This window comes from Pseudoalteromonas sp. S554, assembly GCF_005930865.1.
Lineage (GTDB): Bacteria > Pseudomonadota > Gammaproteobacteria > Enterobacterales > Alteromonadaceae > Pseudoalteromonas > Pseudoalteromonas marina.
The window spans coordinates 1-49,670 of record NZ_PNDV01000007.1; the positions used below are offsets into that span (position 1 = coordinate 1).

Annotated in this window: 32 protein-coding genes, 1 tRNA gene and 2 pseudogenes; 5 read left to right on the plus strand and 30 right to left on the minus strand. The window is 38.3% G+C overall.

The window, feature by feature from the left end; all coding sequences use genetic code 11:
* Nucleotides 1–13: 13 nt before the first annotated feature.
* The 3 genes from CWB65_RS03565 to CWB65_RS03575 all read right to left on the minus strand — a co-directional run bounded on the left by CWB65_RS03565 (nt 14) and on the right by CWB65_RS03575 (nt 3,311).
* Complete coding sequence (locus tag CWB65_RS03565; protein WP_138739891.1) at nt 14–1,018, minus strand: HNH endonuclease; 1,005 nt, start codon at nt 1,016–1,018, stop codon at nt 14–16.
* Complete coding sequence (locus CWB65_RS03570; protein WP_138739892.1) at nt 1,011–2,972, minus strand: AAA family ATPase; 1,962 nt, start codon at nt 2,970–2,972, stop codon at nt 1,011–1,013. The genes CWB65_RS03565 and CWB65_RS03570 overlap by 8 nt, the downstream gene beginning before the upstream one ends.
* Nucleotides 2,973–3,047: 75 nt before the next feature.
* The gene (locus CWB65_RS03575) at nt 3,048–3,311 is read right to left on the minus strand and encodes a transposase (RefSeq protein ID WP_138607086.1); all 264 of its coding nucleotides are present in this window, start codon (nt 3,309–3,311) and stop codon (nt 3,048–3,050) included.
* An 89-nt stretch (nt 3,312–3,400) separates the two neighbouring features.
* On the opposite strand from CWB65_RS03575, the gene CWB65_RS03580 reads away from it, so the two are divergent.
* Complete coding sequence (locus tag CWB65_RS03580; RefSeq protein WP_138739893.1) at nt 3,401–3,718, plus strand: helix-turn-helix domain-containing protein; 318 nt, start codon at nt 3,401–3,403, stop codon at nt 3,716–3,718.
* A gap of 180 nt (nt 3,719–3,898) precedes the next feature.
* A pseudogene (gene ttcA, locus CWB65_RS03585) lies at nt 3,899–4,672 on the plus strand (tRNA 2-thiocytidine(32) synthetase TtcA); the annotation flags it as partial.
* A 46-nt stretch (nt 4,673–4,718) separates the two neighbouring features.
* On the opposite strand, the gene CWB65_RS03590 reads toward ttcA, so the two are convergent.
* The 11 genes from CWB65_RS03590 to CWB65_RS03640 form a co-directional block, all read right to left on the minus strand.
* Nucleotides 4,719–5,774 carry a hypothetical protein gene (locus tag CWB65_RS03590; protein ID WP_138739894.1) on the minus strand — a complete coding sequence of 352 codons (1,056 nt, stop codon included), beginning with the start codon at nt 5,772–5,774 and terminating at the stop codon, nt 4,719–4,721.
* A 54-nt stretch (nt 5,775–5,828) separates the two neighbouring features.
* Nucleotides 5,829–6,896 (minus strand): hypothetical protein, encoded by a 1,068-nt coding sequence (locus CWB65_RS03595; RefSeq protein ID WP_010557284.1) that lies wholly within the window; start codon nt 6,894–6,896, stop codon nt 5,829–5,831.
* 398 nt (nt 6,897–7,294) lie between these two features.
* Nucleotides 7,295–8,617 carry a methyl-accepting chemotaxis protein gene (locus tag CWB65_RS20150; RefSeq protein ID WP_138739895.1) on the minus strand — a complete coding sequence of 441 codons (1,323 nt, stop codon included), beginning with the start codon at nt 8,615–8,617 and terminating at the stop codon, nt 7,295–7,297.
* Between the two features lie 243 nt (nt 8,618–8,860).
* On the minus strand, nt 8,861–9,082 hold the full coding sequence (locus CWB65_RS03605) for a hypothetical protein (RefSeq protein ID WP_138739896.1): 222 nt from the start codon (nt 9,080–9,082) through the stop codon (nt 8,861–8,863).
* Nucleotides 9,083–9,086: 4 nt separating this feature from the next.
* Nucleotides 9,087–11,102 (minus strand): exodeoxyribonuclease V subunit alpha, encoded by a 2,016-nt coding sequence (recD, locus tag CWB65_RS03610; RefSeq protein WP_138739897.1) that lies wholly within the window; start codon nt 11,100–11,102, stop codon nt 9,087–9,089.
* Nucleotides 11,099–14,665: an exodeoxyribonuclease V subunit beta gene (gene recB, locus CWB65_RS03615; RefSeq protein ID WP_138739898.1), complete on the minus strand. Its 3,567-nt coding sequence runs from the start codon at nt 14,663–14,665 to the stop codon at nt 11,099–11,101. The genes recD and recB overlap by 4 nt, the downstream gene beginning before the upstream one ends.
* Nucleotides 14,652–17,948 (minus strand): exodeoxyribonuclease V subunit gamma, encoded by a 3,297-nt coding sequence (gene recC / locus CWB65_RS03620; protein WP_138739899.1) that lies wholly within the window; start codon nt 17,946–17,948, stop codon nt 14,652–14,654. The genes recB and recC overlap by 14 nt, the downstream gene beginning before the upstream one ends.
* Nucleotides 17,949–18,130: 182 nt before the next feature.
* Nucleotides 18,131–19,186, minus strand: a complete 1,056-nt coding sequence (locus tag CWB65_RS03625) for an alkaline phosphatase D family protein (RefSeq protein WP_138739900.1) — start codon at nt 19,184–19,186, stop codon at nt 18,131–18,133.
* Complete coding sequence (locus CWB65_RS03630) at nt 19,183–20,307, minus strand: alkaline phosphatase family protein (protein ID WP_138739901.1); 1,125 nt, start codon at nt 20,305–20,307, stop codon at nt 19,183–19,185. The genes CWB65_RS03625 and CWB65_RS03630 overlap by 4 nt, the downstream gene beginning before the upstream one ends.
* 69 nt (nt 20,308–20,376) lie before the next feature.
* Nucleotides 20,377–22,653 carry a TonB-dependent receptor domain-containing protein gene (locus CWB65_RS03635; RefSeq protein WP_138739902.1) on the minus strand — a complete coding sequence of 759 codons (2,277 nt, stop codon included), beginning with the start codon at nt 22,651–22,653 and terminating at the stop codon, nt 20,377–20,379.
* A 191-nt stretch (nt 22,654–22,844) separates the two neighbouring features.
* Complete coding sequence (locus CWB65_RS03640) at nt 22,845–23,888, minus strand: alkene reductase (RefSeq protein WP_008131963.1); 1,044 nt, start codon at nt 23,886–23,888, stop codon at nt 22,845–22,847.
* 214 nt (nt 23,889–24,102) lie between these two features.
* On the opposite strand from CWB65_RS03640, the gene CWB65_RS03645 reads away from it, so the two are divergent.
* Nucleotides 24,103–24,492, plus strand: a complete 390-nt coding sequence (locus CWB65_RS03645) for a DUF2750 domain-containing protein (protein WP_008131965.1) — start codon at nt 24,103–24,105, stop codon at nt 24,490–24,492.
* Nucleotides 24,493–24,548: 56 nt separating this feature from the next.
* Here the strand turns inward: CWB65_RS03645 and CWB65_RS03650 are convergent, their stop codons facing one another.
* Complete coding sequence (locus CWB65_RS03650) at nt 24,549–25,418, minus strand: alpha/beta fold hydrolase (protein WP_171047560.1); 870 nt, start codon at nt 25,416–25,418, stop codon at nt 24,549–24,551.
* A gap of 291 nt (nt 25,419–25,709) precedes the next feature.
* Between CWB65_RS03650 and CWB65_RS03655 the strand changes: the two genes are divergently transcribed.
* Nucleotides 25,710–28,379, plus strand: a complete 2,670-nt coding sequence (locus CWB65_RS03655) for a CHASE domain-containing protein (RefSeq protein WP_138739904.1) — start codon at nt 25,710–25,712, stop codon at nt 28,377–28,379.
* Nucleotides 28,380–28,481: 102 nt separating this feature from the next.
* Nucleotides 28,482–30,140 carry a GGDEF domain-containing protein gene (locus CWB65_RS03660; RefSeq protein WP_138739905.1) on the plus strand — a complete coding sequence of 553 codons (1,659 nt, stop codon included), beginning with the start codon at nt 28,482–28,484 and terminating at the stop codon, nt 30,138–30,140.
* A gap of 65 nt (nt 30,141–30,205) precedes the next feature.
* Here CWB65_RS03660 and CWB65_RS03665 read toward each other — a convergent pair whose 3' ends face one another.
* From CWB65_RS03665 to nadA, 15 genes and pseudogenes are all read right to left on the minus strand, one after another.
* Nucleotides 30,206–31,684 (minus strand): VWA domain-containing protein, encoded by a 1,479-nt coding sequence (locus CWB65_RS03665; RefSeq protein WP_138739906.1) that lies wholly within the window; start codon nt 31,682–31,684, stop codon nt 30,206–30,208.
* On the minus strand, nt 31,677–33,224 hold the full coding sequence (locus CWB65_RS03670) for an AAA family ATPase (RefSeq protein WP_138739907.1): 1,548 nt from the start codon (nt 33,222–33,224) through the stop codon (nt 31,677–31,679). The genes CWB65_RS03665 and CWB65_RS03670 overlap by 8 nt, the downstream gene beginning before the upstream one ends.
* An 11-nt stretch (nt 33,225–33,235) precedes the next feature.
* A complete protein-coding gene (locus CWB65_RS03675) occupies nt 33,236–33,766 on the minus strand; it encodes a HEPN domain-containing protein (protein ID WP_138739908.1) in 531 nt (176 codons plus the stop codon).
* 125 nt (nt 33,767–33,891) lie between these two features.
* Complete coding sequence (locus CWB65_RS03680; protein ID WP_249365010.1) at nt 33,892–34,587, minus strand: amino acid adenylation; 696 nt, start codon at nt 34,585–34,587, stop codon at nt 33,892–33,894.
* Complete coding sequence (locus CWB65_RS03685) at nt 34,568–35,458, minus strand: hypothetical protein (RefSeq protein WP_138739909.1); 891 nt, start codon at nt 35,456–35,458, stop codon at nt 34,568–34,570. The genes CWB65_RS03680 and CWB65_RS03685 overlap by 20 nt, the downstream gene beginning before the upstream one ends.
* Entirely contained in the window at nt 35,458–37,131 is a 1,674-nt protein-coding gene (locus CWB65_RS03690) for an AAA family ATPase (RefSeq protein WP_138739910.1), read from the minus strand. The genes CWB65_RS03685 and CWB65_RS03690 overlap by 1 nt, the downstream gene beginning before the upstream one ends.
* A gap of 24 nt (nt 37,132–37,155) precedes the next feature.
* Nucleotides 37,156–38,475 (minus strand): hypothetical protein, encoded by a 1,320-nt coding sequence (locus CWB65_RS03695; protein WP_138739911.1) that lies wholly within the window; start codon nt 38,473–38,475, stop codon nt 37,156–37,158.
* Nucleotides 38,476–38,507: 32 nt separating this feature from the next.
* A complete protein-coding gene (locus CWB65_RS03700) occupies nt 38,508–39,680 on the minus strand; it encodes a restriction endonuclease subunit S (protein WP_138739912.1) in 1,173 nt (390 codons plus the stop codon).
* Complete coding sequence (locus tag CWB65_RS03705; protein WP_138739913.1) at nt 39,677–41,257, minus strand: type I restriction-modification system subunit M; 1,581 nt, start codon at nt 41,255–41,257, stop codon at nt 39,677–39,679. The genes CWB65_RS03700 and CWB65_RS03705 overlap by 4 nt, the downstream gene beginning before the upstream one ends.
* Before the next feature lie 57 nt (nt 41,258–41,314).
* The gene (locus tag CWB65_RS03710) at nt 41,315–44,758 is read right to left on the minus strand and encodes a type I restriction endonuclease subunit R (RefSeq protein ID WP_138739914.1); all 3,444 of its coding nucleotides are present in this window, start codon (nt 44,756–44,758) and stop codon (nt 41,315–41,317) included.
* Between the two features lie 70 nt (nt 44,759–44,828).
* Nucleotides 44,829–45,965, minus strand: a complete 1,137-nt coding sequence (csm6, locus tag CWB65_RS03715; protein ID WP_138739915.1) for a CRISPR-associated ring nuclease Csm6 — start codon at nt 45,963–45,965, stop codon at nt 44,829–44,831.
* Nucleotides 45,966–46,093: 128 nt separating this feature from the next.
* A complete protein-coding gene (locus CWB65_RS03720) occupies nt 46,094–46,759 on the minus strand; it encodes a DUF6998 domain-containing protein (protein WP_138739916.1) in 666 nt (221 codons plus the stop codon).
* Between the two features lie 20 nt (nt 46,760–46,779).
* Nucleotides 46,780–48,020, minus strand: a pseudogene (locus tag CWB65_RS03725) (integrase domain-containing protein).
* Between the two features lie 187 nt (nt 48,021–48,207).
* A tRNA-Ser gene (locus tag CWB65_RS03730) sits at nt 48,208–48,297 on the minus strand.
* A 185-nt stretch (nt 48,298–48,482) separates the two neighbouring features.
* The gene (gene nadA / locus CWB65_RS03735) at nt 48,483–49,523 is read right to left on the minus strand and encodes a quinolinate synthase NadA (RefSeq protein ID WP_058429118.1); all 1,041 of its coding nucleotides are present in this window, start codon (nt 49,521–49,523) and stop codon (nt 48,483–48,485) included.
* Nucleotides 49,524–49,670 lie beyond the last annotated feature (147 nt).

Below are 49,670 nucleotides of genomic sequence, written 5' to 3' on the forward strand. Positions count from 1 at the left end.
AACTCGGGGCGATTCAATCATTCATTGAAATATATTCTCGCTTTATAGAACCTTTCTGATACTCCGCCTCAAGCTCAAATAATATAATGTTATTATTGAACTTAGCGCAACCACTTAAATTAATCAAAGGCGGCTTATCTAATAAAGGTGCAAAACTAAATACCCTATAGCCCCTAGTTCCGGCAATAAGTGGATGCATGTTTTTCAAATAAGTGTCTATAGACTTTTTAAACTTCTGATTACAAAAGTTACACGCAGGAATTAAATTGTATAGTGTGGTTGCTAAAAAAGGATATTTACTTTTAGGGTAAAAATGGTCTAAATCGGCTCTAGCTATAACATTTCTACCTAAAGTGGTTTCGATATCTCTTTTATTACAGTAAGGGCAAATCTCCAAAGAGCTTGATTCAATTATTTCTTGCCCTAATTCAGCTCTCAGAGCTTCATAATTAAATATTTTTTCTAGTTTATGAAACCACAACGGGTATTTGTTTCGAACAACTTTTGGTGTAGCTGAAATGCCTAAGTGTATATTTCTTATTCTACAACATACATGGTAGATTTTTATTGGGGTTGTTGCATTTATAAGTTCTACATAAAAGTAATTAGATAATATAGATGATTTTTCGTTGCGAATTTTTCCCAATTCAATGATAAATTTAGCTTTTAATGCAAAAACAGAGTTTCTATCTGTAATAGTTTTTGATTTAATCAAAGAGACGTCAAAATTTAAATCATAACTTCTAAAGTTAAAGTATGGATTAAATCTATCTGCAAGAAGAGGATAATTTTCATAAACCTCATTTATTTTTCGGCTTAAATTTTTTGGAGAACAAAATATTAAGCTTAAAAGAAATGATTCGCTGAATAAAGCACTGTAAAAATTTGAACTAATCTGACACTGATCCATCATCTCTGCATATACGGCTTTTTGATGTAATAAAGCATTTTTTAAAAAATTAGAGTTTTTTAATTTATTGCTAAAGCCTTCAGGAAAAGAGTATTTAAACTTAATCATCTAACAAAGATTCCTGAAGTGATTTATTACATATTTTATAAGCTAGATTCAATTGTTCTCTTGTTAACGGTATGCCTGTGAGCTTTGCATCTATAAGCGCTTGAAGCTTTGATCTTGAGTGCTCCCCATACGTAGAATCAAGGTGCATACCTTCCAGGTAAAAGTCTGATAACTTAGTTCCAAACCCTAGTGAATTACTAATAACTGTTTTTCCAGCTACAACTTTTAAAGCTAAGATATCTTCAGGTAAAAAATCGCCAATTATAAGTGGAGAATGCGTAGTTATAATAAATTGTGTCTTTGGCTCGTAACCGATACTTTTTATTAATTCTATTAGTTCAAAAATAAATTTCCGTTGCCATTCTGGGTGTAAATATAGATCAGCTTCATCAATTAAAAATAACTTAAATTCAGGTGGCTCATCTGCTATCAAACAACTAAAAATAGATGAAAATAAACTTGTCTTAGCAAACTCTCCACTGCTCAAGCCTTGCCAACCATGATCAATATTTTTTTGGAGGTAATCTGGGAGTTTATCAATTTGTTCTGAAACATAAAGAATATCAAGAGGCTCTTTTACTTTCACTCGTTCTAATCCTGAATAATTTGGAAAGTGAATGAGACTACCTGTAGGAAAATATTCATAAAGACTAAATTTTAAATCTCGGAAAGGTTCATCAATATCAGATCTATAAGCCACAATATCATTAGGATCATTCTCAAATACAACCGATAAATCTACGCAACTGATGTTTCTAACAACCTCAAGTAAAATATCTAAGTCCTTTTCTACAGCCTCTTCAAACGTTTTGCATAAATTGACGATAGAGTGATAGTTTTTTTTATCTATTGAAGTATTAATAGTTATAGCTTTTTCTATTGTTTCTGTAATACACCTCCGTATATTCAGGGGTGAACTAACATTGTTAATTTTAAGCGAATGAGTTTCGAAAAAAAGCTTGTTAACTAAAGCCATACAGAGATCAGCAGATAAACTTTGCTCAATATCAATCTTTTGAATATTGTACCTGAAGATATTCAAAATTCCCTTAGCTAATATTGCCGCAGAAGTTGTGCCATCTAGTTTAGAGTCCGGAGGAACTAAGACAGCCAATGCATCCCCATCATAAACATACGATGAAAAACTATTTAAGAAAAGATCGCTTAATTCATCAGTCAAACCTTGCAGGGGACCAGGAATATCGCTAGGCTCTCTAATAGAGCCTAGAGAAGAGAAAAGCTCATCTAGTTCTGAAACAGATAGATTATATTTTTCAGGGTATCTAAGAAAAAGCTCTCTATTATCATGAAAAAAACCTTTTTTCGTAATATCGAAAAGAAAGGATTGCTTCAACCAATTCTTCAGAGCTGGAGTCCATCCTCTGAACTTAAAAGTATAATAAACCTGACTTTCATTAGCTTTGTTTTTACGACATAAATATGTGAACAAATTACGTAATTGCTTGGTTCTATTTACTTTACTACTACTTAGCCTTTCAGATGTTAGGTCGACAACATTTTTCATTTTAGGCTTTTTATTTGAGCTAAATTTCGCCAGATTATTAACTTTAACAATTGTGTGCATACCTCTCGGCAAAAAATTTCGTACTGAATATTCCTTAAGTTGCTCACAAAACCTCACATCTAACTTACCGATATTTAACTCGACTTTAGAAAATAAATTTAAAGTCGAGTCAAAAAATAAATAAAAACCAGAGCTTTCGCTATAGCTATGAATACTTTCGATAAAATCTAATATAGAGGTTTTTCCGGAGCCATTTTTACCTATGACAGCTTGTAAATTTAGCCCTTTATAATAGTCTGGTACGTAAAACTCATTTTTACTTATCTTTAATACATTATCGTTAAAATCGAAAATAAATTCTGACATCAGCGGTATAAAAAGGTTTTTAAGCTGATGATGTTCACTAATATAAACGCAGGCTAATTTCATACTATGCAGGGATTGATTTTTTCATTGAATATACAGTGAGCTAGACAGTAGAACAATCATAAATATGTCTTTGTATTATATATCTTTCATCTCTCGAGCAAATATTTTAACAGCTTTTAATAACACTTCCCTTTCTCTTAATGTATGTTGAAGGTGCTCCTCAACCTTCATCAAAATAAATTTATTTTTGTTAGTGTCAAAACTTTCTTTGTGAACCTGTGCAATCCAAGCCTTTAACTGCTTAGTAGAAACTCCAATTTCACTAGCCACTTCAATAATTGGTGCACCGGTCTCAATAAGTTCATGTAATTTAATATTCACTCTAGAAGTATTTGTCATAAGTACCCACACGCTTAGGATTCCTAAGTATACATGATAGACTAAAACTTAGAGAATCTAAGTATAAAGTCGTTTTTTATGATAATTCATTGGAATATATTAACCCCATACCAACTCAGCTTGCTAAAGCCAGAAAAAAAGCTAACTTATCTCAAAAGGATTTGGGGATTCTTATTGGTCTTGATTCTAGCTCTGCGAGCAGTCGCATGAATCACTATGAGAAAGGTAGACACACACCTGACATTAAAACGCTGAAGAGAATATCTTTAGAACTAGGAGTTCCACTAAACTATTTCTTTTGTGAAGACGACATAACAGCCGAATTGGTAATTCAGATAGCTAACTTAAATAACTCCGAGAAGGAAGAGTTATTAAATCAAATTAAAGAAAAGTTTAAAGCAAAATAACACCCTCCCCGAATATTTCTAATAGCACGTTTTGTAAAACATCATAAGCCTGAAAATACATCAAATCTTTCATTCTTCTTCCATAGTTAACAGTTACCTTATTTTTTGTTAAGTTTAAAACCTTTAACCTGTTGTAAATAATATAAAAAAATATTTTCTGCATGTTATTATTCAATATAAGGAAAAGATAGCTATACAATGCTTGAAATGCTGCAGCACCTTAAACGTGTAGCCCCGATTAAATTTGATCTTGTGGTTGTTAATTTAGACCAAAAGCAACCCGGCTTCCCTGAACATGTATTGCCAGAGTACCTAGATAAACTCGATGTAGAGTACAAAATTGTAGAAGAAGATACCTACAGTATTGTAACCGACATAATTCCTGAAGGTAAAACCACCTGCTCGCTGTGTTCTCGCTTACGCCGTGGTATTTTATACCGCACAGCTAAAGAGCTTGGTGCAACTAAAATTGCTCTTGGTCATCACCGTGACGACATGATTGAAACACTGTTTTTGAACATGTTTTATGGTGGAAAACTAAAAAGTATGCCTGCTAAATTAATGAGCGACAACGGCGAGCATATGGTTATCCGCCCGCTTGCCTACTGTAAAGAAGCAGACATTAGTAAATACGCGTTTACTCAAGGCTATCCTATCATTCCGTGTAACTTGTGTGGCTCTCAAGAAAACTTGCAGCGTAAACATACAAAAAACATGTTAGCGCAATGGAATAAAGATCATCCGGGTCGCATTGAGAGTATTTTTACAGCCATGCAAAATATTGTGCCATCTCATTTAGCAGATGCTGAATTATTTGATTTTGAAAACCTAAAAACGGGTGAAGTGATTGATGGCGGCGATATTGCACTCGACAAGCCAGATATTCCTAAAGTACCTGTCATCAGCGATGCAGACGAAGAAAACGCTGGCGTTGTAACAATTAACTTAAGCTAACTAAGTTGTATTTTTGGGTTTGCATTAAAGCAAACCCAAAACTAGTTTAACCGTCGGCTAATCCTTTTAAAAACTCCAAGCTTAATTTTTCTTGCTCATTAGGTTGGTATGGCAGCTGTTGTAAACTGTCAAAAGGAAAGTCATTTATATCAAAGTGGCTAATTTCACTGTTACCAAAACTGTTTCGCTCGCCAGGACTTGGCGACATCCTTTCAATTACAAATCCACTCAAACGCATATCAGCCATACCTTGCGGCAAAATTGACCAATGTGCTTTTAAATCAATAGTTTGGCTTCCTTCACTTAAACGTTGTTTACTCACCAAGTGCGCAAGTGGTGTGTCGCCAGTAAAAAGGTTCGCCCGAATACGGTACAAGCCCTTTTTTACTACTTTTAAATTGGCGGGTATAAGCATGTTTTCGCTTTGTGGGTATGCCGACTCAAAACCAATAAGTGTCGCACTCGGTGGCATATATTGAATTTGCGCCACTACAGGGATTTGTTTTCCATCAACATTTGCTTCAACAAATATTTGTAAATTTCGCGGATAGTCTTCCTCAGCTTTAAAAATAACATTGGCTTCGCCATCTTGTGCATTACTTTTATAGGTTGTTACAGTCTCTTTTGTATCTGTATTGGCAAGCTCTACATTCACATTTTTAAGGCCACCTGCGCTGACTTTTAATGTTATTTCTTCTGGATACACAAACCTATATTTACTAAGGCTGACTGTAACCGCATTTCCTTTGTCGTCTATTGGACTTTCAACAGGGTAAAATTGATTAGGTTTTAAACGGTCTTCATCAAATTCAGACAATGGTTGTGAATATGGCGGATATTTAAGCGCACGCTCGTATTGAGTGGCAACCTGCTCTGCTGCTTTTGCTAAGTTGCTATTATAATCTGTTGTTACTTTTTGTTTTTGTAGTGATTTAGCGGGTAAGTTTACAGTGGTTGCTTGAATGTTTAATTTACTCTCAGCGGTTAAAGGCTGTTTTATCTTAACAACAGCGACTTCAACTTTAGCCTCTTCTTGAGAGGGCCAAACTAATAAAGCCAATACAGCCATTATTGAAACGACTACTAGGATTTTTTTTATCATTAATAGCTCAATCCTTATAAAAAGTGCAGCTTAATTAAGCTGCACATTTAACGTTTATGGGATCACATTATAAATTAATGCAGAAGCACTCGTTGTGTTTGAATTTTTAATATAACGGTAGTTCTTTTTCCAAAACCACGACCCTGTTGTTTGATCAAATGTATTAAAGCCAACATTTTGTCCGTCGACATTAATGTTATTCATAGCAATGGTTACATTACCTTTACGCTGAGCATTATGAATTTCATTATGGCTGTAGCTGTCACTCATCATCATAGGGTAATGGTTAGGCATAAAACTATTTACCGCATCACTTTGTGATTTTAATCGACCATCAGTATCAATACTGCTGCTACAGCTACCAAATGACCGTGCAGAGCTTGCACCACATGATGAGTGCGACGCAACAACCGAATCATCATTACCTTTTAAAAATGCGCCAGTGATCCCTAAGTATTCATTACCGTCGGCAACAAAACGTAAACGAGGTGTACGCGCATCTGGAAATGGAGAAATTTTACGCGCATTATTTACTTTTAAATCGTGTAACACGCCAACCGCTTCAGTAACATCGCTTCCTAGCCACCATCTAAGTGCTGCATCTATAGCAAAATTCCACGATGCACCTGTAAGTGCGCTTACAGCAACATCAGCAAGTTCACTACCGCCACCAGCACCGGCTAAATCAAATGTAGCAACAATATTGAGTGGAGAAAGCCCTGCGTTTTCTAACCAGTTTGCTTGGTTATCAATAATATGGCGTGCAATTAAATCCCCAGTAGAGTGTGTCACTAATACACAGCCATCAGCACATAAGTTTGAGCGAGATAACTGCTTTAATTTAGGCCAAACCCAATCTGTTGCTATTTTACCTTCAACACGCTCGTAGGCAGGCCAATCAATTCGTTCATCTGCTCTGTTATTCCAATACGACTGCCAATATGTTTCGCCATCATTTACAACGTCGCTACCTGATTTATTGGTTATTTGAGATACCTGCAAACCATGAATTAATATTATTTTGTGATCTTTACTTGCAGCTGAAAAACTCATTAGCATAGCAAGGCATGCGCCCACTATATGCTGAGGTTTTATCCACTTGTGTGTGTGTGTGTTGTTCATAAAATTCCTTAATGTGTGTGTTAAATATTATTTGTTAAGGTATTCATTATTAGTGTCTTTTTTTACTTATCTGCAATATTAAGCATTAGAGGAAATAACCTGATTCTACTATCAGCGAGTTATAACTCTATTTTACCTGCCTTTAGCAACGTACTTAGTTAAGCAAATTAGTATGACTGATCAGTCCAGACAATGACCAGTATTAGGAACAAAGAACAAAAATGCAACAATTTATTATCATTTATATTGAATCAAAACAAAATTTATTTTTTATCAACAACTTAAAAGTTGTCTTTTTTGGAATTATATGGTGGGTTTGTAAAAATATAGCTGAGGAGTGCAATCTATTTTGCCAAGCCTAAACGTGGTTTAGCCTTGGCAAAAATTTTTAACTGACTTTATTGACCTTTAAGCTCGCTTGTAAATTGCCCTATAGCATTTACAACTTCTTGAGCACCATTTTGAATTTCAGTCATTACATGTCCAGACTCTTTAGATAAAGCTAAGCCTTGCTCTGCTTTTTCTTTCCCTTTTTCAATCACATCTACCGTGTTTTGAGTTTGCGATTGATTGCGCTGTACAACTTCTACAATTTCTTCTGTTGCTTTAGACGTACGTGATGCGAGCAGACGAACCTCGTCTGCTACAACGGCAAACCCCCGACCTTGCTCACCAGCACGGGCGGCCTCAATAGCTGCATTGAGTGCAAGTAAATTAGTTTGCTCAGCAATACTACTAATGCTTTGAACTATGCTCGCTATTTGCTGAGATTGTTGATCTAATGCCGAAATTTCACTTGCCGCTTGTTCCATATTAATTGCAAGCTCTGTCATTACTGCCACAGTGTCTTTAACTACTTCAGCGCCTTGCTCTGCTTTTTTATCTGTTTGTGTTGAGGTGCTGTAGGCAATTTCGGCAGCTTGCGAAGTTGCAATTTCTCGATTTACTTGCTCTGTAATTACCGTGGCAAATTTCATTACCTTGTACAGTTTTCCTGCATCGTTAGAAATAGGATTGTAAGATGCCTCTAACCATACAATATTGCCGTGCTTATCTACTCGCTTAAATCGAGACGCAATAAACTGACCCTGCCTAAGTTTTTGCCAAAACGTTTGGTACTCTGGAGATTCAGCCTCTTCGCGCTCACAAAAAATTCGGTGATGCTGACCCAAAATTTCTTTTTCTTTATAGCTCATAGCGTCTAAAAATTGCTGATTAGCTTTTAAAGCATGCCCCTCTAAATCAAATTCAATAACCGCCATAGAACGATAAATTGCTTTAATTGTGTCACTTTGCTCACGAGATGCAGTAATTGTTTTGGTTAATACGGTACAAAAAATAGAAAAATACAAAAGCTGATCTTGCTCTCCTTTTACAGGATGAACAATTAAGCGTAACCACTCTACTTGACCGTCTTGGCGAATAAATTGTAACGCGCCCCCCCAATGGCCCTCTTTTTTAATCGCTTTTTGTAAGCTTTTGTACTCGTCTGAGTGCTGGGAATGTTCGGAAATAATATCTAAAAGCGGAGTATTAATAATATGATTTTCTCGATAGCCCAGCATATTAAGGAGCTGCTCGTTTGCGTGGGAAATTCGTCCGTCATAAAGAATATTAATTACTAGCATTTCACGATTAAGGCCTTCCCATACTTGTTGTAGTGGGTAAAGCTCTGCTTTTAAAGATGCTATTTCGTTTTGTTTACTATTAGAAAAAAACATTAATATCCTTACTAATACTCGAGGTATGAAATTTATAAATGCAGAGGCTAATTTATCTACGTGATAAATGAAATTTGCCCTAGCGTTAAATAATTTGCTTAAAGTTCAACCAAAGCCAAGACTTTTACATGGTAAAGTAAACACTTAACACACATTTGGGACCATTTATTACTTTAATATAGCCTCCATATAAGTCAAACTTTACGATGGGCTATTTTACTAAAATCACTGTTTAAGCCCCATTTACGCTTTTAAATGCAGTAATAGTGCAGGTAATAACGTTTCTATGCACTGGGCGTTTTCTTCATATTGGTGACTTATACGTACCCAACCGTCTGTTCCCATTATTTGTAGCGAGGTTATTTCTACGCTATCGATGTTTTCGTATTGAGTGCACCACAGCCCTTTTACTCTAAATATGCCAGAACTTGTAGTAATGCGATTTATTGTAAATGAGGTTTTCATAAGGTTATTTCACTTGTAACCGCTCATATAAACCAGATGATCGCGATACAGTTTTATTCATTGCTAACTGCAGTACCTTTTTATCGGCAACTAACTCAAAAGTATTTTTAGCACGGGTAATTCCGGTATAAACAAGCTGGCGATTAACCCCAACACTTGCCTGCTGTAATGGCGGTAAAACCATTGCGGTATAGCTAAATTCTGACCCTTGAGACTTATGTATTGTCATTGCAAACACCTTGTCGTGGGCGGGTAAACGGGCCGGTGAAAATGCACGTGTGCTGCCCTGCTCGTCAATAAATATAGCCTTAAGCTGCCCAGCTTCATCATTCATTAAAATACCAATATCGCCATTAAAGAGCTTTAATTGGTAATCGTTTTGGCTAACCATTATGGGCATACCACTATAGTGGCGCTGGTTTGGGTTTACGTTTATTAACCCTTGTTGCTGCAGGGTGCGTTCGATACGTTGGTTCAAACTATTAACGCCGTAGTCTCCCTCTTTTACTGCGGCCAGTAATTGATAACCTGCAAACGCAGCATGCACTTTGGCTACACTCTCACCTTGGGCAATTAAATTTAAATAGTGTGCATAATGTTTGGCTGCTCGATTTACTAGGTTTTCTATTGGTTTACCTATAAAGTCGTAATCCAAAATAACATCACTAAAACGCCCTTCAACACTTTCCTGCTCTACATAATTTAATAAGCCACTATTATTTGTATTAACTGCCAATGCTAGTTGCCCTATACCACTTTTAGCGTCAAAGCGGTAACTGCGTTGTAAAAAGGCAATGCAATCGGCTAGTTTAAATAGGCTATTTCCCTGCGATATTAATGTAGGCTGATCATCAAAACAAAGCGCATTTAATTCATCACACCGCTGCTTTGAGTAGTTTGGTGTGCGCCCAAGTGCAAGCCCTTGGCACAAATCGCTCATAACGCTGCCTGTATCAACCGAGGCAAGTTGGTCTTTATCACCAAGCATTATTAATCGAGCATGAGCAGGCAAAGCTTCAATTAATTTCGCCATTAGCGATAAATCCACCATGCTTGCTTCATCAATAATTAACACATCTAGGTGCAGAGGATTGCTTTGACTGTGTCTAAATTTATTAGTAAAAGGTTTTACCCCCAATAAGCGATGAATAGTTTGCGCAGTATCAGGGATCAGCGCTTTAATATCGTCGGGTATACTACTTAGCTGATTTTTAGCCCCTAAAATAGACTCACTTAGCCTTGCCGCAGCTTTACCCGTCGGTGCCACCAGCTTTATGCTTAATGGCGCTGCTTTGTAAAGCGATTGCAATATAGCCAGCAACTTAGTTACTGTGGTTGTTTTACCTGTTCCTGGGCCACCGGTTATTACACTAAACCCTTTAGTTGCTGCAATTGCGCACGCCACTTTTTGCCAGTCAACGTCGGCCACAGGTGGCTCTGGGAAATAATGCTGTAATAAAGCAGTAAGAGTTTGACTATCAATATTAAGCGCTCGCTCACTCATGCCTAATAGCCGCTCTGCAAGTATGTGCTCATAAGCTGCCAAACGCGAAAAATAAAGGCGTTGGTCAAATAACTGAAGTGGTTTGGCATCCCCAACGCTTTGATGATTTTGTAAGTAGGTTAACGCGGTTTGTTGGTTAAACCCTTGCACAAATGGGCTATACGTAGTGGGAATATTTCCTTCAACTTTATTAAAGTCGCTTTGGCGTAAATTAAATGGATTGGCCCAATCTATGGTGTTTAATGTTAAGCAACTGTGCTGGCTTTGTTGGGCTATACATAACAATAATACAATATAAAACAGCTCATTATGTGTTCTTTCATCCGTATTTGAGAGTAACTGCGCAAGTTTTACATCAACGACGCGTATTCTATTTTCGCCCAGTAAATAATCCAGTAACGGCACTTCGGTAACCACACTATTAGATACTGCCTGTTGCTCATGCGCTAAAGGCGTTTGTTCAACGTCGTCTTCTAGCGCGTCAAATAAACCCGGCTGTTGATTTAACTCACTCATAGCATGGCTCCTTGGCTAAATAAGCCATCTAAGATAGTTACTTGCTCTAGTGTCAATTGATTAAAGAAAACACCTTGCCCTGCTGGCATGCCACGTAAAAAGGTGTAATACACGCCCCCTAAGTGACGCTCAATTGAGTAGTCACTAATGCGTTGCTTTAATAGCCTATGCAGCGCTACGGTATATATTAAATACTGTAAATGGTATTGATGGCTGCTCATGGCTTGCTCTAGCTGTTCGGGTTCATAATCTTTAGGCGTATTACCTAAGTAATTAGATTTATAATCTAAAATATAATATTTACCTTGGTAGCAAAATATTAAATCTACAAAGCCTTTTAAAAGCCCTTTAACATGAGAAAAATCCAGCTTACTTTGCACAAAGCCAAAGTGTTTAATTAGCACTTCGTTAAGCTTGGGGGCACTTAAACTAGTCAGCGGTAAATTAAACTCCATTTCGACTAAGCAGTCACTGGGCGCTAGCTTACTTAAACTTAAATCAGTTTGAGCATTCAATGGGCAATTAAGTACATCGAGCACCCACTGCTGGGCAATTGGCTGCCATGTGTCGCTAATGTGATATTTATCAAAGGCCCGTTTAATAACCTGTGACAAATTTTGCTCGCTGTTTGTGGGGTGAGCAACGGGACTTGTAAAATCAATTTGTTCAAAAATTTCGTGTAAACAGCTTCCTGGCTTTGCCCCTTTAGGAAAACTAAAAGGTGAAGGGAGTTCGTCTTGTTGAACGGCAAACTCGTCTTTCTCGTGATCTTCATCGCTTCGCCCTGGGGCTAATTCATCACTGTGCTTTTTAAAACTCAATGCACTAAAGCTGGTTGCACGCCAATCTCGTTCTATGTGCGCCTTACTATTTTTTACACTCAGAATTTGCTGAGCAGCCTCGGTATTAGCAAACTGTAAGGTTCCCTGTTGGCGTAATTCTTCAGAGGTAAATTGCTGATAACACATAAATGTGTGCTTGTCGCAAAACTCACTTAAATGTGTTCGCCATATTTGACTGCTTGAAATTTCGAGCTCTGAGAACAGCACATGCCCAAGCGCACTACTTTGAATTGCTAACCGACTACTTTGCCCTTGCCCTATGTTATAAACACCCAGCGCACAAAAATGCACTGCTCGCGTAAGCGCTACATACAATAAACGTAAATCTTCGGCTAAGCGCTCTTTTTCAGCCTGCTGGAGTGCGTCTTCATTCTTACTTAAATCATAAATAAGTTTGCCATTTTTATGATAAAGCGCTTCTTTAGTTTCACGATAACCACTGGCAAACGGCATAAATACCAATGGATATTCGAGCCCTTTTGAAGCATGCATTGTCACAATTTTAACTAAGTTTGCATCACTTTCTAAACGTACTTGAACAGTTTCGCCATCTTGTTGACTCACCTTTTGCGCAAACCAGCGCAGTAGGCGTAATGTGCCTTCAAGCTCAATTTGTTTTTGCTGTAATATTTCACCAAGGTGTCTAAAGTCGGTAAGCCACCGCTCCACGTTGTAGCCTAAACCTTGCCATTTAGCACTTAACTGATTATGGCTTAGTAATCGCTCAAGCATGGCCATTGCCCCTTGCTTATGCCAAATATGGCTAAGCTGAGCAAAAAAGTTTAAGTGCTCTTGCCAAGCGTTTTCGTTATCGGCAAGTGCGTATACATCGTTATAACTTAAACAAAATAACGGTCCTGCGAGCACACCACGAAGTAATGACTCGTCATATTGACCATGTAATGCAGTTAAAAAATTAAGTAAATGATGGCTCAACTCTTGGCTAAACACGCTGTCGCGGGATAGATACACACTGGCAATTTTAGCCTCGCTCAAAGCCTTTTTCATTATTTGCGCTTCAACGCGGTCACGCACCAAAATACATATGTCTGCCGCACTTATTGGCGTTTTACCTATGCACGCTGTGCCTTGTTTAGCGTGTTCTAATAAAGTGACTATCTTATTCGCAAAGTAAGTAGCCAGATGTGCTTGCCCTACCCCTTTACTGGTGGGTTTATTTTTTTCATCGGCGGCTTCATCTACAAACACATTAAATTCAAAGGCGTTGGCCGGTTTACCATCAATTAAAAACGATTCATCTGCTTTTTTACCCTTAGCGCTCACTTTGTTAAACGGAATCACATCGTTATAAATAAAACTGTTGTCGTGTTTGCTAAATAAGCTATTTACGCTGTTTACTATATCGCTGCTTGAGCGAAAATTTGTGCCCAGTGTAAATTGTTGAGGCTCGTCTACCGCCTTTTTTGCGCCTATATACGTAAATATATCTGCGCCTCTAAAACCGTAAATAGCTTGTTTAGGATCGCCTATCATGGCAAGTGTGGTATTGGCTTGGCCATAAATGTGACTAAAAATACCATACTGAATCGGATCGGTGTCTTGAAACTCATCTATCATAGCAACCGGAAATAATTGCGCAATTTTTTGCGCAAGCACATCACCTTGCTCATTATTAAGTGCAGTGTATAAATTAGTGAGTAAGTCGTCGGGGGTGATCACACTTTGCTCTTGCTTACGCTTAACAATGGCTGATTTTACCCAGCGTGCAGCTTCTTGTACCAACGCTATTTTTAAACCTTGGTTCATGGTGTTGTTAAGCGCTGATAAGGTATCAAACTGACTTAATAACGGATGCGTAAACAAAGGCTGATTTTTTTTATAGTTAGTGGTGTCACTTAAGTTCTCGGTACTCCATATTTCAAACGAATACTTATTGGTACCAAACTCAAAAAACACGTCACTGCTTGCACAAAATGCATCAAGCGCTGCAAGGCTTGCTTTACGAGCGGGGGTTTTAGCACCACTTAGGCCTGAGCCTTTAATAGCATCAGTAAATGCGTGTTCTTGGCAATCTTTTTTAAACTGTGGGATGAGAGCTAGGTATTCATCACGAGCTTGCCATACATCATCTAAGTTTATTTGCGGTGTTATGTGCGCATTGGCTTTATTTAAAATGCTGGCTACTTGAGAAAATAAAGACTCGGGTGCTGAAAATACATCTAAAATAGCATCGGTTCTGTCTTCACTCAGTGGATAAACAAACGAACGCCAGAAGTCTTTTATTGTTTCGAGCAGTATGTCGCGCTCGTCTAAAATAAACTCTAAATTAAATGCCACACCCGACTCAAACGCATGTTGTTTTAACATTCGCTGACAAAAGCCATGAATCGTAAATATAGCAGCTTCATCCATCGATTTTGCTGCAGCGTCCAGTAAATCAAAGGCGCTGTGTTTGTCATCTACTGCGGCAATTACGCCTTCAATTAACTCATCGTTTGGGTTTTGCCCAAGTAATGCATCTCTGGCTGCAATAATACGGTTACGCACACGATCTTTGATTTCTTGAGTAGCAGCGTCGGTAAACGTTACTACCAAAATCTGTTCTACGCTTAAAGGAGCATTAAGCTCACCCGGTATTTGCATGCCAAGTAAATAGCGTAAATATAACCCGGTAATGGTATACGTTTTACCCGTTCCGGCACTGGCTTCTATTAAACTTTGCCCTTTGAGTGGCATAGTAAGTGGATTAAGCGCTTGCATGGTCGCTCTCCTTAGCATGCTCATATAACGGCGTAAGTAGCTTTTCGCTCCAGCTAATAAACTCGTCTTGGCAGTCGTTAAGTGATTGCACCGTTAATCTAATGTAGGGGTTTTCACCTTCACCTCGGCCTATGTATTGCGGACTAAATTTATTCATCGCTTTTGCCATATCGCCACCCGTTTTTATGTATTCGTACCCACTTACCGGATAAAACGCCACAGGCTCTTTGCGCAGTGCTTTGTATAATTCAAACCAATCTGCCAAAATTAAATCAGCGTCAGCTTTGCCCATAGGCGCAAAACTAATTTGTTTATCAAGCCCAAGTAATAAAGTTTCGAGGTTATGCCCCAAACTTTGTGCCACAAGGTGATAAATAAAGCCTCTAATCATGTCTTTGGCTTTAATGCTGGCGCTACGGTAAAACACCTGCTTTTGCATAAAAATATGGTTAAGCCAGCCCTGAATTTGTGTTCCTTGAATATTAAACGACACCTCTATAGGCTCACTTTTACCCGCTTTTATTTGCTCTTTCACCTGCCCTGCAAGCGCGTCAACGCGGTGTTGCATGCTTTGTAAAACTAAACTTCCCACATTCGCCTGCGGTAACTCGCCGCGTTGCAAAATTTGCTCAGTACTCATTGGCGTATCGTTAATTGTGGCTTCTAATATTTCGTCTAAATAAAAGTAACGGCGCAGCGCATCAATACTAAATGGCTCTTCATCTTTTGCTACTTCGTTAAATTGCGGCAAACGTAAACCCAAGGTTTGATTGTAAAAACTTTCTTGTGCGCTGCAAACACTGCGTATAAATACATCAAGCTCTAACTGTTCAGGTGGTTTTACATCAAGTGCGCTAACTGGCTCTGGTAATATGGGCTCATTTGGCAACCAAATTGGGTTATAGCTGTGATCATTAAGCACGGTACTATTTTTATTATCTTGGTAGTAGTGGCTATTAAACGGTTGCAAGTGTTGCTGGCTAATCAAACATGCCGGTAATGCTTTGGATGAGTCGTCACCCAGCGTAAAACTTCGCCCTATGTATTCTAATAACTCGCTCACTAGGGTTGATGGCATACGAGGTTGGTTATCAAAGCAGGAGCGGCCAATATAGCTCATATAAAGATTTTCACGGGCGCTAAGTAGCGCCTCTAAAAATAGGTAACGGTCATCTAATTTTCGTGATCGGTCACCTTTTTGTTTTTTAGAGTGTGGTACTAAATCAAACCCAATAGGCTGCACATTACGTGGGTAGTCAGCGTCGTTTAAACCTAGCATGCACACTACTTTAAATGGCACGGCGCGCATGGGCATAAGCGTACAAAAATTTACTTGCCCCACTAAAAACCGCTGACCGACGCCTTTTTCTTGTATACCCTGTTTTATTAAATAGCTAACTATGCGCTGCGACACCGCTTGATTGTAGTCACCGTTATCGTGGTGCTTTTGAATATCTTCTAGCACTTTTTGCAGCACTAATAAATCCCAACTGTCGTCGCTTTCACTCTCGTAAACAGCGCCAAGTAGCTCGCTTAAAATTTGTGCCTTATTAGTGAGGGTGTCATCGGGGGTAAGCTTAGCTTTAAAGTTTTGAAGCACATCGATAAAGCCTACCAGCTTATTAAGCGTATCAAGCGCCATTCCTTCTACTTCGTCGGCGCTGTAAATACCATTAAATGGGCATTGCTCGTCGCGCATGGCAATACCCAGTAATAAACGGTTTAAACCATGCTGCCATGTATTTAGTTCAATGGCGGGTAAATCAAAACTGTGTTTATGTTCGCCGTTGATGCCCCATTTAACACCTACGCGTTCAAGCCAGTACTGTATTTGTTCGTACTCGTGCGCTTCAAGGCCAAACTTTTCAGCTATTTGGGTTACTTGTAGTAAATCTAAAATATCTGATACGCCAAAGCGCGAGAACGGTAAGTTAGCTAAGCTGGCAAACGAGCTTAGTACTGGTTTTTCTTGCTCTATGGCTAAATCAGCTAACGCGTAGGGAATATAGCGGCTGCCTTGCGCACCACCAAATACAGCTTCTATATAGGGGCTGTATGTGCCTACATCGGGCATCATTACAATAATGTCTTTTGGGGTAAGCGCAGGGTTTTGGTTAAACAAATTAAGTAAGTAGTCGTGTAATCGCTCAACTTCTCTAAGCGGTGTATGGCAGTCACTAAGGGTAATGCTGGTATCGTTTGCACTTACTGGTAATTTACCTTCATCGTTTATAAACCATTCTTTGTTATCGGTAAGCGACTCCCCTTTAAACGCAAGCTGATAAATTTCGCTTTGTACTTGCCCAAGTAATGTAGCGTCAAAAGCATCTATAAAGCCATCAATCCAACGGGCATCAAGTTGCACTAGCTGTTCAAAATAATCGCGACCTAACTTCCCCCACGACGATAAAAGTGGGTTACCTATAAAGTAATAGTCTTCATCTGGGTTAGATTGTTTTTTTTGTTGCGCTTCCACCAGCGGCATTTTGGCGTATTTAGCATTTATTTTGGCCGCTGTTTTTTCGTCGATTATGTCACCCCAGTAATGCTCACTCGGGTTAAAAAAGAATAAAAACACCTCTGTTTTTTTGCTCAATGCTTCAAACACATCAAGCTGAGAATTGGCAATGGCTGATATACCAAATAAACTAATGCGTTTGGGTAATAAGCTGTTGTCCATATTTTCCAACGCAGCAAGTAATTGCCCCTGCATATTTGCACGGTGAAATTGGCTTTGGCCCAGCGCTTTGCTTAATTTTACAATTCGGCGCCATAAATCAGGCTGCCATGGTGCAATGGTCACATCTACGTCATCAAGTTCATCATTTCCGCTATCCCATGTTGCTATCCAATGCGGTCGATACATGAGGTATTGGTCGTACACATCAGCTATTTTTTCACATAGAGCAAAGGTTTTTTGGCCATCAATATCGCCCTCTAAGTAGGTTTTTAGGGGTAAGTAAAGCGGTTCGTCAATACAAGTGGGTAAAATTGAAAATAATTTCCATGCAAGGTTAGGTTTGTTAAAGGCCGACTCTTTAGGCACATTCGGTAATAGCTGCTGATAAAGTTGCCAAATGAAACTCGATGGCAACGGAAAATCAACCTGTGCAGCCACACCTAAATGCTCGCTCAAGCCAATTTTTAGCCACTGCGACATACCCGGAGATTGCACCAGCACCACTTCCTTATCGAACGGGCTTTGCAATGGGCTTACCTTTAACAGTTGATGAAACTGTGCTTGCAGGGCTTCCATACGGTTTGATTGAATAATATTGAGCATACGACACTGTCCTTACTTGAAGTAAAACCAGTGTAAGATATTTTCAATTATAGGGGTAGCAATAAGGGGAAAATGACGTTAATAAAACAGCAAGTTAGAAGGTAGTTAAACAAAAAATAAACGCACAGACCTTACTTTAATCACTTTTTAATCACTGTGCGTTTATTATTTATATCGCGCTCTTATTTATAAGGGCTAATACTTGAAAGGCCAAAGTTACTTTGCATAATGACCTTGCCGTCAATGCCTTTGAGTTTTAATGAGATAGCTGGGTCAGCTTGTTTCCAATCAATGCTTAAATCACCATAGTTTACATTGTGCGTATAATTGCCCACGCGATGCTTATTTGGGCTGACGTCTTTCCATTTTTCAGTCAAACCTGAGCTGGTCATTTCAATAAGCGGGTAATCTAGGTTTTGATTGTATTTAGATATTTCCCCCCAATGTGTATCGCCACTAATGATCACCACGCCATTTACTTTATGTTTTTTAATTAACGTAAATAAACGATTTCGATCTTCTGGAAAGTTTGCCCATGACTCCCAGCCTGTAAAATCAGGCAATAACTGCAAACTTGATGCTATAAGCTTAATAGCAGCAGGTTTTTTAAGCTCGCGCTCGAGCCACTGCCATTGCGCCTCACCTAGCATTGATGCGCCTTTTAATTCTGTTGGGCTATAAGGGCCTTGGTTGTTTAATTTACGCTTGGTGTAATATTCAAGCTCACTTACATGATTAAGTGTGTCACGGTTCCAACGTAAATCGGGCATAATCACTTGCACCGTTTGCTCGCCTTCACCATACATATACGAGGTATAAATACCGTCTGAGCGTGTTCTACGTTCTGTGTTTTTAGGCTCGCCCCAAAAGTCGAGCATAATTTGTCGCGATTCTTCTTTGTGAGGGTATTCTTTTCCGGCATCGTTTTGACCAAAGTCGTGATCGTCCCACATTGCAATTATAGCTGTGTTTTCTTTTAGGGTTTTAAAGCCGGGTTTTGCACCTAGTTTTTGATATTTATTATCAAGCACTGACATGTCATTGGTGTCGCCGTAAATATTGTCGCCTAAAAATATAAATAGATCGCCCTGCTCTTTATTTATGGTGTCGAATATTGGGATATCTTTGTCTTGATGCCCGCACGAGCCAAACAATATTTTTGATGGTGCAGCCATCGCGCTTGCACTAACAACCAACGCAAGCGTTGAATATAAAATAGGGTTTAATAACATTTTCATTTTAAAATCTCTTTAATAGCGGGTGCCATATTGGGGTTTATTATATGTGGTTGCTGACCAAGTGCCGCAAGCACTGTAGCGGCAATTTGCGCTTGTTTAACATTTTTAATTTTTATTAGGCCATTTCCTTTAATGGCAGGGCCAATTGCGCCAAGCCAAATATGCTCCGAACCAACAATTCCCTCTGGGAATGCCCTTTTACCTTGCACTGAATTGGCTAAGGCCTGTTTAGAGCTGTGGTGTTGCCAATCGCTTGCATGAGTACCTCGGCCGTGGTCAGTAGTAATAATAAGCGTTGTTTTGTTTTTATAACCTGGGGTACTTTGAATGGTTTGCCATAAGTCTTTTAAAAATGCATCGCTTTTTTTGGCTGATTTTAAGTAAGCATCGTAATGACCATCGTGAGCAAAATCATCTGTTTCACCTAAGCTAATTACCAGCAACTTGGGTTGTTTAGCCAACATGTAGGCTTTGGCAAAACGGTAGGTAAAACTGTCTAATCGAACATTTGTCCACGGGCTGGGGATTTCTTTTTGCAGTGCATTTAAAAGTGGCGCATCGGCAAATAAATCCTCTGCAATAGGCATAAACCCTGCATTTACATATACGTTACTGCGCTTGGTGTTTACAATGTATGGAAACACATCCCAGCTACCAAATAACGCGGTGCTGTTTTTAAATTCAGCTTGCGCGTCTAAACGCTCTAAAATAGTTTTATTTGGGTTATACACTTTATCGTTACTGTTAATATTTTCATCTACTTCGCCACTTAAGATTTCGTTATAACCGGGATACGAAAAATACCACGGATTACTAACCGACATTGTAGATCCCTTTGTTCTGTCGCCAATAATTACGCCTTGTTTAGCCACTACTTGCGTTAAAAAAGGCATTAATAATTGCTGACGCTTGTGTGGATTTTCATCCCAAAATTCATTACTTAAGTCGCTCGGCCGTTTAACAAAGTCTTTATTACTAATAAGGTTTTTATCAGCACCACTAAATACTTCTTGCCAGCGCACGCCATCAAGGGTTACAAGCACAACGTTTGCGTCATCCGCACACACAGAACTGGCAAGTAAAATAAAGCTCGCCAATAATACTTTTAATATTTTATGCATGAATTTTTCACCTCACGTTAAATAAAAAGCCCATCAAAGTGACGGGCTTATATTTACGTAATTGATTGCTTAAAACGTAGCTGCAAAGGTCACTGCCGCAGTGCGAGGCGAGCCTATAAAGTAAGTTGAACCATTACCTGTGCCGCCGGCTAAGTAGCTTTCATCTGTTACGTTATAAACAACAAAAGCAATATCGATAGCTTTAAATGGCCCTGCATCAACTTGTGCTGCGTAACCCGCATTTAAATCAAGCACAGTGTAGCTATCTACGTCGCCACGCTCACCGGTATATTTAGCCGACAAACCAAAGCGAAAATCGCCACTGTAATAATCGGTAGAAAGCACAAATAAGTCATCCACTGAGTCTATAACCTTATCGCCCGCTTCAAAACCTGGCGCATCACCTTTGTACTCTGAGTTATTATTTGTATACGAGCTGTAAAAACTCCACTCAGGGCTAAGCATGTAACTTGCTGAAAGCTCTAGACCTTGTGATTCAATACCGCCTACATTTAAGTAAGAGCCATTAGTACCAATGGTATAGTCAATGCCGCCAGTATCACTGCCAGGTGCAATAAAGGTAATACGGTTATCAAACTCAATTGAATAAGCTGTAGCGGTGAGTTTAAGAGCATCATTTTGGTAACGAACACCTAAGTCAATATTTTCAGCTGTTTCTGGTTCTATGGCTGATAAATCAGAGCTGTCGCGCTCAAGCACACCATCTTTTATAGCTGCAAAATTTTCGCTATAACTAGTAAATAGCTCTGTTGAGTTATTTAACTGGTACACAATACCACCACTAAACAGTATATCTGAGTCACTGTTTACTTTTGCAGTGGTTGCATTTTGGTAATGATCAAACTTTTCAATATCAACGAGGTATTTTTTGACGCCTACGTTAAGCGTTAAATCGCCAAATGCCATTGAATCTTGTGCGTACCATTTTAGTGTATCGGCTTCAAAGGTATTTTTATATTGAGTCCAGTAAGGCGTGCTGTCGTAGTGATGATAAATACGTGCATCTATCACTTTGTGCCAATCGCGCGATTCGTCGCGGTCACTTTGTTCATACCAAAAGCCCGCTTCTATGTCGTGCATACCAAATGTAGCGGCATAATGTGCTGTTACGCCTAAGCGATCTTTATTGTAATGAGTATGGCGATACGACATAACCGGTGTTGCACCTGCATCGTAACACGCAGGGTTTAACCCCGGGCCAGACTCCCATGGCCAACTTAAGCTAGCTGTACAATCTGCGTTGGGTGCAAGCGGATTACCTTCACTGTCGGTAAAACCGTAAGACCCTGCATTTGAGCCACCTTCGGCTGTTGGGTTACCATTTTCATCAACTGGGGTTGTTAGGTAAGGTGGGATCCAATCGCCACGTCCTGAATTTTTATGATAATAAGGGCTAACAGTAAGTAATGACGTTGGCGAAATAGCGTACTCAAACTTTAAATACGCTAACGTATTTTCGCGAAGTGTACCCCAACCTTCTGCAAACATTTGGTCAAAATGCGGCACACCCGTCCAATTCCACGTTAGTTGATCCCAGTCTGGTGTTTGCTCAAATTGGGCTAGACTCACGCTGTTGTAATTTGTTTCGCTTACGTCATCGTATGATATACGCCCGGTAATGGTTAAATCCGTTAATGTAGTAACAAATTTAGCTTCAGCGTGCTGGTTATCTTTACCACCATTGCTACCCGAACCAATCCAACGGCTAGTATCAGTTTGTGAGTAGCTAACGTAAGCTTGGGTGTTATCAAACAATGTACCCGTTTCGTGTTTTAAGTAATATCGTGTAGCATCGTGACTGCCCGACGTGTAAGCAAAAGTAGTGCTTTTTTCAAGGCTTGGTGCTTTACTGACAAAGTTAAATGTACCGCCAAGTGCTTCAAGTGAAGCCGATTTAATATCAGACGTACCTTGACCTACTTCAACGGTTGCAAGGTTTTCAGAGTCTAAGTAGCGGTTTGCTTTTGCACCGCCGCCATAGTTAGAGCCACCATTAGGAATGCCATCAACTGTCATACCTAACTGTTGCTGATTCCCGTCAATACTAAAACCACGCATCGTAATTGTGGTAGACCAATCGTCACCGCCAAATGCGTCGCCTTCATTTATGCTAATGCCTGGCAAATTATCAATGACTGACAACACACTTGAAACCGTGCTTTGCTGCTCTAACATGGCAGGTTCAATCACATTATTAGCGTAACTAGTTGGCTTTGCCACAACCGTTACTTCTTCAATAGTGGTTTCGTCGTTAGCATAAGCAGATGTTGATACCGCCATGGCAATGGCCATGCTCAAAATCGATTTACTTTTTAAAGCGTACATTGTTGTCCCGTTTGATTTTATTGATGGTTTATTATGAAAACGGGCACAGTATGATTTTTAAATATGACAATAAAGCTTTGTTTTATTGACATAAAGATTAAACAAATATGAGAAAATAATGGCGAAAATATGTAAAAAAAAAGACACTCAATAAGGCTATTAAGTGTCTTTTTTTATTTAATTGCTAAACGTTATTTAAGCTCAGCAAGCATCTCGTCGCTATAAGGCACTAACTCTTCGCCGTTAGTTACTTTGCTAATGTAATCAGGGTTTGCAATTAGCGGGCGGCCAATCGCAATCAAATCAAACTTACCTTCATTAATTGCTTCTTTAGCTGACTCAAAGCTGTAGCTACCTACGCCTACCAGTGTTCCTTTGTATCCCGCACGTAAAAACTCTGATGTAGTTTTGCCTTCTAGCGATTCGAATGTTGTGCTGTCGTCAAAAATACCACCGTGCAAGTAAGCAAGGTTTCGTTTTTCAAGTTCAGGTAGTAAGTAGTCAAATACCGCTTTGTCACGGTTATCTTCACTCATATTAAAGTAGGCGCCAGGTGTTACACGCAGTGCTGTACGCTCGTTACCTACTGCAGCAATAACTGCATCGGTAACCTCAAGTGCAAAGCGAGCCATGTTTTGCGGTGTTTGGCCGTACTCGTCTTCACGTACATTGGCTTCATAATGTAAAAATTGATCAATTAAGTAACCGTTTGCGCCATGAATTTCTACACCGTCAAAACCGGCTTCAATTGCGTTTTCGGCGGCTTTGGCAAAATCTGCAATTAACGATTTAATATCATCAATGGTTGCCGCTTTTGGTGTTATGTAAGTCAGCTCGCGCATGCGGGGTACCGAACCTTCTACGCCAATTGCTGAAGGTGCGAGTACTTCACCATCAAAAAAGTGGGGGTGCGCAACACGGCCAACATGCCAAAGTTGAGCAAACATTTTACCGCCATTTGCATGCACAGCGTCGGTCACTTTTTTCCAACCTTGAATTTGCTCGCTAGTAAACAAACCTGGCGTAGTTGGGTACCCTTGCCCGTCTGGGCGAATAATTGTCGCTTCGCTAATAATGAGACCTGTGTCTGCGCGGCGAGCATAATACTCAACCATATCTTGCGTTGGCACTAAATTTTCGTCAGCCATACAACGTGTAAGCGGTGCCATTAATACACGATTTTTAAGTTCAATCGTGTCATTTAATTGATATGGTGTAAGTAAATCTGTGTTCATTTTATAAATCCTTCATTGTGGGTATGCATACTAAGTGCGGCCATTTAGGCTACATTCAAGATCAATTTTGAATGTTTGCTCAAAATATACTGACTAACCCATAAAACAGATCTAAATAACAAAAATAATTGTGAAGTTTTCAACACGGTGTCACATAACTCGATATACTTGTACGCTATAAATATAAATTGACCGCAACAAAAGTGAGCCCATCATGACACGCGCAAATGCAACCGAAGAACACGACGTAATTTTAGGCCTTGGAGCCAAAAAGCGTCTCGCTTTTATGTTTGAAACCGTACAACAGTACAAGCAAGTATGGATTTTAAATGACGACGACGGCTGTGTAATGCTTACTAACGAAGATGATGATTGTGTGCCTGTATGGCCTACACGAGAATTTGCACAAGCATGGGCAACTGGCGACTGGGAAGGATGCACACCTAAAGCAATCCCTACTAGTGACTGGTTCAGCCGATGGACACCCGGCCTTGAAGAAGACGACTTACTTATTGCCGTATTCCCGACAGAGGAAGACGACGGCACTATTTTATTCCCTGATGAATTTGAAAGACAACTAAAAGCACCAAAGAAAAAATACTAAGTAACTAGCATAACTTTATTTAGTTTATAAACGCGGCTTTACAATAGCCGCTTTTTTTATACCTGCTTTCTAAAATTTAAATATGCCTGAGTGATTGCCTTAGCATCTTCAACTTGCGGATAGTGCCCAAGCTCAGCAAAGCCTTGTGTGCGGGCATTAGGTATTATTTTTTCATACTGTTCGAGCATGTGTTTCCCTGATATTGGGTCTTGCTCACCTACAATAAACATTACCGGTATATCGCTATTAATAATTGCAGTAACCCAGCGCTGCTCGTTTTGCTTTCGCTGTGTAATGTAATTAATTAACTTTGGCATAACACGTAAACCATTATTGTGATTTAAAAGCGCCCAAAGCGTATCTATAACTACTGGTGCGGGTGGCGTGTTTGCACCAAATATGGAGGTTAAATTTTTGGCAAACTTTTGCTTACTCATTAGCTTAGGGACTATCCAGCCCAGCTTTGAAAGTAACAACTTTTGTATAAATAACGGTTTATGTGCTTGAGGAAACAACCCGCCATTCAAAAAACACACACTGTGTATATGTACTTCACTTTGATTAGCCACTTGCCTCGCTAGTAGCTCTTGGGCAACGGTATCGCCATAGTCGTGGGCAAGTATGTGTACATTACTTATATTTAAACGCTGTAAAAAAAGTGTGTATAAATCAGCTTGCTCTGCAATTTTATAATCCGCTTTAAATGGCTTATCCGAAAGCCCAAAACCAAGCATATCAAGTGTCACTAAAAAGTAGTGTTTACTGAGTTCATCCCACATACCTTCCCAATCCCAGCTTGCACTTGGAAAACCGTGAATTAAAACAAGCGCGGGGTTATGTGTATTCCCTGCCGTTTTAGTAAAAATTTGATGCCCGTTTATATTTATAAATTGACCGCTTAATTGCCATTGTGAAAGTGAGTACATGTTATGAACCAAAACTTTTGTATTTAATTGTTGTAACACAATTACCCATAAACTTCGAAAAATCACCAGCAAGCTTTAACTCATAGATTAAAAGAAAGCCTTTTTCATTACAAAAATACCTATAAATACGGTATTAACTGAGAACCCACGCTAAATAAAAGTATTAAGCAACGTACTATTTAACAAAGAGTTTAGTTAATTATTAGCTTGTAACTTAACTATTAAATGCTATATTCAAAGCTCTTAGGTAATAATACAGTCTCAAAAAATACCATACAAAAGGATTGCTAAATGGCTTTGCAAAGTAGAGCTAGTAAAGGGGTGCTATTAAGTACTTTACTTCAGGTTGTAATCCTCACTACAGGTATTGTTTTAACTTACTTTCAACAAATTCAGCATCAACAAACCTTAGACTCAAAAGTAACAGCTGCGCTAAATAGCAAGTTAACCAGTTTATCCGTAGGCATAAATAACAGAATGGAGTTATATCAATACGGGTTATTTGGCCTCAAAGGGTTTATACAGGGTATTGGAATAGAAAATTTAAACTACACCGCAATTAAGAGTTATTCAAACGCAAGAGATTACGCCCAAGAGTTTCCTGGTGCTAACGGCGTTGGGTACATAAAAAAAGTAACACATAACGAACTTGCCGAGTTTATAAATAAAGCACAAAGCGAACGGCCCGATAGCCTATTTAATTTTAAAACACTTACTGAAAATAAAAATGATCATTTTGTGATCCAATATATTTTTCCTGAAAGTGGTAATAAACAAGCAATAGGGTTAGATATTGGCTCAGAAACTATTCGTAAACGTGCAGCATTAAGCGCAGTTTTTGCAGATAATGCGCAATTATCTGCACCTATTACGTTAGTCCAAGCAGATCAGAAAGCTCACCATGGTTTTTTGATTCTATTACCTATTTATAAGAGTAAGATCACTCCTACATCTAACGATGAACGCCTTGAAGCACTGCATGGCTGGGCATACTCCCCTTTGCTTATAGACAATATTTTAAACTCATTATTTGATATTGATGAAAACTACTTAACCATTAGCGATCTCAACGATGCAACCGATGTGGCCTTTTTTACATACGGCAATCCAGCAAATAACACTGAATTTAAAGTATCCACTGTGACTAAAGTGATTGGTCGTGAGTGGCAAATAACGTTGCATGGCTCTTACGCGTTTGTAGAAAACTTGCATTTGCCCTATCAGTATCAAGCACTCGTGAATGGTATTTTTTTAACACTCATTGCTATGTTAATTGTGCTTGCAATACAGTTACAATTTTTTCGAAAAGCCCAAAAAGAAAATTTAAGACGTGAAGCCGAGCAAGCACATAAAAATATTCTTGAACAAGCCAATTTAAAACTAGAAACCGATGTAAAACTGCGAACTCAGCAAATAGCTGATATTAGTATGCTACAGCGTAGTATTTTAGACAGTGCTAGCTACTCTATTATAGCTACCGACATAAACGGTTTAATCACCGAGTTTAACCCTGCCGCAGAGAAGTTACTGGGCTACAAGGCATTTGATGTGGTTGGTAAAAAAACCTGTGGCATATTTCATTTAGAAACAGAACTGACAAGCAAAGCAAAACAACTGAGTATTGAGCTCAATAAAATAGTGAGTCCTGGATTTGAAACATTAATTGTAAAGGCAACCCCCACAGAACCCGATGTTAATCAATGGACCTATGTAGACTCTAAAGGTAGGCATATTCAAGTGAGCTTAAGTGTTACGTCGCTGTTGAATAACAGAGCCCAAGTTGTAGGTTTTTTAGGCATTGCGTTTGATTTAACGCAGCACATAAAACACGAGCACGCGCTTGCTCATGCAAAAGAACTCGCAGAGCAAAGCTCTAAGACTAAATCAGAATTTTTAGCGAACATGAGCCATGAAATACGTACTCCTATGAATGGTATTTTAGGTACTCTGCAGTTACTGCAAGAGCAACCGATGAATGATAAATCAACAGACTACTTAAAAAAAGCACTCTACTCTACTCGCTCATTAACCACTATTATTAACGATATACTGGATTTTTCTAAAATCGAAGCCGGTAAACTTTCTCTTGAGCAGAAGGTGTTTGAGCTGGACGAATTAATTCATCATTTAGAGTCTGATTTATTAGTACCTGCCCAAGAAAAGAATATTTATCTAAAATTTAAATCAACGATTCATCATAAATACTGGCGTGGTGATGCTGTAAGAATAAGGCAGGTGTTTTTAAACATAATATACAACGCAATTAAGTTTACACACAAAGGAGGTGTAACGGTTGAGTTTAAACTAACTGACGATAAACAAGTTTGCGCTATTGTTTCAGACACAGGTATTGGTATTCCAAAAAATGTTGTAAACAGGCTCTTTGAGCGATTTGAACAAGCAGAGTCTTCAACCACGCGTGAATATGGTGGAACAGGGCTTGGATTGCCAATTACGAAGTCGCTAATAAACCTTATGAACGGTGACATAAAAGTAACAAGCGAAGAAGGTGTGGGTAGCCAGTTTTATGTATACCTACCGTTAGAACAAGCTGACAAGATACCAAGCACTGATAATACTGAAAATTTAGATTTTCCCGATCTAAGTAATAAAGTTATTTTGATTGCTGAAGATAATAAAATTAACCAAATAATTGTGAGCTCTTTTCTTGAGCCTACAGGTGCTAAATTAGTCATTGCTAATAATGGTTATGAAGCAATAGATTTATACAAAAAGCTATCACCTCATATAATTTTAATGGACATACAAATGCCAAAAATGGATGGCTTTGAAGCGTGTAAAGCCATAAAAAAGATAGATGCATCACAAACAGTCATTGCACTTACAGCCAATGTGCTCTCTGAACAAAAGCAACTTTATGAACAGTTTTTTGATGGGTACGTATCAAAACCTATTGAAAAACAAAAACTAATAAACGCATTACATATTAAAAATGGCTAAAGCCGAAATACCTTAAAAACTGACATATTGGGTATTAAATGGTTATATAAATACTTATAAAGTATTTTTTACAAAAGCACATAAGCAAATTAAAGGGGGAGTATGCTTAGATTATTTAGTTTATATTTATGTATATTGTTGACCCTATTGTCTTTTAGTACATTAGCTCAATCGCTCAATGATGAACAAATTAAAAAAATTGGGCCAGCTATTTGGCAACAAGTTAATATAAAGTCACCTGTTTCGGGTGAACAAATAATCAGTGCATATCAAAATAAGCAAAGCCCTCTTGTTTCTTTATCTGAAATGCGTGGACCCGCTGTTGCTAAAATACCACTGTCGACTCTGAATGAAGAACGCTGGTTTGTATTACCCCAAGCAAACTACCTAGATGGTGGTTTTGCTTATTGGCAAGATACACAGGGAATTCGTTTAATTGCTGATTTTTCTCAGGGTAATTTGTCGCAGTCAGCAATTATAATGCATGGACAAGCGTTTCAATTAAACCTAGAAAAAAATTCTCAAGGCGTACTGTGGCTTTATTTAAATGCACGTCATTACGCCAAACCAGTGAGTGTAACCTTTTTAGATGAGCCTACATTTATATACCAGCAGTTTTTTATAAATTCACTCAGTATAATGTCCATCACCATTATGCTCACCCTTGCCTGCATGGCATTCATTCTTTATTTAAAAACAGGTCAAAACGTTGCGTTATATTGTGCAGGTTATATTGGCTTACACGGAATTGGTTGGGCGTTTGCGGCTGGGGTTTTTGGCGTGTTTTACAGCTTTAAAAGCATAAACTCACATTATTTTGGTATGTATATTTTTTCGTTTGCGATATCTTCAGCCAGCGCCTTTGCCTATTACTTATTTAATTTTCATACGGTTGAAAAAACACGAATAAGCCAATTTTTAAAGTATTTTTCTTATGTCGCTTTTATTAGTGGCTTTATAAACCTAGTACTACCCTTTCATTGGGTATTTTATTTAGCACACACTTTAGCAGCAATATGGGTGGTACTAACGTTAGTGCTCGGCTTTAAAATGTTGAGCTTAAACGATTTTAGAGCAAAGTACTTTTTAACCGGTAATATTGTTTACAGCCTATCACTTGTTGTCTTTATTTTATCTCACCTTAATTTATTCGTAACGGCTTCAGCTGAACTTTGGGTGCTTGTTGCCCTCGCGATTGATTGTATTTGTATATTACTTTCATTATCCGAATGGCTGAAAATAAAGCAAAACGATTATATTAACGCCCTTGAGCAATCCCGTATTGACCCACTTACAAAAGTAGGCAATCGTTTACTACTACAAGAAAAGCTAAATTCCATAGGCCATTATTATTTAATAGGATTTATTGACTGCGATGGTATGAAATCAATAAACGATCAACTAGGGCATGCCAGTGGCGACAAACTACTTATCAATGTCACTGAATTAATTAAAAAAGAACTGGCCAACCTAGGAGATGTGTATAGAACTGGAGGCGATGAGTTTATATGTTTGTGTTGTGCCTCGTCGTTAAACGAGCTAGAAAAATTGGCAGACAACACATCTAAAGCACTTAATAAAGCGCATATTCAACTAAAGCAAACGTGGCCGCAATCTGGTTTAAGCTTTGGCATTGCTAGCAGCAGTGAGTGCACAGATTATAAAGCATGTTTTACTTTAGCTGATGAAAGAATGTATGCGGCAAAATATGCTCGTAAAAATAATACACCTACTAAGCACAATACCACTCAGCAGATTTAAAGCACAAAAAAGGACGCCCAAAGGCGTCCTGATATTGAATGATGGTGGGGATTTAAAAATCTTTATTAATCTAGCCAGCTTTCAATAGCAACCAGCTCATTAATACTTCCATTATGAGGATTATATATCCATTCCTGATCAAATACTTCTCTGAGGCGTTTACTTAGGTAACAGTTACCCACCACTAAAGAAAAAAACTTATTTCCGTTCAGCTTTAAAGCGGATATAGCCTCTATTTGCGACGTTGGTAGTCCAACCATTATAAAATCAGAAACGATAAGTAAATCAGCTTTGTTATAGGTGTTTTCTGTCATTAAATTAACTGCATGCCTAATAGCTGGTCCTACATCCGTTCCACCATAAAACGACATTGACAAAAAGTCCGTCAACTTTTCTAAACTAAACCCTTTGGATAAATCCAAGGTATTAATCGAAGTAGAAAAGTTAATAATATAGCAATCTCTATTTTTAGCTTGCGCTTTTAGTGACATAACTAAGGCAACGGCTTTTGCAACAGTTTCAGGCGTTCCTCGCATTGAACCACTGGTATCAATGCAAATAACTAAAGGGCCTTTTTGCTCATCTTCATTAATGGTTTGTTCTTTTTCTACTTCATGTTCCTCATCAATAAATTGCTGCCCCGACATTTCAAAGCACATCAAAGAAGATTCAACATACTTAAGATCAAATAAAATTGATGTGTCCTCGTCGCTTAATAGCGCTAATTCAGAAGGTAGTGCATGCTCAATATCTTTAGATATTTTAATACCTACTATTTCTTCTTTAGAGTTAAAATCAATTATGGGAGATTTTTGTATATAAGAATGAGTAACTGTTTCTATTATTTCACTTTTTTTAACTTGGTTAATACGACCTAACAAGTCTAATAGCTTTTTAATTCCTGCATCACTATGAATTCGTTCCATTAAGCTTTTAACTTTAGCTAAATTATTTAGCCTTAAAGAACCACTAGAAAGGTCAAGTAAAATGCCTGGCTCAATACCTAGCGTACATAATAAAGTAAGCATTTCGTCAATAAGCTTTAATTTTTTAGCTAAGCTTTTTAAAAACTTTTTTCTTAATAAAATTATTTGCTCTAGTTCCCACTGTTCATATAGTGAACATAGTAACTTTTGCCACTCCTTTGCCAATAAATTAGCAGAAGTGGCTAAATCACTAGCAGCTTTAACGTTCTTACTTTTTGACGCAACAGCCTCATTTTTGAGGTGAACTAAATCTGTATCCCAAAAGTCTTGGTTGTAATTAACGTCGCTTTTTAGACACAAAGCTTTGTATTTATTTAACGCAAGTTCATATTTTCTAATAGTTAAGCTATCAAAGTTTAAACTATTAAAAACATCCAACTCATTTTGAGCATCGTAATAAGGGTACTCTAATAAGCAATGCCGGTTCGTTTTATCGGCCCAATTTTTTAAGCGTTCTTCTACTTGTAATGCTAAGTTGGGCGCTTGCTCAAATACACCTTGGTAATCGTTACATATTTCAGCTAGCATAGTGGTTGCATGTTCATCAACTTTACGCACTACATAACCCTTTTAAACGGTCACAATCTTTAATTCTTAACTTCAAATTACTTATTTGCTGATTAATGCCATTTAGCGCTATATTGCATGATTGTTCAGACACAAATGGTGAGTACAAGCTAGACACATACTCTGCTTGCTTAGCCTCACATAATTCTAAAGTTGTCCTCAAGCTCTGTGTAAGCTTGTTAACTTCAGCTTTTAAAGCATTAATTAAGCGATTATTTACGTTTTGTTTCTTTTGCCCTTTTTTATATAGAATCTTTGGTGTTACATGGGCTGTAGAGTCATATCGTCCCTCTAATCCAGTAATTTTAACTTCGCAACTACCTTGACCATCAAACGTACATGTATAAGTTTCAAGCTCATTACCATTCGCATCAAAAGGGTTAAAGGTGTCTTTACTCTTCATTTTATTAATAGGGATATAAAAAGTTCGTGTTGTTGTTTTTGTATCTGATGCATAGTATCCCCCTCTATATGAAAATACTTGTTTCACTTGATAGTGCTCTTTACCATTAATATCATGTGTTTCGTACACATCTTTTTCATGAAAAATCTCATTAGTAATCTCTTTATCAAGCGCATCTTTTTTTCTATCAAGCTCAGCTAAGCTTAACTCTGGTGAAAAACCAGATTCTTCTATTGCACTGTTTACTATACTCTCAACATCTTCGCGATTATTATCGGTGGTCCAAAGGCAATAACGTAATAATAAAGCATCGCTGTGGTTAGTTTGTTTGCGGTTATTAAAAAATGCCGAGGCTTTTAGCAATTGTGCGGCTTTTTGCCATCGTCTGTCTGATACATAAACACCAAGCTCTACAAATTGATCCGACAGTTCTTTTCTTATTAAATGAATTATTGTTAACGTATCTTGTGAAAGTTCAACCGTATCAATTTTTTTAAGCCAGCTAGCCCATTCATTATTCTTAACGACTACCTCATCAGTGACTTTAATTTCAGCATGGGTTGGCTTACTACTAATTAAGCTTTCAAAGTTTTCTTTTATTTCAATAGGGCCAACCATTAACCTAATAATAAAACGATCATATAAAGCATCTAGGCCTTGGTTTTCTTCAGGTGTTTCATTTGATGCTGCAATTAGGGCTTTTAAAGGTGCTTTTTCAAGCTCTTGCCCATTTTTGTAAATCCCTTCATTTATAAGTGTTAATAAACTATTTAATATTGCAGGGCTCGACTTCCAAATTTCATCTAAAAACGCAAACTCTGCTTTAGGCAAATAATTTTCAGTTTTACGTGTGTATTGATCTTCTTTTAACGCTTTAATCGATACCTGCCCAAACACCTCTTCTGGTGTACTAAAACGGTTCATTAAATATTCAAAATAAGGCGGGTTATCAAATGCTTTAGCAATACGTCGCGATATCAAACTTTTAGCTGTACCTGGTGGGCCATATAAAAATGTATTTTGCCCAGTTAGTGCGCCAAGTAATGCAACCGGGATTATCTCCTCACGCTCATGCATTCCGACCGAAATTTGATCAATTAATTTTTTTATTCTTGTTTGTAAACTCATTACTTATTCCTTTAAATTACTACTAATGCTTTGTCTGTTGCTTGTGCAAGCGCTTTAAAAAAGCGCAAACACTTTTCAAGCTCATCTTTTTTAATTATTTGTGGTTGAGTTGTATCAAGCTGTGCGCGGTGTACGGCTTCCCCTCTTTTCGAAATCCACTTATTTAACTGCTCTCTGGCATCTTTTGGTAGTACATTAGGCCATGACCATTGCTCAGTAATATCTACTCCAAAAAACTCTTCAAAAAGCTTTTTGGTTTTATTTGAATTTGGATTATGAAAAAACTTTAAACGCTCATGCAATTGTTTTTCTGCAAAGTGACCAAATTGAGAGCCTTTAATTAAGCTAAACTTGGCATCAAAAATTTCAGTTACCACATCTTCAACATAGGTTTCCCATGCGGTTAGCGTCATTATTAAGCTCGCTTTTTTTAAAACATCATATGAGCATAATTCTGGATGGTTATTTAACGTTTCAAAGCATGCTAATAGTTGTTCTGCTTCAGATAGGGCTCTGTTAAAATTTTGTAATGAGAGGGTCATTTTCTTCCTTAAATATTTAACTAACAATCAGGTGTTTGTTAGTACTGCTTTATTTTTTGTAATGCTATACAAAAATTTATAAAAATATAATTTCACAAGCTTGTGAAAATTTAATCTAGCTGGCTTTAATCTTTTTTATAATCACTAAAATTAATGATATTACTGGTATCAACTATTTCGTTTGATGACTCATCAACTAGTTTCTCTGAGCTGATAAGCCCTTGGCAGTAAGTGAGTAGGCGCTCTATAGGTATAAACTTCTCTTTTCGGCCAGTGGTTTTATTAGTAATACGTTTAGGTTGGGTGTTTAAATAAATAGCTAACTCAATGGCAAGGTCTTTAGGTAAATCATAAAGCCCCTCTTCTTGTAGTGTTTGAGTAACCCAAAGTGCGGCATCGCTAATATGGCCGCTTATACTTAAATCGGTATTTTTAACCCAGTGCGGGGGAAACTCTATTTTAGATAGCTCACTTAACAGCACCGCTATATTGCTGCGTGGTATTAGCTGATACACCTCAAGCGTTTGTGCCATCATTAATTGCCACTCATATTCTAAGAGTTGAGTTAACTCCTGTTGCGATAGCTTTAAACTAACCGGTATAAAAAACGTAAAACGGCTATTCGCCTCACAAACAATGATTGTTTTTTCACGAGATTTATAGCTGTTATCAATAATCTGTAATTGCCAGTTAAAATTATCGCCGTCACTGATTAGGGTATTTACCCCCGCTTGTTTACCGAGTTCATGTGGCAAGCGAGGTAAATCAGCTTTTAGGTATTTATCAAGTGCGTTTGAGGCGCTAAGTTTGAGTTTCATCATTTAATATGCAATATTTCGCTTTCCCACTTTTCACAACTTTATCAATCCAATCCAAAACTTCTTTAGCTTCACTCTCACCACATAAACTTATGCTTAATTTATCAGCTTGTGCACCTTGAGTTACAGCTTCAGAAAAACCATGCCCCCCTTTAATAGCCCCAAAAGAAGTAATAATATAACGGTCATGAAAAAACCTTTCAGGCACTATAACTAATTCAAAACAGGGTAAATTTGTGTATTTATCTCGATATTGTGCAGCAAAACTATGCTCGGGATTCGCAGTCTGAATACTCGTAACCAACTTTATAGATGATATGCAAGAGGAACTGTTCGCTTCACCTAAAATTTCATCTAGTACTCTATTCTCTGCGAGACGGAAATACTGATCAACAATTGTTATAATGCCACCTAACTTCATCAGTGGTTTTATTATTGAAGTAATAGCTACTACATTTTTATCAACTGTGATAGTTGGACTTATCAACCAGCTCTCATTACTTTCTAAAATGTCATTATAATTAATAGCACCCTGAAAGTTTTCAGAAATTATATTTTGAAACGGTGCTAAGGCTATTTGTTTCTCACACCAACTATTCCAGCAAGGGTCAATAGAATCTTTGCGGTACTTCGGTAATAAAATAAAGCGATTGATTTTTTCCCTCTGAAGCTTATTCAAGTAATTTGTTATAGATTTCCTTTGTACAGGTTTAAGCTGTACCGAATTTTTTGCAGCTTTAAATGCTTCTTTAGCCCAAGGCTTAACAGGGGCAACTATATAACGACCCTTCTCAAAGCCAAACTCAGTTTTTAATAGTCCGTAATAATGGAACTCCTCTAGACAGCGAGGATCGAAGGCTACTTCTTGATACATCAGAATAACTCCTCATCTCGTTCATCAAAAAAGCCACCAGGCCAATCTTTTTCAAAGTCACCATCAGAGGTTATATCAAGCTTTTTGACTATGGCTCCTTCTTCTGACTTAGACAAAGAAATCACACTAATATCATTGGGTAAAACCGGTACTTGACCAACCGGTAATTTGCCTTCCGAGCTTTCTCTAACTCTTCGTAATAACCTTAATATTAAATGTTCACTGTGTGTTTCTATTAAAAAGCTCGCTTTTGAGCTTTTCTGAATAAGTAAATCGCCTAATTGAACTTGCAATCTAGGATGAATATGAAGTTCAGGCTGCTCTATTGCAATTATGCCTCGCTTAACATAGTGTGCTGCGACTAAAAGTGGAGTCAACTGTGATATACCAACCCCTACTTCGGTAGGCCAAACTGGTATTCGTGAATTTATATCCCATAAAAAAGGGGTAACTGCTTTAGAGTGATATTTTTGCTTAATGCTAGATTGCTCTAAGTCAGCAGTTAATGGATCGGACTCCAACATCAATCCCACACCGGTACTTAATTTATTATTACTTTTTAACCAGTCATCTACCTGCTTGTTTAGCTTTGCATCATTTCTAGCCAATAAATCCCATGCAGCTCTTCCATCATACCAATGCTTTTGCTCTGTATTTGAGTAAATATTAAAGTTTTGATCTGGAACTACCCGCAGTGGTCCGATATTAACACTCTCAGATAACAACCCGCACAACATATCTAAAGGAGCTATAAATAATTCGGTTAAGCATGCCGAGAGCTGTTGATTATGAAAGTAATCACCGTTTATGCCTATTTCAGGCTCAGTAATAGCGAGCTCTAGTTTTTGACCTAAAGGAGGAATACCAAGTTTGCTATGCCCTAAATAAATTGGCTTTATAGCCGCATCATCATTTGAATAAAACTCCATTTCTAAAAGGCCAGGTGTTTTATGCAATAGATAGTGATGCATAGCCGAGACAAAGCCATCTTCAGAAATTCTCTCCTGCTCTATATCATTGTTATATATATTATTTAATAAATGAGGATGGATCAGGTCAAATTCACTAATTAGATTATCAATATAAAAAGATTGATCTGAGGGCTGTAAAGCTACATGTTTTAAATTAAGCTTTGAGATCGTCGTCTTAAAATCTTTTGATTCTGTACTCATTTCACCTAAAAGCTCACCGTCACCAAAAACTGTATAAGACTTTAGATATGCATTTTGCTTTTGATGAGACCAACTTATAACAAACTCTAATTCCAATTTTTCAACTTGTTCTTGAACCGAAGCTAATACAAATAGCGGATCGTCATCACTTATATTGCCTTTATCAATAAGAGATTCAACCATTTGGGTTGTTTCGGTTAAATACTCAACACCAATAGCACCTTGCTTATCTAATTCAACATTAATTGTGATGTCTTTTTCTAAGTCTTTACCATTTACTAAAGCAAAAAAACCATCAATGTACTTACCTTTAATAGCACTTATCTGATTTGGATTAGTAATTTTTTTAGTTAATAGTTGATGTAAATAAAATAAAGCCATTAAAACAGAGCTTTTACCTACACTATTGGGACCAAATAATAAAGTAACAGGCGCGAACTCTATTGTTTGCTTTTCTTTAAATGAACGAAAGTTAGTTAATGATAATTTACTTATTCTCATGGCTTTTCCTTAACCCAATAATAATTATTTCAGTAATACTGATTTTTCAATATTGCCTTCATTATTAAACTTGATGCTCATTCTCAATTCATCCTGTTTGAATATTTCAAGATGCTGCTCAATTGCTTCTTTTTGTTGAGCCATTAAGTTTAAATCACTAAGTAATGAGTGTGAGATTAAAGTAGCTGTATTATTTATATTTTCAGATCGCGTCTCCAGAGTTTCTGAAGAATTAAATAGCGACCCTTTATCTTGAAAATATTGAATAGATTTATTTCGGCATGCAACTACATACTTTTCAACTAATACTTTCCAATCGGCTTCTTTAATATCCATCCTTGTATATTCAGTATTTTGGGGATCTAAATAACCAAGAATAGCGATAGACATATTGTTAAATTTCATTAATAAATCGTAATCTCTACCAATAGATTCGACTTGTTTTACTCTTTTTTTAAAATCTGCATAAGTCGAACTTGTACCAAAATTATCGGCGTCATCCAGACCTTCAATTTGGCTTATTAAATATTTAAATTTATCAAATACCGATGAAACCCATACATGAGAGTCTTTAATGTTAGCTTCTATGTTAACTTTAATTGAACTGCCTAAACTGTCAGGGTTATTGTTCTTTTCGATAAGTGCTGCAACTTGTTCATAATATGAAATAGCGCCTTTGATTTTACCTGTATCTAATACCTCTAAATGTTTACTAATATCACCCAATGAAGAGTTAATAGCTTTTAAATTTTTGCTAATATCAGCTAAATGAGATTGTGCAACTGCAATGCTCGCTATATGAAAAGCGCCTGCCGCAAATTGTTTTACTCTTCCCCCCTCAACAATACGACCTTTGCCCACTATTTTTTTTGTATTAACATCAATTACATCAGCTAGTCTCTCGTTGGTCTTTGTGGTCATAATTGTATATTTACCAGCATCTAAACCTTTTTGTATATCCGCTTTAAACGCCAATTCAATTGTCCTATTAGGTATAGACATACCTGCTTTTGTTGCATCAGTTAAAAAGTGAGTTGCCCAACCATTCATCGCGCTGTCATTAGTAATATCAACAGAGTTTGTAGGAAGTTTATATATTTCGTGAGCAGTAATTATATTATTTCCTGATGAGTCCATTACTTTAAAATTAGAAGCAATACTTTCATCTTGCCCCTGTTTAAAATTATCTACATCATCCGAAGCTAATTTCAGGGCACTTTCTCTTTTCGCTTCTTCTTTATCGGATTTATAAGACTTAAGTTTTTTATTTTCAGTGATTAAATAAATCATTAAAAACAAAGAAACTATCGAAATAGCCACAATAACAATTACATAAATATTCATAAAAATCCTTTAGTGTATAAATGAATCAAACTCTACAGTTCGCCTGCAAAGGCTTTTTGGCTTAGTGAGTTAAATAATGAATTTCCACTCCCTTTATGTTCTGATAACTCCTTACTCAATCCATTCAATCGCCTAGCCATAGAATCGTATTTAACTTGAAGATTCAAAGGGACTAAGGGAACTGGGATACCTTTTACAATTCCCATATTTAATCCAGCCATAATTGCACCTTTTGTATTAGTTGCTAAATATTTCTGACAGTCTGGATGATATAAAAAATATGAATGTAGGAAACTAGATAAGCATTTATCTTTATCTAAAGTGATACAGCATATGTGTTTAGTATTAATTGAAGTAGGTATATCTTCAGGTACAACTGCACATCGGCCACAAGTGCCCATAATAGTTATAATTACATCATCAGGTTTGACTGTATATCGCTTTAACTGCTGATACTTTTCTTCTGTGATGAACCGCTGTTTTCCCCACTTAAACTTATTTTCAACTGCGTTATCAATACCTAATACTGCAATACCTTTTTCAACAAACTCACTATGCAATAACTGGCTACCGAATGGCCCTGTTCTCATACTCCCTTTTATACTTTCAGCTACTTTTTCAACAGTAGTAATTTCCCAACCTTTCGTCTTAGGATCACCGAACATATCTAGAAAGACGCTGCGCAGGAAGTCGTCGGCGAGTTGGATGGCTTGTTGGCGTTTGTGGCGAATGGCATCGGCTTTATCTAAAATCGCTGCTATGCGTTTTTGTTCTTCGAGTGGTGGTAGTGGGATTTCCTGCCTCGAAATAGTTTGGTGCCCTAAGTGCTTTTGAATTCCACCTTTCATCTGTTTTTGCAAAAGACTTTGAAACACATTTGATGACAACATCATGTACAAGTAATCACGATCAACTGAGTTATTATCAAAAGAAATTTTGAAAAGGTTATTACTTAATATTCCATCTTTTCCTTTAAATACTCGGCCTGGACTACCAGTATTTGCCATAACTAAGTCATTAGAAGTTACTTTCTTGTGGTCGAATTCATCATCTACAAAACTTAATTTTTTCTCACTCATAAAATCAGCAATGTACAAATACCTATAGCCCCCCTGGTAAGGTTCTTCTTTAGTATTAGCTTTTGTGATTTGTACTCCTTGAGTAGTTGTACAAATATCACCTAGTTTTACCAACGACCAACTCACAGCATCGCCTCCAGCTCTTTTAGGTCTGCCAATATTTCATTTTCCAACGACACCAACTTACCAAGTATTTCTTTTGGCGGATCGTAGCTTTCTTCTTCGTATACCACTTCTTTATAGCGGTTGATTGAAAGGTCGTATTTGTTGCTGGCTATGTCGTCTTTACTTACCCAAAACGCCTTTTGAGTTTTATCATTTTTATTACTTGTCGCCTGTGCTTTATCACGGGCTTTAAATTCGCTGATTAGGCTTGGTAAGTCGTTGGCTTTTATAGGGGTGCGTTTGTCATCAAGGCTAAAACCATCGGCTTGTACGTCGTAAAACCATACATGATCAGTGCTGCCACCTTTCGTAAAAATTAATATAGCGGTTGATACACCAGCGTAGGGTTTAAACACGCCACTTGGTAGTGAAATTACCGCTTCTAATTGGTTATTATCTACCAGCATTTGGCGCAGTTGTACGTGCGCTTTTGATGAGCCAAATAATACGCCGTCGGGCACGATAGTGGCAGATTGACCGCCTATTTTTAGCATACGCTCAATAAGGGCAACAAACAGCAGCTCAGTTTTTTTAGTTTTTACTTTGCGTAATAACTCGGGGCATACGTCTTCTTCGTCTAGGCTGCCTTTAAATGGCGGGTTGGCGAGTATTATGTCGTAGCCTTCTTTAGCCTTTTGCGGGTAGTGCTCTTTAAAGTTTTGGCTTAGGGTATCTTGATAATGAATGCCCGGTTGTTTAATACCGTGCATTACTAGGTTCATGGCAGCTACGCGTAGCATGGTGGCGTCAAAGTCAAAGCCATTGAACATGTGAGCATCTATGTGGCTGCGCTGCTCTGGGGTTATTAAATCGCCTGAGTAAAGTAAGTTCTCAAGCGGTTTGCCGCTGTCGTCAAGTTGTACGTTGCCATCTACATCAAGCACAGGCTCGCGCTCTACACCCTCGGCTGATGTGTATTTTTGCAATAGGTATTCGTAACTTACCGATAAAAAACCACCGGTGCCGGTTGATGGGTCACAAATTTGGCTAGTAACATCTGGGTCCATCATTTCGACCATGGCGCGTATAATATGGCGCGGCGTTCTAAATTGGCCGTTAATACCTGCGGTGGTGAGTTTACTCAATAGGTATTCGTATAAATCGCCTTTGGTGTCTGAGTTTTCAAGCGGTAAGTCGTTTACCATTTCAACCGCTTTTACCAATAGGCTTTGCTTTTGAATCATTAATTGCGCGTCTTTCATAAACTCGTTAAATATCGCGCCTTCTGGCGATACATCGCCTGAGGTTTTTGAAAAGTACGGAAACAGCTCATCTTTAACCAGTTTGTATAACTCTTCTGCGCCTAAATGGCGCAGGTTTTGCCAACGAATGTGTTGTTCGGCGTCACTAAAGCGGCGGTTAAACGGCTGCTTAGTACGTGCGCTGCGTTTTTCGTCGGCTTGCTCGTTCATGTCGAGCATACGGGCGTACATTAAAAAAGTAATTTGCTCTACGACGGTAAGCGGGTTAGTGATACCGCCTGTCCAAAATTCTTCCCATAGTTTGTCGATTTTACTTTTTAAAGGTCCGGTTATCATTAATGTGTATCCTAGTTATTGCTGTTTAAGCGCGGTGTAAATTACGCGCTTATAAAATTAAAGGTGTATTTGCTTTTCAACGCTTTGGGCTTTGCTGCCTAGTTTTACATCAAACTGCTTAATAAATTGCTCTATTACGTCGGCTTGTTGCTGGCTAAATACGCCATCGAGGCCCATGTCGTGTATTTGTGTAAAAGGTGCATCGTAAAGCTGGGCTATTTCAATAGCGCCGTGGCGAATTAAGTGGTTTTTTAACATACCAATAAAGCGCTGTTGTTTGGCGTTTACATGAGTGTGTATTTGCTGCACAAAGGCAGTAAAGCTGTGCTCTATAGCGTTTTTATCCATGCCGACTATGGTACGCAATATTTTGTCGAGCGTCGCGGTTGATTCAGGAAAAAACTCTTTTAATGTATTTAAATCAACACTTGGGTTTTGCGTATGCACTAACGAGCTTAATTGCGCTAAGTCGGCTTCGGTTACTTGTTCGCCGTTGCGAATTTTTTTAAGTACGCTGTCGGTTTCAAATAACGGGGTGAGTGTTTTTTCTACCTCTTGGCGGTATATTTGATAATCAATAGAGACTATTTTTGTAAGCCTATCAGCTTCGTGTATTTGGTTTTCGTCTTCAGTTATATCAAGTACAAAATCACGTGTTGGTGGCTTCACGCTTTTATTACGCAGGTGAATAATACTGCGTAAATTAATGCGGCTTTGCTCAAGCGCTGCATGGGTTAAATACTGCCAATATTGCTGTGTTTGTATTTCTTCTATTGCAGGTGCTTTGCTACGCACTTCGTTTAGGTGCATTTGAAGCGATTCAACCTTGTTCATTACACTTTGTTTAGCTAAATCAATTTGGTTTTCATCGGTAAATATTAGTGTTTGGATAGTGGTTAGCTCTAAATCGAATTTATACGCTTCACTTTGCCCCATTATGTTACGCCATTGCATAAGTGGCGCGACTTTTTCAAGCAGATCGCTTACTGTTTGCGGTGCAAATTGATTAAGACGTTTAAAATCCTTACAGGTTTCGACCACTAGCCAGTTATCGCGCACCGATATTGATTCCATTGGCAGTAAGCAAATATCGTCGTGAATTAATTTAATTGTTTGATCAAACACATCCATATTTGCTTTTTTGAGGGCCGTTTGTGCAAGGGTTACCCGCGCTTCAAATAGTTTTTGCAGTAACGATTTTGCTTGTTTTACGTCGTCTTCTTCTGGGTTTTCGTCAAAGTATTCAAAGTTTGCCCAGTGATCGAATATTAAAAAGTGAGTTTTGTGCTGCCCTGGTCCGTATAAGTTTTCGCATAAGCGTGTGCCACGGCCAATCATTTGCCAAAACTTTACTTTTGATTTTATGGGTTTGGCAAATACAAGGTTTACGCATTCAGGCACGTCTATGCCGGTGTCGAGCATATCGACCGACACTGCTATACGCATGCTGTTTTCGTCGCTTGATTTAAAATCGTCTATTAGCTCTTCGGCCCGTTCGTACTTTGAGTGAATAACGCGGCAAAAATTAGCACCATGCTGCGGGTAAAGCTCACTAAATAACTGGGCCATTAATTCGGCATGAGCTATGTTACGAGCGAATATGATTGTTTTACCGGGCAGTTGGCCGTCTTTATCGCGCAGACCTTTCTCCATTAAGTTACGAAGTATGAGCCTGTTGGTGTCTTTATTTTTAATGGCTTCGTCTATTTGTTTTGCGTCAAAGTCGAGCTCGTTAGGGTCAATGCCTTGCTCTTCTAATTGGGCTATTTGCTCATCGGTTAGGTTGTCTTTTTTAATGCCTTCGCGCAAAAACTGTGTGGTGTAACTTACAATTTTGTAAGGGACTAAGTTACCTTGCTCTATGGCGTCTTCAAGTGGGTAGTTGGCTGTGGGTAGTTTGTAATCGCAACCAAACAAATCACACGTTGAGCGCGATACCATTTCTACCGGAGTGGCGGTTAAGCCTACCTCGAGTGCATCAAAGTACTTAAAAATATCACCATATATATTGTAAATTGAACGGTGGGATTCATCAGCTATTATTAGGTCAAAATAGCCTACGTCGTACTTGTTCATTATGCGTAGCATACCTGGGTACGTTGCTATAAACACCCGCGCGCTGGCTGCTGTGTTTTTAGCGCTTTTACCAACAATATGTACTGGCTCTTTGGTGAATTCGGTAAAGGCATTACCCGCTTGTTTACGTAGTTCTTTTCGGTCACATAAAAATAGTACGCGCTTAGCCCAACCTGCATCGAGCAGCCGTTTAGCAAGGGCAATAGATACGCGTGTTTTACCTGTGCCGGTTGCTTGAACTATAAGGGCTTTGCGGTGTTTATCACTAAAACGCTCACACACTCGGGTTATGGTTTCCATTTGATACAAACGCCCTGCCACAGCAGTATCTATCGGCGTTTTATTTAAATCTTTTTTAAGTGTGCGCTGCTTTATTAAGTACTGAAGGGAATCTTTTGAGTAGTAACCGTATAAACCACGGCTATTATAGCCTTGCGTGTCGTCGAGAATTTTTATATCCCAGCCGTTTGAATAAAAAATAATAGGGCGTTGGTCATATTGCTTTTCGAGCGCATTGGCATAAAGCGTTGCTTGTTGGCGACCTTTTTCGATATTTTCGCGAGTGCGTTTTGCCTCTATTACCGCAAGTGGTTTACCGTCGTCATCCCATAAAACGTAGTCAACATAGCCTACGCCTGTTGTTGTAGGTTGGTCTGTTACTTTTACTTCTTTGCCTACGTCTTCTGTTGATTCGTCATCAAGTGCTACATTCCACCCTGCATTACGTAAATCTAAATCGATAATGCGTTTACGGGTTTCATCTTCGTTAAAGTTAAAACTAGAGTTAACAATTTGCTCATTGCGGGTTTTAACCTGAGCCAGCTTTTCAGCATCAATAGTTTGTTTTAGTTTTGCTGCTTGCTGCTGTGCTTGTTTTTGTGCAAGCTCTGCGGCTTCTAGTTCGTCAAGTGCGCGTTTTAAACGGGCCTGATTTTCGGCTAGCTGCTTGGTGAGTTGCTTGTTCTTTTTTACAAACTCGGCATCACTTTGGTTAGTAGGCTGTGTTTGCTCAGGCGCTTTAAACTCTGGGCACTCTTGTTGCGTGCCATTGGCATACGCCATAAATAAGTACGAGGCTACAAAGTAGCTTTCTTTTAATATCCAAATAGCTTGTTGTTGATCAACTTTGCCTTCGTGGGCTGCTTGATTACCACTTTTACGAATGGCGTGAAGTTTATCGGTAATTAAACGCGGTACGGCACTGGTAAAGTCGTCGGCGGTAAGTTTATCAAAAATGTTAGAAGTGGGTAAAACAGGTAAACTAAGTTCTTTATATAAGTAGCCTACTACTTTTTCGGCAAAGCAACGCAGCTTAACCAGTGAGCTTTGTGGATCGGTAATCGCATAGTCTTCTGCAAAAGCGGCTAACTGGTGTAGCTCTGGCCACTTAGATTGAATATGTTCAAAGTTCATTGATTGCTTCATTCCTGATTACTTCCTTATCAACTAATTTACCATGCGTTATTATTTTTATGCGTTTGCAAGCTTGCGAATATTAAGCCGTTATATTTATTTTTATATTGTGTGTTACTGCGCTTAACCAGTAGCTTGTTTCAAAGCTTTGGTTATTAGAATCAATCGCTATTTTTTTAGCAAGCTCGTTTGGTAACACCTTATTTATTTTACTATTTATGCGGCTACGCGTTTGTTGCACAAAGGTTTTTTCCATTACTTTTAAATTACTGTGTAAACCGTCTCTAAAATCTTCGGGCTCTATGCCAAACGTATCACGAAATATACGTAAATCACTGCTATTTTGCTGTAAATGTATGAGGTACTCTTTGCTGTATCGCAAAGACTCTTCAAAATCACGACCCACCACTAGCTTTTTATGTTCACTTTGGCTGTATTGGTTTAACCATAAATAGAAGGCAGTTTCTTTTGCGGTAAGTTTAATTTCGATACCTGCAAAGGTGAGCGTTTTTGCTTTTGCGTTTACTTCAAGGGTTAAATCTTTTTTATGCGCTGAGTTTAAGCTTGCTACTGTTTGGCTAAACGATGCACTTTGCATATTTGCAATGAGGGTTTCGTCGATAGATTGGCGCATTCGTACAAAGGGTATTTCGGCAAGGGTTACATTTGCATTAATACAGTTTACTTGCGTGCCATTTTTACCATCAATAATGTGGTCGTAAGGTGTTGGGTAGTAAAAGTCTCTAACAAATTCAAATTCGTTATTCACAAATACATGACTGAGCGAATCTTGCTCACGGCCTAATAATGACATGGCATAGCCTAAATAAAACGCCATTGTTTTACGTCCACCTGCAATGGATGCATGAATACTAATATCGTTTTTATTGGTAAGTTCAAACACTTTACGCGTAATAAAGTCGGCCATGTAGGTTTGTTCTATTTCAGATTTAGCATCATTAATAGGTTGGCCTTTGTCATCTTCTATTAGCCAAATATTTTCATCGGGGAGTTTAATATCAGGAAGTTTATAATCTGCTATTAATTTAGCTAAATTACCTTGCTTAAATAATCCATCGGTGAGCATAGCCTTGGTGCTTTTTGTTGTAATAACAAAAATTTCTTCAGGCATAGGCTTACCCTGCTGATAAAGCGCAAAAAGAGTTTCGGTTAATACCTGCGGGCTTGCACCGGTAACTATTAGTAGTACATTCTTCATCAACGATCCTTTTGTATGAGGAATCTGCATAATACATAAATTACATAGTTAATGAAACTTGTTTGAGCTCAGTGGATTAGAGGCCTTATTTCTTGCCTTTAAGCTACGGTGTATAAACAACAGTAGCTTTAATTTAATAACTCTTTAATCAACACAGAACCCAGCTGGCGTGTATTAAACGGATTCCCGTTGCCATTTAAAATTGAAATCCCTAACTCTTTAGCAATATCACGCAAGTAAGGCTTACTGGGTGTTACAAGCTCGTCATTTAAAAACACTTCAATAGTGCCGTTTTCAAGCTCCACCAATTTGTAGTTATTCCATATAACTTCTTTTACATTTAATAATATACGTGGCTTAACTGGTGCGTTTATTAACTTACTCATTGTAATACAGCTTTTTCCCGTTACTGCATCACTCATTAGTTTTTTAGCTTCTTCAACGGGCGCATCTAATAAAGTTTCAACTTGCATCTCATCTGTATTGATTCTTAAAATAATTATACGATCAACCAAGTTTAGCGTATTAGTATTAAAGCTTATATGGCCACCTGTATGCATTCTACCTGTTGTTTTGACTGATATACGCTCGCCACTGCTTGATACAACATCGTACCCCGCCTGGTTAACCTCTGTTGCCATGCGTCCATTTGTTATAAGTGCGGCGTACAGCTCCCCAATTCTACCTGTTAAATGTCTAAGCTCTGTTGCAGGTACATCCCAACTTAACTCCCTTTCTAACCAGCTCATTACTTCACCCAGCGACTGAATGATTTGCATTTGTGTTAAAGCCATTTTATATCCTTATTTTTCTTCTAACCAACTTTTAAAAGGTGCTTATGTCCTGATACCGACAATGAACCTTGAGATGCCTTTGCTATATGCTCACTCCACCAGTTCATCAACTCTCTACGTTTTTCTATATATTCAGCTCTATTATAAGCAGAACGAACCTGGTTTTTATCTACATGTGCCAGTGCGGCTTCTATTATATCTGGATTAAACTCATGCTCATTTAATGTTGTTCTTCCAAGCGAACGTAAGCCATGGCTTACTAAACGGCCCTCAAACCCCATGCGTTTTAGAGCCATATTAGCTGTCTCATTGTTGATATGGGTTCTCGGGTTTCTGTCTGACGGAAAAACAAAGTCTCTATGCCCTGAAATTGGTTTTATTGATTCTAATAACTCTATAGCTTGATTTGATAGAGGAATGGCATGCTCTCTGCGCTTTTTCATTCGTTCAGCTGGGATAATCCATAGTTTATTCTCAAAATCAATTTCATCCCAACGGGTACCGGCCGCTTCACCTGGGCGGGTAAGAGTATGTAACTGCCATTCAATCAAAAAGCGGGTTACTCGTTTAATTGACGCCGTTGCAAGCGTTTGCATCAATTCAGGCAGCTCTTCTGGTTTCAACGAAGGCATATTTTGTTTTTGCGGCTTTTTAAATGTTTCTTTTATTCCAGCAAGCGGATTAGCTTGAATATAACCACTATTAACTGCGTAGGTCATAACTTGGTTTAATCGTTGGCTTAAACGCTTAACTGTTTCTAGAGTACCTTTAGCCTCTATAGGCCTTAATATTTTTATTACTTGTGGTGCGTTAATTTTGCCAATAGGATATTTACCAATAACCGGCAGTATATGGTTATTTAATGATCGCCAAATATCTTCGCCATGAGCTTGCGTAAAATCAGGCTTTTTAACCTCAAACCACTCTAAAGCTACTTTATTTAGTGTTAACTCTTCTTGAGCCCGTTTAAAAGCTAAGGTTTCATCTCTATGCTCTTTTGGATCAGTCCCTAAAGCAACTAGTTCTCTGGCTTGTTGCGCTAACTTTCTGGCATTTACAATAGATACATCTGGGTACTTGCCTAATCCCATGTTGACACGCTTTTTTGTGATTGGATGGTAGTAATTAAAGTTCCAGAGCTTAGAACCACTCTTTCTAACTTTTACTTGTAAGCCGTTACCATCGGATAAAATTATATCTTTATCCTCTGCTTTTACTTTTTTAACGCTGTATCGGTAAGCTGCTTGGCTGATCTTGCCATAGAAAATGAATCCCACTCAAATTTAGTATTCTTTTATTATGGCAGCTTATTCAAGGAATACCATTTTAGATACTAAAGCTTTGAGCTTGGATGAAACAGCCTGGGACAGGGTAACACTCTAAGTCATTGATTTTGATTAGTTACAGACACAAAAAAGGACGTCCTGAGACGTCCTAATATTGAATGATGGTGGAGGAAGAGGGATTCGAACCCTCGTTAGGGATTAACCTAAACACACTTTCCAGGCGTGCGCCTTCAGCCACTCAGCCATTCCTCCACGGTGTTGCATAGCAACAGCGCGTTATAGTATGAAATAGGTTACGCAGGTGCAAGGCCTTTTTAAATATGTACTGTTGAATGGCTATTAATCGTGCAGTTATTTACTTTTTCAATAAAAAACGGCTAAACCATAAGGCTTAGCCGTTTTTTATATCAGTCTAGTTACTTTACATTTGCTAAAAACTATTTAGCCATACTCGCCGTAAAGTCTAGCATGCGGTTTAGTGACTTAAGTGCACCTTCACGCAAGTCCATATCTACAAATACCTCTTTACCTTGAGGGTCTATTAAAGCCTCCTCAATCGCTTTTAAGCCATTCATTGCCATCCACGGGCAATGTGCACAACTTTTACAAGAAGCGCCTTCACCAGCCGTAGGGGCGGCAAAGAACTCTTTCTCTGGGCATAGCTGCTGCATTTTATAAAAAATACCGCGATCAGTCGCAACAATAAACTTTTTATTAGGCATTGTTTGCGCTGCTTTAATCAGCTGGCTTGTAGATCCAACGGCGTCAGCAAGTGCAACTATTTCTGCAGGTGACTCTGGGTGAACTAAAACGCCAGCATCTGGGTGCAGTGCCTTAAACTCTTTCAATGCTTTAGTTTTAAACTCGTCGTGAACAATACATGCGCCATTCCACATGATCATATCAGCGCCGGTATTTTTTTGAATGTAGCTGCCTAGGTGTTTGTCTGGGCCCCAAATAATTTTTTCGCCTTGCTCGTCTAAGTGCTCAACAATTTCAAGCGCGCACGATGAGGTTACAATCCAATCTGCACGGGCTTTAACCGCTGTAGAGGTGTTTGCATACACCACCACTTTACGATCAGGGTGCTGATCGCAAAATGCTGAGAACTCATCAATCGGACAACCGATGTCTAGCGAGCATGTTGCTTCAAGTGTTGGCATAACAACCGTTTTGTTTGGCGTTAAAATTTTAGCAGTTTCACCCATAAAACGAACGCCTGCAACGATGATCATATCAGCGTCGTGTCTTGCACCAAAGCGCGCCATTTCTAAAGAGTCGGCAACGCAACCGCCAGTTTCTTCGGCAAGGGCTTGGATTTCAGGATCAGTATAATAATGCGCTACGAGTACCGCGTTTTTATCTTTAAGTAATTGCTTAATACGTGCTTTGTATTCGCCTTGCTCGTCGTTTGTTAACGGTGCTGGCTTTGGAGGGAAAATATAGCCTTCAGGCATAATAGTTTGCGCTAAACTCATGTTCTCGACCACTTATTTACAGTGTATAAATTACGGCGAATTATACGAGAATAAAAACATAAATAACAGCAAACTGCTTAAGCTTGTTTATAAAAAAAAGAATGGCATTTTAAAAAGAATGTAGCAGATGGTGGGTCATGATGGATT

What these genes read in the sequence shown, in the direction of transcription:
- CWB65_RS03565 (WP_138739891.1), bottom strand. Translation starts at nt 1,018, where the DNA reads ATGATTAAGTTTAAATACTCTTTTCCTGAAGGCTTTAGCAATAAATTA.
- CWB65_RS03570 (WP_138739892.1), bottom strand. Translation starts at nt 2,972, where the DNA reads ATGAAATTAGCCTGCGTTTATATTAGTGAACATCATCAGCTTAAAAAC.
- CWB65_RS03575 (WP_138607086.1), bottom strand. Translation starts at nt 3,311, where the DNA reads ATGACAAATACTTCTAGAGTGAATATTAAATTACATGAACTTATTGAG.
- CWB65_RS03590 (WP_138739894.1), bottom strand. Translation starts at nt 5,774, where the DNA reads ATGATAAAAAAAATCCTAGTAGTCGTTTCAATAATGGCTGTATTGGCT.
- CWB65_RS03595 (WP_010557284.1), bottom strand. Translation starts at nt 6,896, where the DNA reads ATGAACAACACACACACACACAAGTGGATAAAACCTCAGCATATAGTG.
- CWB65_RS20150 (WP_138739895.1), bottom strand. Translation starts at nt 8,617, where the DNA reads ATGTTTTTTTCTAATAGTAAACAAAACGAAATAGCATCTTTAAAAGCA.
- CWB65_RS03605 (WP_138739896.1), bottom strand. Translation starts at nt 9,082, where the DNA reads ATGAAAACCTCATTTACAATAAATCGCATTACTACAAGTTCTGGCATA.
- recD (WP_138739897.1), bottom strand. Translation starts at nt 11,102, where the DNA reads ATGAGTGAGTTAAATCAACAGCCGGGTTTATTTGACGCGCTAGAAGAC.
- recB (WP_138739898.1), bottom strand. Translation starts at nt 14,665, where the DNA reads ATGCAAGCGCTTAATCCACTTACTATGCCACTCAAAGGGCAAAGTTTA.
- recC (WP_138739899.1), bottom strand. Translation starts at nt 17,948, where the DNA reads ATGCTCAATATTATTCAATCAAACCGTATGGAAGCCCTGCAAGCACAG.
- CWB65_RS03625 (WP_138739900.1), bottom strand. Translation starts at nt 19,186, where the DNA reads ATGAAAATGTTATTAAACCCTATTTTATATTCAACGCTTGCGTTGGTT.
- CWB65_RS03630 (WP_138739901.1), bottom strand. Translation starts at nt 20,307, where the DNA reads ATGCATAAAATATTAAAAGTATTATTGGCGAGCTTTATTTTACTTGCC.
- CWB65_RS03635 (WP_138739902.1), bottom strand. Translation starts at nt 22,653, where the DNA reads ATGTACGCTTTAAAAAGTAAATCGATTTTGAGCATGGCCATTGCCATG.
- CWB65_RS03640 (WP_008131963.1), bottom strand. Translation starts at nt 23,888, where the DNA reads ATGAACACAGATTTACTTACACCATATCAATTAAATGACACGATTGAA.
- CWB65_RS03645 (WP_008131965.1), top strand. Translation starts at nt 24,103, where the DNA reads ATGACACGCGCAAATGCAACCGAAGAACACGACGTAATTTTAGGCCTT.
- CWB65_RS03650 (WP_171047560.1), bottom strand. Translation starts at nt 25,418, where the DNA reads ATGTACTCACTTTCACAATGGCAATTAAGCGGTCAATTTATAAATATA.
- CWB65_RS03655 (WP_138739904.1), top strand. Translation starts at nt 25,710, where the DNA reads ATGGCTTTGCAAAGTAGAGCTAGTAAAGGGGTGCTATTAAGTACTTTA.
- CWB65_RS03660 (WP_138739905.1), top strand. Translation starts at nt 28,482, where the DNA reads ATGCTTAGATTATTTAGTTTATATTTATGTATATTGTTGACCCTATTG.
- CWB65_RS03670 (WP_138739907.1), bottom strand. Translation starts at nt 33,224, where the DNA reads ATGAGTTTACAAACAAGAATAAAAAAATTAATTGATCAAATTTCGGTC.
- CWB65_RS03675 (WP_138739908.1), bottom strand. Translation starts at nt 33,766, where the DNA reads ATGACCCTCTCATTACAAAATTTTAACAGAGCCCTATCTGAAGCAGAA.
- CWB65_RS03680 (WP_249365010.1), bottom strand. Translation starts at nt 34,587, where the DNA reads ATGATGAAACTCAAACTTAGCGCCTCAAACGCACTTGATAAATACCTA.
- CWB65_RS03685 (WP_138739909.1), bottom strand. Translation starts at nt 35,458, where the DNA reads ATGTATCAAGAAGTAGCCTTCGATCCTCGCTGTCTAGAGGAGTTCCAT.
- CWB65_RS03690 (WP_138739910.1), bottom strand. Translation starts at nt 37,131, where the DNA reads ATGAGAATAAGTAAATTATCATTAACTAACTTTCGTTCATTTAAAGAA.
- CWB65_RS03695 (WP_138739911.1), bottom strand. Translation starts at nt 38,475, where the DNA reads ATGAATATTTATGTAATTGTTATTGTGGCTATTTCGATAGTTTCTTTG.
- CWB65_RS03705 (WP_138739913.1), bottom strand. Translation starts at nt 41,257, where the DNA reads ATGATAACCGGACCTTTAAAAAGTAAAATCGACAAACTATGGGAAGAA.
- CWB65_RS03710 (WP_138739914.1), bottom strand. Translation starts at nt 44,758, where the DNA reads ATGAAGCAATCAATGAACTTTGAACATATTCAATCTAAGTGGCCAGAG.
- csm6 (WP_138739915.1), bottom strand. Translation starts at nt 45,965, where the DNA reads ATGAAGAATGTACTACTAATAGTTACCGGTGCAAGCCCGCAGGTATTA.
- CWB65_RS03720 (WP_138739916.1), bottom strand. Translation starts at nt 46,759, where the DNA reads ATGGCTTTAACACAAATGCAAATCATTCAGTCGCTGGGTGAAGTAATG.
- nadA (WP_058429118.1), bottom strand. Translation starts at nt 49,523, where the DNA reads ATGAGTTTAGCGCAAACTATTATGCCTGAAGGCTATATTTTCCCTCCA.